Below are 56,503 nucleotides of genomic sequence, written 5' to 3' on the forward strand. Positions count from 1 at the left end.
GCCCCACCACCGACCACCACGGCCCCACCACCGACCACCACCGCCGCACCACCGACCACCACGGCCCCACCACCGACCACCACGGCCCCACCCACCAGTCAGGCCCCGGGGAACGACACCTCGACCGGGAGCAACGACACCGGCGGGGACGGCAGCGACGGCGGGACCCCCGAGGGTGACACCGGCGGCGACGCCGGCGCCGCCGGCTGATCCGACGGCTGGGTCACCGACACCGGCCACCGATGCCGGGAGCGCGCCGGACGAGGAACCCCCGAGGCCCGGTCACGTGTCGGGCGTCCCCGCCGCAGCGGCGTACCGGGCGGCGAGGGCTCGGAGGTGGTCGCCCATCTCCGGCGGGGAGAGCACGGTGAACGGCGCGCCGGTGACGCCCAGCGCCAGCGCGGCCCAGTCGAGGTCGTCGCCCTCGATCCGCACGCGGCAGCCGTCCCCGTCGCCGGTCACCGTGGCCCAGCGGCCGATCCGCCGGCGCACCTGATCGGCCGGCGCGGCCACGGTCGCCTCGACGACGTACCGGGCCCAGGCACTGCCGATCCGCTCACGCACGTACGCCGCCGCGTCCTCGGCGGGGAAGCGGCGCGGACCGAAGACGGCGCCGGTGCCGCGCGGGGAGTCGAGCCGGTCGAGCCGGAACACCCGCCAGTCGCCGCGGTCGAGGTCGTGCCCGACGAGGTACCAGCGCCGGCCGAGCGCGACCAGCCGGTGCGGCTCCACGGTGCGCTCGGTGCGCCCCCGGCCGGGCGGGGTGTAGCCGAAGACGGTCCGCTCGGTGTCGCGGCAGGCCAGCGCGACGGCGGTGAGCACGGCCGGGTCGACGACGTCCCGGGGCGGGCCGTCCCACCCGCCCGGCACGGTCATCGCCCGCAGCGCCTCGACCCGCCGCCGCAGGCGGGCCGGCATCACCTGCGCCACCTTGGCCAGCGCCCGCACCGACGTCTCGGCCATCCCCGCCACCGGCCCGCCGGCGACCGCCTGCAGCCCCAGCACCAGGGCCACCGCCTCGTCGTCGTCGAGGAGCAGCGGCGGCAGCGCCGCACCCGGGGCGAGCGCGTACCCGCCGTCCACCCCGCGGGAGGCGGCCACCGGGTAGCCGAGCCCGCGCAGCCGGTCGACGTCGCGGCGCAGGGTGCGCACCGAGACGCCGAGCCGGCCGGCGAGGTCGGGCCCCGGCCAGTACCGGCGCGACTGCAGCAGGGACAGCAGCCGCAGCGTGCGGGCACCCGGGTCGCTCATGCCGCCATCGTGACCGACACAGCGGACAGGATCTGACCGCTTTCGGCGAGATGCTGGTCCCACCCCGACGACGAGTCCACCGGAGGACACCGTGACCGCTCCGACCGCCCTCGGCACCGAGCGCGCCGACCTGCTCGAGACCCTGCGGACGCACCGCGCCTTCCTGCGCTTCACCGTGCGCGGGCTGACCGACGAGCAGGCCACCCGCCGCACCACCGCCAGCCAGCTGACCCTCGCCGGGCTGGTCAAGCACGTCGCCTGCACCGAGGCGACGTGGGCCGACTTCGCCGTCCGCGGGGCGGAGGCCTTCGCCGCCACCACCCCCGAGGTGTGGGCGCAGGAGTGGGTGCTGCAGCCCGGCGAGACGCTGGCGAGCGTGCTGGCCTCCTACGAGGAGGTCGCCGCCCGCACCGACGAGCTGGTGCGCACCATCGACCTGGACCTGAGCCACCCGCTGCCCGAGGCGCCGTGGTTCGAGCCGGGCGCGGTCCGCTCGGCCCGGCGGACCTTCCTGCACCTGGTGGCCGAGACCGCCCAGCACGCCGGGCACGCCGACATCCTGCGGGAGTCGCTCGACGGCCAGAAGACGATGGGCTGACGACGGGCCGAGCGGCTAGTCCTCCAGCGGGGCGCGCTCGAGCTCGGCGACCCGGGCCGCGGCGCGCTCGCGCTCCCCCGCCGCCCGCCGCGCGACCCGGTCGGCTGCCGTCGCCTGCCGGGCCGCCCGGCCGGCGTCGGCCCCGGCCGCGACCGCCTCCCCGCGGACCCGTTCCAGCTCGGCGGCCAGCTCCTCGGCCCGCGCCTCCAGTCCGGCCTGCCGCTCGGCGGCGCGGTCGGCCCGGTCGTGCGCGGCGCGGGCGGCCTCCTCCGCCTGCTCGGCGGCCGCGGCCGCGGCGTCGGCCTCCTCCCGGGCGTCGGCCAGCTCGCGCTGCCGGCGCTGCTCGGCCGCCCGCCGGCGCTCCTCCGCCGCCCGCCGGGCCTCCTCCTCGGCCCTCCGCCGCCGGGCGGGGACCGGCGCCGCCGGCTCGGCCCGCGCCGGCGGCACCAACCGCAGGTCCGGCCGCACGCCCAGCCCCGTGCCGCGGTAGGACAGGGGGCCGGTCAGCCGGCCGGCCAGCAGCGCCTCCCCCGCCTCCGGATCGACCAGCGCGGCGCGCAGCGTCTCCTGGACCTGGTCGGCGACGGGGTCCGACAGCGGGTGACCCAGCCGGGCGGCCACTCCTCGCGCCTGGCGGGTGAGCGCGGTCAGCAGCCGGGAGCGCTGCGTGCCCAGCGCCCGCAGCTCGTCGCCGGCCAGGGTCTGCTGGGCCTCGCGGAGCAGGTCGCCGAGCTCGACGAGGCCGGCGATCTCGTCGGGCTGCTCCCGGACCAGCGCGTTGCACGCCCATGCGGCCGTCGACGGCTTGCCGAGCGCCCCGATCCGCCCGGCCAGCGCCCGGTCGCCGGTGGCCCGCGCCCGGCGGGCCGCCTCGGTGCGGGCGGCGACGAACTCGCCGGGCGGCAGCGCGTACAGCTCGTCGGCGACCTCGTCGAGGTCCACGGCACCTCCCGCTCCCGTCCGGACGTCGCCCGCCGACCCTGCCACGGCGACGCGGGGAAGACAGCGGGCACGGGGAGGCGTTGCCGCCGTCGTCCCGGAGGTGGTCGACTCCAGGCGCTCCCGGACACAGGACGACGAGAGGGGTGGCGGGATGACCACGTGCGGGCACCTGGACCAGATCCGGGACGTGACGCCGGACTCGACGGAGGGCTGCACCGACTGCCTGGCCATCGGGTCGACGTGGGTGCACCTGCGGGAGTGCCTGTCGTGCGGGCACGTCGCGTGCTGCGACTCCTCGCCCAACCGGCACGCCACCGCGCACGCCGAGGGCAGCGGACACCCCATCATCCGGTCCTTCGAGCCCGGTGAGGACTGGCGATGGTGCTATCCCGACCGGGCGATCGTCTGAGGTGGAGCTGTCGCTCGTCGGCCTGCTGGCCGGCTCCTTCGCGGTCACCGCGCTGGCCCGGCGCGTGGGGGTCTCGCCGCCGCTGGTGCTCGTCGTCGCCGGGCTCGCGCTGTCGTTCGTGCCGGGCGTCCCGGACTACGCGCTCGACCCGGAGCTGATCCTCACCCTGGTGCTGCCGCCGCTGCTCTACTCGGCGGCGCTGGACAGCTCCTACCTGCGGCTGCGGGCCAACCTGCGGGCCATCGGCATGCTCGCCGTCGGCGCGGTGCTGTTCACCACGCTCGCCGTCGGGCTGGCCGCCTGGTGGCTGGTGCCGGGGCTACCGCTGGCGTCGGCGCTGGTGCTCGGGGCGGTCGTCGCCCCGCCCGACGCCGTGGCGGCCACCGCCGTCGGCCGGCGGCTGGGCCTGCCGCGCAAGGTGATGACCATCCTCGGCGGCGAGAGCCTGGTCAACGACGCCACCGCGCTGACCGCGTTCCGGGTGGCCGTCGCGCTCGCCGCCGGTGCCGGGTACGGCATCGCCGAGGGTCTGGGCGTCTTCGCGCTGGCTGCGGCCGGCGGCGCGGCGATCGGCTGGGCGCTGGGCTGGCTGGTGCACCGGGTGCGGCTGGCGCTGGGCGACGGCGTGCTGGAGAGCGCGCTGGGCCTGCTGGTGCCCTTCGTCGGCTTCGTCGTCGCCGAGGAGGTGCACGCCTCCGGGGTGCTGGCGGTGGTGCTCGCCGGCCTCTACCTCGGGCACCGCTCACCGCAGGCCGACCCGGTCGCCCGCCTGCAGGACCGCGCGGTGTGGCAGGCCGCCGACACGGTGCTCGAGGCGACGGTGTTCGCGCTCATCGGCCTGCAGCTGCCCGCCGTCGTCGCCGGCGTGGGTCCCGACCTCGGCACGCTGACCGCCGTCGGGCTGGCCCTGGTGCTCGTCGCGCTGCTGGCCCGCGTCGCCTTCGTCTTCCCCACCGCGTACCTGCGCCCCGTCGCCCGCCGCCGGCCCGGCTGGGTCCCCCCGCCCTGGACGCACGCCGCGGTGGTCTCCTGGGCCGGCATGCGCGGCGTGGTCTCCCTCGCCGCCGCGGCCGGCATCCCGCTGACCACGATGTCGGGCGACCCGTTCCCCGGCCGCGCCGAGGTGCTCTACCTGACCTTCGTGGTCACCGTGGGCACCCTGCTCCTGCACGGGCTGACGCTGCCCGCGGTGATCCGCCGCCTCGGCGTGCGGGCCTCCGAGGACTCCGCCGACGCACTGGCCGAGGCGCAGGCGCAGTCCGACGCCGGCCGGGCCGCGGCCGCCCGGCTCGACGAGCTCGACGACGGCGACCCGCTGCACGCGCAGGCGGTCACCGAGCTGCGGCAGCGGATCGAGGCGCGCACCAACGCCGCGTGGGAGCGGCTGGGCGGGCCGGTGCCGGGCGGCGGCGAGACGCCGTCCGCGCGCTACCGGCGGCTGCGCCGGGCCATGCTCGAGGCCGAGCGCGAGGTGTTCGTCCGCCACCGCGACCAGCGGCGCATCGACGACGAGGTGTTCCGGCGGGTGCAGCACGAGCTCGACCTCGAGGAGGTCACGCTGCTGCGGGAGTGACCCCTTCCCGCCTGCGGGGTGCCGGTGGCACGGTGGCACCGGGAGGACGGCGCGGTCCCCCGGGGGAACGTCCTGTCCCGACCACCCGGAGGTCCGCCGTGGTCCCCTCCCCGCACACCCAGCCCAGCGCCGCCCCGGCGCACGTCGGCCCGCCGACGGTGCTCTTCGTGGGCGCGCGCGACGCCGCCACCTCGCAGATGGCCGCCGCGCTGCTCGCCACCCACGCCGCCGGCCGGGTGCACGCGCTGTCGGCCGGCTCGGCGCCCGCCGTCCGCGTCGACCCGGCCGCGGTCGCGGCGATGGCCGAGGTCGGCATCGACCTCACCACCCGCTTCCCCAAGCCGCTGACGGCCGACGCGGTGCTCGTCTCCGACGTGGTGGTCACCCTCGGCGGGGCCCAGCCCTGCCCGGTGCTGCCGGGCACCCGCTACCTCGCCTGGCCGGTCGAGGACCCCTCCAGCCGCGACGTCGCCGGCGTCCGCCCGGTGCGCGACGAGCTCGACCGCCGGGTCCGCGGCCTGCTCACCGAGCTCGGCTGACCGGCCTCACGTCCGGCCGAGGGCGCCCAGCTATTCCGCGCGGGCGGCACGCAGCAGCGCGGGCAGCCGCACGTCGGCGAGCACGTCGGCGCTGCGGACGGCGACCTTGCGGAACGACCGGCCGGTGCCCGCCAGCAGCCCGCCGTCGAGGCCGTCGGCGACCAGCGCGGCGCCGCGGTTGAAGCCGAGGTCGAGGTGCCGGTCGTAGACGTCGAGGCCGTAGCCGACCGTGCGCTGGTGCGGCCACACCACGCGGACGACGTCCGGGTCGGCACCGCGGACCAGCGCGTCGGGGGCCCGCACGAGGTCGGCCGTCGCGGGCGGCAGCGCGGCGAGGAGCGCGTCCCAGGTCTCGTCCACGACCACCCGTCCTGCCCTGGCCCTAGGCTGGCCGGGTCCGTCCCGGCGGCTCCCCGGAGGTCCCCCGTGTGGCTGCGTCTGCTCGGTTTGCTGCTCCTCGTCTGGCTCGTCGTCACCGTCGTCGGGTGGGTGGTGGAGGGGTTGTTCTGGCTGGCCGTGGTCGGCCTGGCGCTGTTCCTGGTGACCGGCGCCCTCGGGGTGCGGGAGCGCACCCGCCGCTGACCGGCGCTCAGCGGGGCGAGCGGCCGCTGAGCACGAACCCGTTGCCGTCGGGGTCGCGGAAGACCGCCTGCCGACCCCATGCCTCGGTGGTCAGCGGCCCCTCGAAGCGCACCCCCGCCGCCGACAGCCGCGCGTGCTCGGCGTCGACGTCGTCCACCTCGAACACCACGCCCTGCAGCGCCCCGGGCGGCATCTGCTCGAACCAGGTGACCAGTGACAGGGACGCCGCCGCGCCGGGCGCCCCGACCTGCACCCAGCGCGCGCCGGGCGCGAACTCGGCGTCGGTGAGCACCTGCAGGCCCACCTGCACGGTCCAGAACCGGACGGCGGCCTCCTGGTCGCTGACGGGGACGGAGACGACGGTGACGTCCACGGGGACCTCCTCGCTCACAGGACCCGTGGAGTCAGTGTCGGGGCGGGCACCGACACTGACGGCCTCCGGGCGTGCCGGTGCCCCGGCCGCACGGGCGCCAGGCCGGGGCACCGGGTCCGGGGCTCAGTGCGCGGCGGCCACCGCGGCCGGCCGGCTCAGCCGCACGCCGGCCGCGGCCGCGACGCTGACCGCGCCGAGCAGGGCCAGCGCGGCGCCCAGGCTGCCGAGGGCCCCGGTGAGCCCGAGGACGACCAGCGGGCAGGCGAACTGGCCGATGAAGACCGCCGAGGTCCAGACCCCGGTGGCCCGGCCCCGCTGTTCGAAGGCCAGTGAGCCCAGCGCCCAGGACAGCATCGAGGGCAGCAGCAGGCCGTTGCCCAGGCCGGTCACCACGGCGGCGACGACGACGGCGGGCACGGAGTCGGCGAACCCGAGACCGAGCAGGCCCACGCCGGAGAGGGCGAACGCCGCCGGGACGGTGACCGCCGGACCGAGCCCCGCCAGCCGGCCGAAGGCGAAGGCGCCGGCCGCGGTGCCCAGGGAGCCGATCGCGCTGATGGCGCCGATGACCCCGGTGGACTCCACGCCGATCGCGTCGAGCGTGAAGGACAGTTCGACGATGAGCACGTAGAACACCAGGCCGCCGACGAGGGTGACCCCGACCGGCAGGCCCAGCTGCGCCCACGGCAGGCGGGGCAGCCGCTCCGACCGCGCGACCGGCGTCGGCTGCCAGACGTACCGTGCGGCGGCCACGGCCAGCGGGAGGCTGACGGCGTAGAGCCAGAACGGGGTCCGCCAGTCCTGGGCGCCCAGCGCGCCTCCGAGGCCGAAGAAGACCGTCGCCGAGACGGTGGTGAACACGACCTGCAGGCCGAAGTAGCGCTCACGCGCCGGACCGGAGAAGTAGTCGGCGAGCAGCGTGGTGCAGCAGGTCATGATCGCGGCCTCGGTGAGGCCGACGAACACCCGGCTGACCACGATCAGCTGCAGCGAGTCCAGCCACAGCGGCGCGGTGCCGGCGAGGGCGTAGGCGACCAGGGAGCCGACGAGCAGCCGCTTGCGGCCCACCCGGTCGACGATGCGGCCGGCGACCACCGCGGTCAGGCCGATGACCAGCGCGGGCGCGGTGAGCACCACCGGGGTGAGCGTCTCCACGCCGGGGGTGCCGGCGAAGGCGTCCTGGATGCGCGGCAGGACCGGAGCCAGCAGCACGGCGCCGAGCACGCCGAGGCAGCTGGAGAGCAGGAGCACGAGGGCCTGCGCGCGGCCGGCGGGGCGGCCGGTGGCGGGGTCGACGGCCACCTCGTCGGGAAGGGGTGCGGCGTCGCGGACTGACACGGGCGTCTCCGGGAGGACAGGCGCCGGTCCCGGTGACCGGCATCACTGACCGGCGAGTGTCAGGACAGCGGACGCGGAGCGGAAATCACTTCTCCCGGGGTGCGGTATCACCCAGGTCGATACCCGTCCGGGCACCCGGCGAGACGGCCAGCTCGGCGGCCCGGGAGACCAGGTCGCGCAGGTACCGGTGCTCGGGGTCGTCATCGAAGACCGGGTGCCACCACATCGCCTCGACCAGCGGGCCGGCCTCGAACGGCGGCGGCAGCGCCCGGATGCCGGAGCCGAGGGGCAGCAGGTCGACCAGCCGGCGCTGCAGCAGCGCGACGCGGTCGCTGCCGGCGACCAGCGCCGGCACGGTTAGGAAGCTCTCGTTGACCACCTGCACGCGCGGCTCGATGCCCAGCTGGCGCATCTGCCGGGCGGCCGGCGTCGAGGCGGTCTGACCGTGGTAGGTGGCCACCCAGGGCAGCTCCTCGAGGTCCTCGACGGTCAGCCCGCGGTCGACCACGGGGTTGTCCGCGGCCACCACGCAGACCCACTCGTCGCGGTAGAGGTCGCGGTGGGACAGGTCGGCGACGAAGCCGTGTGGCAGCAGCAGGAGGTCGGTGGCCAGCAGCACCTGGTGCGCGCTGTCGACGACCGCCGGCGAGTGGGGGGTCAGCCGCAGCCGGGTGCGCGGCGCCTCCTCGGCGAGCAGCCCGGCGATGGTGTCGCCGAGGACGACCACCACGTAGTCGCTGACCAGCACGGAGAACTCGCGGGTCGAGGACGCCGGGTCGAAGCCGGGCTGGGCGGTGAACACCCGCTCGACGCCGGACAGCGCCACGCGCACCAGCTCGCGCAGCTGCACGGCCAGCGGCGTGAGCCGGTAGTCGTTGCCGACGCGGGTGAGCAGCTCGTCACCGAAGTGCCGGCGCAGCCGGGCCAGCGAGGCCGACAGCGCCGGCTGGGACAGCCCCATCTGGGCGGCGGCGCGGGTGACGCTGCGCTGGGTCAGCAGGGCGTCGAGGGACACGAGCAGGTTGAGGTCCAGGCTCGCGAGGTTCACGGTCGGCACGGTATCGGCGCTGTCTATGACCCCCATCAGACATCTCGTCTTCCCCCCCTCGCCGGGGTGACCGACCGTGGTCCGCGTTCCGACGAGAGGACGCAACCGTGCCCGACCGCACCTGGCTCGACGCCGCAGAGCTCGACCGCACCGACCCCGAGGGGGCGATCGCGGCGGCGGCGGAGCGCTGCTCCAACTGGGGCCGGTGGGGCGCCGACGACGTCCTGGGGACGCTGAACTTCCTCACCGCGGACAAGCGGGTCGAGGCCGCGCGACTGGTGCGCCGCGGCGTGGCGTTCTCGCTGTCGCAGCGCTTCGACGCCGACGGGCCGCAGAAGGGGTGGCGGCGGCGGACCAACCCGGTGCACACCATGCTCGACACCGGCACCGACGCCGAGCGTGGCGTGCAGGGCTTCCCGCACGGCATCGGCGGCGCCGACGACGTGATCACGATGCCGCTGCAGGCTTCCACCCAGTGGGACGGCCTGGGCCACATCTTCGACCACGGCGACGCCTGGAACGGCCGCCGCGCGGGCGACGTCGTCACCAGCCTCGGCGACGCCGTCACGGGCATCGAGACCGTCGCCGACCGCATCGCCGGCCGCGGCGTGCTGCTCGACGTCGGCCGGGCGCTGGGCACCGACGGCGAGCTGCCCGACGGGTTCGCCATCACGCCGGCGCACCTCGAGGCCACCATCGCCGCCCAGGGCGAGAGCGCTCGCGTCGGCCGCGGTGACCTGCTGCTGGTGCGCACCGGCCAGCTGGCCCGCGTCCGCCGCTCGGTCGCCGCGGGCACCGGGTGGGGCGACTACGCCGGAGGCCCGGCGCCCGGCCTGAGCTTCACCAGCGCCGACTGGCTGCACGCCACCGAGATCGCCGGCGTCGCCACCGACACGTGGGGCTTCGAGGTGCGGCCCAACGAGTTCGACATGGCCTTCCAGCCGCTGCACCAGGTGGCCATCCCGCACACCGGCCTGTTCCTCGGCGAGCTGTGGGACCTCGACGCGCTCGCGGCCGACTGCGCCGCCGACGGCGTGTGGGAGTTCTCCCTGACCGCCGCCCCCCTGCCCGTGACCGGCGCCGTCGGTGCCCCGGTCAACCCGATCGCCGTCAAGTAGGAGCCGACATGCCCGCCGTCAGCAGCGTGCTCGTGGTCGGGGCCGGCCTCGCCGGTGCCGCCACCGCCATCCGCCTGGCCGAGGCCGGCGTCGCCGTCGACCTGGTCGAGATCAGGCCCGACACCGCCGCCCTCGGCTCGGGCATCACCCTGCAGGGCAACGCGCTGCGCGAGCTGCGCACGCTCGGCGTCTGGGACGAGGTGGCGGCCGCGGGCTACGCCTTCGACGTCACCGGCATCCGGGCGCCGGACCCGGCCGGCACCGTCGTCGCCGAGATCCCCGACGCGCGCACCGGCGGCCCGGACCTGCCCGCCGTCATGGGCATGCCCCGGCCCGAGCTGGCGCGCATCCTCACCGAGCGCGCCGCCGAGGTGGGCGTGAAGGTGCGCTGCGGGACGACGCACACCGCGCTGGCGCAGGACGACGACGGCGTCGACGTCACCTTCGCCGACGGCTCGACCGGCCGCTACGACCTCGTCGTCGGCGCCGACGGGCTGCGCTCGTGGACCCGCCGCGCCATCGGCGTCGAGCTGGAGACCCGGCCGGTGGGAATGGGCATCTGGCGGGCGTTCGGCCCGCGGCCGGCGAGCGTCACCCGCACCGACCTCTACTACGGCGGGCCGTCGTTCATCGCCGGCTACTGCCCCACCGGCGAGGACAGCCTCTACGCCTACGTCGTCGAGCCGGCGCAGGACCGCTCCACGCTGACGCCGGAGGAGCAGCTGGCCACGATGAGGGAGCTCGCCGCGGCCTACCACGGGCCGTGGGACGAGATCCGCGAGCAGCTCACCGACCCGTCCCGGGTGAACTACACCTGGTTCGAGACGCACGTGCTGCCCGCGCCGTGGAACCGCGGCCGCGTCGTGCTGATCGGCGACGCCGCGCACACGTGCCCACCCACCATCGCCCAGGGCGGGGCGATGGCCCTCGAGGACGCCTACGCCCTGACCGACCTGCTGCTCACCCGCAGCGCGCTCGACCAGGACCTGTGGGACGCCTTCCACGCCCGCCGGTTCGAGCGGGCGAAGACCGTCGTCGACGCCTCCAACCAGCTCGCCCGGTGGCAGCTCGACCACGTGCAGGGCGACATCCCGGGGCTCATGCGCTCCATCGCCCAGCTCGTCGCCCAGCCCGCCTGAACGGAGGAGGATCCCCATGACCCGGCGCCTGATCACCCACCTGCGGCACGTCGACCTGGCCGTGCCCGACCTGCGCACCCAGCAGGACTTCTTCACCACCACCTGGGGCCTCACGGTCGAGCACAGCGACTCCGGCCTGACCTTCCTCGCCGCGGAGGGCTCCCCCGAGCAGTACGTCGTCCGGCTGCGCGAGTCCGCCGACAAGCGCATCGACCTGATCAGCTTCGGCGCGAAGGACCGGGCCGACGTCGACACCCTCGCCGGCGACCTGGCCCGGGACGGCGTCCAGCTGGTGCACGAGCCGACCGACCTGCAGACCCCCGGCGGCGGCTACGGCTTCCGCTTCTTCGACAACGAGGGCCGCACGATCGAGGTCAGCTCCGACGTCGCGGTGCGGCAGCACCGGGCCATCGAGGCAGGCGAGTCGATCCCGGTGCGCCTGTCCCACGTGGTCGTCAACTCCGCCGACCCCGAGGGCACGGTCGCCTTCTACGACAAGCACCTGTCCTTCGCGCTGTCGGACACGCTCGTGCACCCGCGGATGGGCTCGATGATGTGGTTCCTGCGGACCAACGCCTGGCACCACTCCATGGCGATCGCCCGCGGGCCGCACGCCTCGCTGCACCACGCCAGCTTCGAGCTGCGCGGCATCGACGAGTACATGCGCGGCACCGGCCGCCTGCTGCGCCAGGGCGTGGAGAAGATCTGGGGGCCGGGCCGGCACCTGGCCGGCAACAACACCTTCTCCTACTTCCTCGACCCGCACGGCAACACCGTCGAGTACACGACCGAGCTCGAGACGGTCGACGAGGACACCTGGCACCCGCACCTCTACGACTTCAGCAACCCCGAGGTCTCCGACCAGTGGGGCACGGCGAACGCGATGAACGAGTTCGTCGCCAGGAAGTCCTTCAACGACCCGGACAAGGGCCTGTTCGTGGCCCCGCCGGTCTGATGCGCTTCGCCACCTGGTCCTCCGGGGGCACCGTGCGGGGCGGCGTCGTCAGTGACGCCGGGCTGCACGCCCTGCCGGAGGGGACGACCGTGCTCGACGTCGTGCGCGCGGGCCTGCCCGCCGCGCTCGAGGTCGGGTCCGAGGCGCTGCGGGGCCCGGCCGTGCCGGTGGACTCGGTGCGGCTGCTGCCGCCGCTGCAGGCGCCGACGGTGCGTGACTTCGTCGCGTTCGAGGAACACGTCGAGGGTGTGCGCAAGGCCGTCGACGGCGTCACCGGCGTGGTCGACGAGTGGTACCAGGCGCCCACGTTCTACTTCACCAACCCCTACGCGCTCGTCGGCGCGCACGACGACGTCGCGGTGCCGCCGGGATCGCAGCGGTTCGACTTCGAGATCGAGGTCGGCGTCGTGGTCGGCCGCGACGGCGCCTCCCTGACGCCGGAGGAGGCCCGCGGGCACGTCTTCGGCTACACGGTGCTCAACGACTGGTCGGCCCGCGACCTGCAGGCTCGCGAGATGCGGGTCAACCTCGGCCCGGCCAAGGGCAAGGACTCCGCGACGACGCTGGGCCCCTGGCTGGTGACCGCCGACGAACTGGAGCCGTACCGCGACGGCGAGGGCTTCCTGGCCCTGGAGATGCGGGTGTCGGTCAACGGGGAGGAGATCGGCCAGGACCTGCTGTCCAACATGGGCTGGCCCTTCGAGGAGCTCATCGCCTACGCCTCCCGCGGCACGGAGGTGCGCGCCGGCGACGTGCTCGGCTCGGGCACCTGCGGCAACGGCGGCTGCCTGGCCGAGCTGTGGGGCACCCGCGGCGAGGCCGCTCCCCCGCCACTGCGGCCCGGCGACGTCGTGGAGATGACCGTCGAGGGCATCGGCACGATCCGCAACCGCGTCGTGGAGGGCGTCGAGCTGCCGCCCGTCCGACCGGCCCGGCCCCGTCCCCGCGCGCGCACGCGCACCGCCTGAGAGGACCCCCGTGTTCGAGTACTTCCCCACCGGCCCCTACACCTGGAACCTCGGCGTGGTCGCCACGCTGAACTCCGGCGGGCTGATCGACGAGGTCGACCGCGCCTGCCGGCCGATCAAGGACGCCGCGAACGCCGGCGAGGACGCCGGGACGCCGGACTTCCTGCGCGCCTGGACCGCGCTGACCGACCAGCTCGTCGGCCAGGCCGAGGAGGCGGAGAAGGCGGGGCACGTGCGCACCGCCGGGCAGCTGTGGTCCCGCGCGAGCAACTATCTCGCGCAGGCCGAGCGGATGCTCGCCTCCTCCGACCCGAACCGGGTGCCCACCTACCGGCGGATGCTGGAGATCGCGCAGAAGGCGTTCGAGACGCACAGCCCCCGCGTCTCCCGGGTGGAGGTCCCCTACGAGGGGACGACGCTGCCGGCCTACTTCAGCCAGGCCCCGGCCGCCGACGACGGCCCGGTGCCGGTCGTCGTTCTGGTCAACGGGCTGGACTCCACCAAGGAGCACATGTACGCGTCGGACCACTGGGCGGAGCTGGCCGCCCGCGGCATCTCCTGCCTGATGCTCGACCAGCCCGGCACCGGCGAGGCGCTGCGGCTGCAGGGGCTGACCGCCCGGGTGGACACCGAGGCGTGGGGCGCCGCCGCCGTCGACTTCCTGTCCGCCCGGTCCGACGTCGACGCGTCGCGGATCGGGATCGTCGGCTGGTCGCTCGGCGGCTACTACGCCCCGCGGGCGGCGGCGTTCGAGAAGCGGTTCGCGCTGTGCGTGGCGTGGGGCGCCAACCACGACTGGGGTGCGGTGCAGCGCCGCCGCCGGCAGCGCGAGGGCGAGCGCCCGGTGCCGCACTACTGGGAGCACGTGCTGTGGGTGTGGGGGCACACCGACCTCGACGCGTTCATCGAGTTCGCCGACCAGGTCAACCTCGAGGGCGTCGTCGAGCAGATCACCGTGCCGTTCCTGGTCGCGCACGGCGCCGACGACCGGCAGATCCCGCTGGAGATGGCGCACCGCTCCTACGACCAGGCGGTCAACTCGCCCAAGCGGGAGCTGCGGGTGTTCACGCCGGAGGAGGGCGCCACCGAGCACATCGGCCTGGACCACCTGCCGTACGTGAGCACCTTCGTGGCCGACTGGGTCGCCGACACCTTCGCCGAGCTGGCCGCGCAGCGCGGTTGACCGCCGGGTGTCGACCTGCTGCGGTCCCCGGCCTCAGCAGGGCGCAGCAGGTCGGCACCAGGCGCTCACCAGAGCTCGATGGAGCGGGTGAACACCCCCGCCAGGTCGTCCTCGGTGACGTCGCGCGGGCAGGTGGCCAGCAGCCGCTGCTGCTTCATCGCGCCCTCGACCAGCGACGGCACGTCGCCCTCCCCGAACCCGACGGCGCCGATCCCGTTGGGGATGTCGATGTCGCGCATGAGGTCGGTCAGCACCGTGGGCAGGAACTCGGCGGGCTCGTCGGGGGTGCCGGCGTTGGGCGCGAGGAGCGACGCGGCGCGCAGGTGCCGCTCGGGCGCGGCCTCGAAGGTGAACCGGAAGGCCTCCGGCGCGGTCAGCGCCACCGACATCCCGTGCGGCACCATCGCGTGGTCGGCCGGGTAGTCCTTCGGGTGGAAGTCGCGCACCTGACCGGCGATCGGGTAGGCGTTGGCGTGCGGCACGTGCACGCCGGCGTTGCCGAAGCCCATGCCCGCGAAGGTGGCCGCCATCGCCATGTCCGCGCGGGCCTGCCGGTCGTCGCCGTGGCGCACCGCCCGCCGGAAGGAGCCGGCGAGCAGGGTGAGCGCCTTCTCCGACCACATGTCCGAGATCGGGTTGGACCCGCAGTAGGGCACCCGCTGCTCCGGGGCCTTGCGGTCGTAGGTGGTGTACCAGCGGGCGGTGTAGCTCTCCAGCGCGTGGCAGAGGATGTCCATGCCGGAGGCCGCGGTCACCCCGGCCGGCTGGGTGAGCGTCAGCTCGGGGTCGATGACGGCGAGGGTGGGCCGCAGCCACGGGTGGCTGATGCCGGACTTCACCTTCTGCGCGAGCACGTCGAGCACGCAGATGGTGGTGCTCTCCGAGCCGGTGCCCGTCGTCGTCGGGACGGCGACCAGTGGCTTGAGCTGGTGCTCCGGGGCCCGCCCCTTCCCCACCGGCACGTTGACGTAGTCCATGAGCTCGCCGGGGTTGGTGCTGAGCAGGTCGATCGCCTTGGCCGTGTCGATGCTCGACCCGCCGCCGACGGCGACGAAGGCGTCCCACGGCCCCGACGAGCGGGCCTCCTCGACCGCCGCGGCCAGGCTGGCGTCGGTGGGCTCGACGTGCGAGCCGTCGTAGACGTGCGCCTCGATGTCGAACCGGGCCATCTGGTCGGCCACCCGCTGCGGCAGCCCGGTGGCCGCCACCCCCGGGTCGGTCACCACGAGGACCCGCCGGACGCCGAACCGGCTCAGGTCGTAGCCGATCTCGTCGGAGGCGCCGCTGCCGAACTTCAGCTGCGGCGCTCCGTAGGTGAAGACGGACTCGGACGTCGGGTTGCTCATGGCGGGTCCTCCCCGGGGCGCGGTACCGGTCGCGGGCAGCGTCGCACGCCGCGGGGACCCGGGCCACGCCTCAGCCGAGCAGCGGCCGCAGGTTCTCCGTCCACACGTCCCAGCCGAGCCGGGCGATCAGCGCGGTCACCACGACGAGGAAGACCCCGCGGACGAAGCCGGTGCCGCGGCTGGTGGCCGTGCGCGAGCCCAGGTAGCCGCCGAGGGTGTTGGCCGCGGCCAGCAGGAGCCCCAGGCCCCACACGACCGACCCGTGCGGCACGAAGAACCCCAGCGCGCCGAGGTTGGTGGCGACGTTGACGATCTTCGCCTTGGCGCTGGCGGACAGGAAGTCGTAGCCGAGCAGCGCGACGAGGGAGAACACCAGGAAGGAGCCGGTGCCGGGGCCGAGGACGCCGTCGTAGAAGCCGATGACCGCGCCGACGCTGAGCGCGGTGCCGTGGTGCCGGCGGCCGGTGTGGCGCAGCGCGGTCACCTCGCCGAGCGCCGGGCGGAACGCGGTGAACAGCGCGATGCCCACCAGCGCGACGACGATCACCGGCTTGAACACCGCGGCCGGCAGCAGCGCCGCCACCGACGCGCCGCCGAAGGACGCCACCAGGGCGACGCCGGCCATCGGCAGCGCGGTGCGCAGGTCGGGGCGCACCCGCCGCTGGTAGGTGATGGCGCTCGTCGTGGTGCCGAACACCGAGGCCAGCTTGTTCGTGGCCAGCGCCTGCACCGGGGACAGGCCCGGGACCAGCAGCAGCGCGGGTAGCTGCAGCAGGCCGCCGCCCCCGACGACGGCGTCCACCCAGCCGGCGGCCAGCGCCGCGACGAGCACGGACGCGAGCACCCACGGCGTCAGCCCGTCGGGGAGGAGGACGTCGCTCACGGGGTGCCAGCCTCCCCCAGCCCCGGCCGAGCGGAACGCCGGGGTCCGGCGTTGCGGCCGGTGGCCGGCGGCGGTGGGATGACCCATGGCGCGCGCACGGGCCGACGGGCCGGCGGCCAGCGAGGCCGACTCCCCGCACCGGATACCGCTGCGGGACTGGGGGCCCGTCCTCCGCCGCGTCCTCCGGCACGCGCTCAGCGACCGGCTCATGGTGCAGGCGGCGGGGGTGGCCTTCTTCGCCGTCCTGTCCGTCGCGCCGGTGCTGGTGACCGCCGTGTCGGTCTACGGCGCGGTGAACACCCCGGAGGACGCCCTCCGACAGCTGTCCGGCGTGGCCGGCATGCTCCCCGAGGACCTGCGGTCGGTGGTCGCCGACCAACTGGTCACGGTCACCACCGCCTCCGGGCAGGTGCTCACCTTCCGCGGCCTCACCGGCCTGGCCGCGGCGCTCTACACCGCCACGACCGCGATGACCTACCTGATCGACGGGCTGACGCTGGCCTACCACGAGGAGGAGACCCGCGGGTTCCTCCGGCGCAGCGCCCTCGCCCTCGCCCTCGTCCTCGGCGGCGCGGTCCTGCTGGCCGCCGTGTTCACCGTGGCCGGGGTCGTCCCGGGCGTCGTCGACGGGGCACCCGGCGCGGTCCGGGCCGCCGTCCCGGTGCTGGCCTGGGTCGCGGCCGCGGCGCTGATGACCGGGGTGCTCGCCGTCCTCTACCGCCTCGGGCCCGACCGGAAGCAGGCCCGCTGGCGGTGGACCAGCCCCGGCTCGATCGCGGTCACCGCGCTGTGGCTGCTCACCACGGTCGGCTTCTTCGCCTACGTCAGCAGCCTGGGCAGCTACGCGGCGACCTACGGCTCGCTGGCCGGCGTGGCGATCAGCATGTTCTGGCTGTGGGTGACCGTCTTCCTGGTGTTCCTGGGCGCGGCGGTCAACGCCGAGGCCGAGCGGCAGACGGCGCGCGACTCGACCGTCGGCCCCGAGCGCCCGCTGGGCGAGCGGGGCGCGGTCGTCGCCGACAGCGTGCCGCCCTACCCCAGTGAGCGCTGACGGCGGCCCCGCTCAGGCCACCTGTCTCGGGCCACCTGTCTCAGGCCACCTGGAACGAGCGCCTGGCCAGGCCGATGAAGAAGCCGTCGACCGTGGTGGTGACGCCGGCGGTCGGGTCGGTCGCCGCGCCGAGGGTGACGAACAGCGGCGTGAAGTGCTCGACCGTCGGGTGGGCGTAGCGCAGTCCGGGCGCCCGCAGCCGGAACCGGGACAGCTCCTCGACGTCGCCACGGCCGAGCGCGTCGGCGGCCCAGGCGTCGAAGTCCGCCGACCAGTCCGGCACGGCGCCGCCGAGCATCTCGCGCGTCAGGTACGGCAGCCCGTGGGTCATGAAGCCCGACCCGACGACGAGCACGCCCTGCTCGCGCAGCGGGCGCAGCCGCTCGCCGAGGGCCAGCAGCGTGGCGGTGTCGTGGGTGGGCAGGCTCAGCTGCAGCACCGGGACGTCGGCCTCGGGGTACATGACCTTCAGCGGCACCCAGGCGCCGTGGTCGAGGCCGCGGCTGCGGTGCTCGTGCACGTGCGCGGTCCCCGGCAGCACGGCCAGCAGCTGCCGAGCCAGGCCGGACGCCTCCGGGGTGTCGTAGCGCATCGCGGAGTACATCGGGTCGAAGCCACCGAAGTCGTAGACCAGCCCGGTCGGCGCGGTGCTGGTGACACCGAGCGAGTCCGACTCCCAGTGCGCGCTGACGATCAGCACCGCGCGCGGCCGGGGCAGCGCGCGGGCCCAGGCGGCCAGCTGCCGCATCCACGGCGTGTCCTCGAACAGCGGCGGGGCGCCGTGGGAGAGGTAGAGGGCGGGCAGCGGGCCGTCGTCCGGCGTCCAGGACCGGTGCGGTCCGAGGCCGGCGACGTGCCGCAGGTGCGCGGCGAAGGGGTGGCGGGGGTCGATGCGCGCGTCGGCGACGGCGGTGGGGTGCACGGGGTCTCCCGGGGTCAGCCGGCCAGCGGCAGGTCGAGGGTGTGGGCGGTGTGGTCGCGCTGACGGCCAGGTAGCGGGCGTTGGCGGCCGAGAGGTGGACGCCGGTGGGCACCCGCTCGGTCACCGCGACGCCGAGCAGCTCGAGCTGGGCGGCCTTGTCGGGGTTGTTCGACAGCAGCCGCACCCGGTCGGCGCCCAGCGCGGTCAGCATCTGCGCGGCGGCGGTGTAGTCGCGCTCGTCCTCGCCGCGGCCGAGGGCCAGGTTGGCCTGGTAGGTGTCGAGGCCGGCGTCCTGGAGGGCGTAGGCGTCGAGCTTGGCGTACAGGCCGATGCCGCGGCCCTCCTGGCGCAGGTACAGCAGGACGCCGCCGGCGTCGGTGATGAGCTCGGCCGCCTCGCGCAGCTGCGGCCCGCAGTCGCACCGCTGGCTGCCGAGCACGTCGCCGGTCAGGCACTCGCTGTGCGGGCGCACCAGCGGCGCCTCGCCGCCGGCCGCGCCACGGTCGACCGCGCCGCGCCAGTCGCCCAGCCCGAGGGCCAGGTGCTCCCTGCCGTCGGCCAGGCCGGCGAAGGTGAACACCTCGGCGGTCGTGCCGTACCCGTCGGCGAAGCGCAGCGGGACGGTCACCCGGGTGCGGACGGTCGCAGGCGCCGGGGAGGCGGACACCGGTTCCGCGCCGAGGGGGAGGGTCATGCCGGCCTCCAGATCACTTGTACCTACAAGTGAGGACTGTAGCCCACAGAGGTTGAAGCTACAAGTACTCGGGTGGGACGATGCCGGTGTGGAACCGCGGTGGCTCAGCGAGGACGAGATGGCGGCGTGGCGGCGGCTGGTCGCCGTCGTCGAGCTGCTGCCCGGCGTCCTCGACGGCCAGCTGCGCCGCGACGCGCAGCTGACCCACTTCGACTACCACGTGCTCGCGGTGCTGTCCGAGGCGCCGCACCGGGTGCTCCGGATGACCGACCTGGCCGCGCGCACCAACGCCACGCTCCCCCGGCTCTCCCACGTCGTCCGCCGGCTGGAGGAGCGCGGGCTGGTCGAGCGGGCGCCCTGTCCCTCCGACGGCCGGGCCACGAACGCGCGGCTCACCGAGGCGGGCTGGGCGAAGGTGCGCGAGACCGCGCCCGGCCACGTCGCCACGGTCCGCGAGCACGTGGTCGACGCGCTCACCCAAGAGCAGGTCACCCAGCTCGCCGGCATCGCCGACGCCCTGCTGCGGCGGCTGGATCCTGACGGCCGGCTGACCGGGGCGCTGGACCGGGCCGGCCCCGGCTAGGGCCTGTCCTGCGGATCTTCGCGGAGCCAGAGGACGACGGCGGCGAGGACGAGCAGAGCCCGGTAGTAGGCAGCTCGTTTGGCGTAGCGAGTGGCCAGGGCACGGAACTGCTTGAGCCGGGCGAAGCAGCGCTCGATGACGTTGCGCCGGGCATAGACCGCCCGGTCGCAGTTCGGTGGGCGGCCGCCGGTGGAGCCCTTGGCCCGGCGGTGGGCGAGCTGGTCGCTGCGCTCCGGGCAGGTGAAGCGGATGTGCCGGGCGCGCAGCGCCGCGCGAGTGGAGGGATGGGAGTAGGCCCGGTCGGCCAGCACCCGCTCCGGCCGGCGGCGCGGGCCGCCGGGACCGCGACGAGCCACCCTCACCTGCTCCAGCAGCGGCAGCAGCTGCGGATTGTCGCCGGCCTGCCCGGCGGTGAGCAGCACGGCCATCGGCAGGCCGCGCCCGTCGACGGCCAGGTGCAGCTTGGTGGTCAGTCCACCGCGGGAGCGGCCGAGGGCTTCGCCGTCGACGGCGAGGACCTCGACCGGAGCGCTGCAGCCCCCTTTTTCCGCGCTCCGGCGGCGTGCTGATGAGCGCGCACGGAGCTGGAGTCGACGCTGAAGGTCCACTGCACCGCGCCGACCGCGTCGTCCTTGATCACCACCTCGGTGAGGATCCGGTCCCAGGTGCCATCGGCGGTCCACTTGCGCAGTCGCTCGTGCGCGGTCTTCCACGGCCCGTAGCGCTCGGGCAGGTCCCGCCACGGCACGCCGGTCTCGGCCTGCCACAGAATCGCGTTGATCACCTGCCGGTGATCCCGCCACCGCCCGCCCCGACGCCCCGTGGCAGGCAGCAGCGGCTCGATCCGCGCCCAGGCTGCATCGGTGAGTTCATGCCGGCCGACCATGAGTCAGCCTGACCCACACCGACGAAAGATCGCCAGGACAGGCCCTAGTCCGTCGTCGAGCGCACCAGGCGGCGGACGCCGGCCAGCCACCGCTCCGGGTCGGCGGCCTTCTGCGCCCAGTAGGTGGCCACCTCGGGGTGCGGGAGGATCAGGAACCGCTCGTCGGCGAGTCCCTCGACCACCGACTGCGCGACGTCCTCGGGCGTGATCACCCGCCCGGAGGCGGCGACGACGGCGGCCGCCGACCGGCCCTGCTCCAGCGGGTCCATCAGCAGCGGCGTGCTCACCCCGAGCGGGCAGACACAGCTGACGCCGATGCCGCGGTCGCCGTAGGTGACCGCCAGCCACTCGGCCAGCGCCACCGCGCCGTGCTTGGTCACCGAGTAGGGCGCGTCCCCGGGCGTGGTGAGCAGGCCGGCGGCCGAGGCGACGTTGAGCAGGTACCCCGAGCCGCGCTCCAGCATTGACGGCAGCACTGCACGGGCGGCGTACACGTGGGCGAGCACGTTGACCGCGAACACCTGCTCCCACACCGCGGTCGCCGCCTCCAGGCCCTCTCCGGAGAACACACCGGCGTTGGAGCAGAACAGGTCGACCCGGCCGTGGGCGGCCACCGTCCGCTCCGCCAGCGCGGCGACGGCGGCCTCGTCGGTGACGTCGGTGGTGTCGGCGGTGCCGCCGACCTCACCGGCGACGCGTTCGGCGGCCGCGCCGTCGCGGTCGCTGACCACGACGGCGGCGGCTCCCTCGGCGGCGGCGCGCCGGGCCAGCGCGGCACCGATCCCGCTCCCGGCCCCGGTGACGACGACGACGGCGTCCTGCAGCTGCATGCCCGTGTCCTACCCCGGTCCCCGGCCCACCGCGCGACGACGGTCCGGAGCGGCGTCCGCGGCCGGGGCGTCGGCACCGGCAGGATGCGCTCCGGTCCGTCCCGCAGCCGCGCGGGACGGCTGACCCCCCGGGGGGACCCGTGCAGCCCAGGTGGTGGCCGGCCGTGGTGTCGGTGCTCGCGATCGCCGCCCTGCCGGGCTGCACGGCGGACGACGCCGCCGGCCGGGCCGCGCCGGGCAGCGTCCCGGCGACCTCGACCTCCGCGCCCCCGCCCTCCGCCATGGCACCGCCCCCGGCTCCGGCGCCGACGGAGCCGGTCCCCGTCGCCCGCGACGCGGGGTACGCCGACGCAGTGGCCAGCTTCGGCGAGGCGCAGGTGCAGCAGGCGGTGACCGACCACGCCCGGATCGCCCGGATCGCGCTCGCCGACTGTCACCGCTGGACCACCGGCCGGACCGACCCCGCCCTCACCGGCCTGCTCGACCCGGCGCTGCTCAACCGCGTCGAGGAGGAGCTGCGCCGCCCGCCGGGGTCCGTGCCGTCCCTGCTGTCGCACCTGCCCGACGACGACGGCAACGGGCACGACCTCGCCGCGGCCGTCCGCACCGGCTGCGACGGCAGCGGCCCCCTGCGCTACGACACCGGCGGCGTCCCCAACGCGGTGCACGTCGACCGCAGCGACGGTGGGCCCCGCCTCGTGCAGGTCGCCTCGTACGCGGTGACGGTGACCTTCGGCGGCACCGTCGTCGGCGCCGGGCAGGACTGGGTGCTCACCTCGACCCCGACCGCGAGCGGGTGGCGGCTCACCGACGCCGCGGCCACCGCGCAGGTCAACTGGTTCCCCGCCTGAGTCGGTCGACCGGGCGGCGCGGGAACGGAGCCGTCCGCGACGGGTCGTGTGCGTCACGAGGGGCAGGGGTAGTGCGCCGCCGAGTCGCACACCACCGAGATCGAGGAGACCCCGTGACCGTTCCCGACACGACCACCCGCGACGCCGCCACCGGTCAGCGCGACATCAAGTCGCACGAGACCACCAGCTTCGCCGACCTCGGCAAGGAGATGTGGTCCTACCTGACGGGGAAGGGCGCGGCGATCAACTACGAGTTCGTCGACATGACCGTCGAGGTGCCGCGCGAGACCGGCCCGCAGGCGCCGCGGGCCACCTGGAAGCTCAACGGCACACTGCGCATCACCACCGCCGAGAACGCCAGCCGGGGATGACGCCGGAGGGCGAGCGCGCCCTCGAGGTCACCGCCGACCTCTCCGTGGAGGTCGACGGCGTCCCCGTGCGGGTGCAGGCCTCGGGGTCGGAGATCGCGGTGACCTCCGCCGACGTCCGGCGGCTGTTCGCCGCGGTGCGCGTGGCCGGCGGCGCGGCGACCCAGGGGTCGCCCGGCCGGGCCGACCTCGCCCGGGTGGCCGACACCCTGGCCGACCACGGCCTGACCGCGCGGCTGGACGGACCCGCCGGGCGGGTGCTGTCGCTGGGTGCCGACGTCGACTCGGCCGCCGGCTCCGCTCTGGTCGGTACCCGGCACGCGCGGCTGCACCCGGCCGGGACGCTGCGCAGCAGCGGACCGGCCGGCGTCCTGGCCGCGGCGGCACTGCTCGTGGGGGTCGCCGTCCTGGCCCGCCGCCGGGGCCGCTGACCCCGTCCCACCGGCCGCCGTCCCTCCTGCGGGACGGCGGCCGGTGCGCGCTCAGGCGGTGCGCGCCCCCTGCCACAGGTCGACGCCGGCATCGACGGCGTGCCGGTCGATGCGGGCGAGCTCGTCGTCGGTGAAGTCCAGCCGGTCGAGCGCGGCCACGTTCTGCTCGAGCTGGCCGACGCTGCTCGCGCCGATGAGCACGCTGGTCACCCGCCGGTCGCGCAGCGCCCAGGCCAGCGCCATCTGGGCGAGCGACTGCCCGCGCTCCTGCGCGAGGTCGTTCAGGGCCCGCACGCGCTCGAGCGCCTCGTCGGTGAGCAGGTCGGTCGACAGCGACTTGCCCTGGCTGGCGCGCGAGCCCTCGGGGACGCCGCCGAGGTACTTGTCGGTGAGCATCCCCTGCGCCAGCGGGGAGAAGGCGATGCAGCCGGCGCCGACCTCGGCGAGGGTGTCGAGCAGGCCCTCGGTCTCGATCCAGCGATTGAGCATCGAGTAGCTGGGCTGGTGGATGAGCAGCGGCGTGCCGAGGTCGGCCAGGATCGCCGCGGCCCGGGCGGTGTCCTGCGGCGAGTACGACGAGATGCCGGCGTAGAGCGCCCTGCCCGACCGGACGGCGGTGTCCAGCGCCCCCATCGTCTCCTCGAGCGGCGTCGTCGGGTCGGGCCGGTGGGAGTAGAAGACGTCGACGTAGTCCAGGCCCATCCGGCGCAGCGACTGGTCGAGGCTGGCCAGCACGTACTTCCGCGAGCCGCCGCCCTGGCCGTAGGGGCCGGGCCACATGTCCCACCCGGCCTTGGTCGAGAGCACCAGCTCGTCGCGGTAGGGGCGGAAGTCGTCGCGCAGGTGGCGGCCGAAGTTGGTCTCGGCCGAGCCGTAGGGCGGGCCGTAGTTGTTGGCCAGGTCGAAGTGGGTGATGCCGAGGTCGAAGGCCCGCCGCAGCACGGCGCGCTGGCGCTCCATCGGGACGTCGTCGCCGAAGTTGTGCCACAGCCCGAGGCTGATCACCGGCAGGTCCAGGCCGCTGCGCCCGGTGCGGCGGTAGGTCATGGTCTCGTAGCGGTTCTCCGCAGCGGTGTGGGTCATGGCGCTGTCCTGCCCCCGCCCCCGCTCGGGGAACCGCGGCGGTCGTCGTCACCGGGGGCGATCCGGGGCTCGGCGTGGGATCGAGCTCAACGGCCTGCACGCGGTGGTGCTCGACGTCGGGTGACCGTCCTCCCCGGCGGCCGGCCTGACGCCGGTCAGAGGTCGAGCAGCATGACGTCGGAGTCGCCCGACCGGCCGACGACGACGAAGCCGGCCCGCTCATAGAGGACACGGGCGCGGTTGCCGTCCTCGACGCTCAGCGACAGCGCACGGGTGCCTCGCGCCCGGGCGCGCGTGACGAGACCGTCGAGCAGGGCCGTCCCGGTGCCCTGCCCCCGCCGGGCGGGCACCACGCCCATCGAGACCTCCGGGACGTCCTCGGCGACGAACCCGTAGCCGGGGTCCCCCGGTGGGAAGGTGCGGCACCAGGCGGCCCCGACCGGTTCCCCGCCGGAGACGGCGACGACGCCGAGGTCGCCGGGCCGCGGCCACCCGGCCACGTAGTGGGACAGGCGGGGGTCGGCCGCGATGTCGTCGCGGGTGAGCCGCACGGTGCCCTGCCAGTTGACCGCGGAGTACAGCGCCTCGGTGAGCGCGCGACCGTCGTCGGCCGTGGCGTCGCGGAGCAGGACACCGTCGGCACGCACCGGCCGACGGTACCGACGTGCCGTCATGTCGACGTGCCGTCAGGTCGACCTGGCGACACGGGCACGGGCGCGCCTTCAGAACGGCGGTGGGTCGTCGTCCGGGTCGATCGGCGGCGGTGGTCCGGCCGGTCGTGGTGGTTGCATGCCGGGCGGTCTCGTGGTGCGGGTGATCCCCGACGGGGTGGTCAACGGTGAGCACCTCGTCGGGGCTCATGGTGAACCGCCAGCCGGGGGCGAAGGTCTTCAGCCGGTGGTGGCTGCGGCACAGGCAGCACAGGTTGGCGCAGTCGGTGGGGCCGCCGCAGGCGTGCGGGACGACGTGGTCGGCGTCGGCCCATCCGACCCGTTGGCCGCAGCCGGGGAAGCGGCAGGTGCGGTCGCGGGTGTGCACGAACATCTGCTGCGCGGCGGAGGGTGCGTAGCCGTCGACCGTGGCGGGCCGGTCGAGCACCGCGCAGGCGCAGTCGGTGCCGGGATGGGCAGTGCAGCCGCGGCGGATGAGGCGGCGCAGCCGGTCGAGGGTGGTGGTGGCGCGCAGGGCACCGTCGTCGTCGGTGAGCGCCAGCGTCACCGACCCGCCCGCCGGCGTGCGCACGCCAAGCCCGTCGAGGCGGGCGAGCAGCTCCCGGAGCTGACCGATGGTGATCGGTAGCCCGTTGACCTCGCCGGCCTCGGAGGACTCACCCACCAGGGCACCGAGCGGGGCGATCAGCTGCAGGTGCGCGGTGACCGGCGGGCGGGTGTCGTCCCAGGGCCGCTGGACGAGGTCGGCGAGCACCGCGGCGCGCAGCTGCCCGACCGGGCGCTCGTCACCGTCCTTCTTCAGCAGCACCGCGAGCTGGTCGACCAGGTCGAAGCACGCCGCGGCGACCGGGGCGGGCAGGTCCGCGGCCAGGGTGCTCATGCCCTCCCGCGGGGAGGGGTGGACGCGCACGTCGGCCTGCCGCTCGGCCTCCTTGCGCCGAGCATCGACCGCATCCGCATCGACCGCCAGCAGCGCCGCGACCGCCCGCTTGCGCAGGGTATGGGTGATCCAGCCGGCGGCCTCGGGCAGCAGCCGGGACTCCACCTGCCGCGCCACATCCGGGTCGGTGTGCTGCAGCACGTCCACCAGGACCTTCGCCCGCGCCTCGTCCAGCACACCCTCGGCCAGCGCCGCCCAGGTGCCGGGCAGCGACTCCCGATAGACCCAGGCCCGCTGCGCCAGCAGCGACGCCGACCGGCGCCCGCAGTTGAGGACCACCGCCAGCTCGGTGGTGAAGAACTCCGAGACGCCGGGCAGCTCGGGATCCGGCGCCCACGAGCCCTGCCGTGCACCCGGAGTCCCGGGCGTGGGGTCGAGGTCGTCAGGGGTGTCGTCGGCCAGGCCCAGCACCAGTTCCGCCTCGTAGGCGGCGGTCATCGCCTTGACGGCCTGCACCCGCGCCAGCTCGGCGGCCTTCTGCTCCCGGGTCAGCAGGCCGACCGGCAGCCGCTGCACCTCCGGCGCCCCGGCCAAGAGCAGGTCGAGCAGACCACCGGCGAACGGCGGCTGGTCCTCCTCGATCTGCTCCACGGGACGAACCTACGACCGGGGTACGACAGTTCCCGCAGGTCAGCGACGAGCCGGTGACGAACGAGCGGAGTGACGGCGCCGGAGACGCCGCCGGCCAGCGGGAGCGGTGCTTCCATGACCGGCATGACGACGCAGCGGGTGGCGGTGCTCGGGCCGGGCGGTGTCGGCGGGCTGCTGGCGGCCCTGCTGGCGCGGGTGGGCGCGGAGGTCACCTGCCTGGCGGGTGCGGGCACGGTGGAGGTCCTGCGCCGCGACGGCCTCCGCCTCGAGAGCGCCCAGCTCGGCGACTCCACGGCCCGGGTGGACGCCGCCGAGCAGCTGGCCGGGCCGGTCGACGTCTGCCTCGTGTGCGTCAAGGCCACCCAGCTCGACGCCGCCCTGGAGCGGGTGCCGGCCGGCGTCCTCGGCGGTGCGCTGCTGGTGCCGTTCCTCAACGGCGTCGAGCACGTCGGGGAGCTGCGGCGGCGCTATCCGGAGGCCGGCGTCGTCCCGGCCGCGATCCGGGTGGAGAGCACGCGGACGGCGCCGGGCGTCGTCCGGCACGGCAGCCCGTTCGTGACCGTCGACCTGGTCGCGAGCGGCGGGCTGGAGGACGGGGTGCGGGAGCTGGCCGAGCTGCTCGGGCGTGCGGGGGTCGCCGTGCGGGTGGGCGACGACGCGGCGGCCGTGCTGTGGGGGAAGCTCGCCTTCCTGGCGCCGTTCGCGCTGCTCACCACGTCCGCGCGGGCCACGGCGGGCGAGGTCCGCGAGCAGCGCCGCGACGACCTGCTCGCCCTGGTCGCCGAGGTCGCGGCGGTGGCCGGCGCCGAGGGCGCCCCGACCGACGCCGAGGCGGTGGTGGCCTTCTTCGACGGCGTCCCGGCCGGGATGCGCTCGTCGATGCAGCGCGACGCCGAGGCGGGCCGGCCGACCGAGCTCGACGCGATCGGCGGCGCCGTCGTCCGCGCGGCCGGGCGGCACGGCCTGGCCGTCCCGGTGACCGCCCGCTACGTCGCGGAGCTCTCCGCCGGCTGAGCGCCCAGCGGCCGGGTGGCCCCGGCCGCGAGCAGCCCGGCGGCCAGCACGACGAGGACGACGAGCAGCGCGTCGACGATCCCCGTGACCTCGGCGACGACGCCGATCAGCGGCGGGCCGGCGAGGAACGCGGTGTAGGCGATCGAGCTGACCACCGAGACGCGGGCGGCCGCACGCACGGGGTCGTCGGCGGCGGCGCTCATGCCGACCGGGAAGCCGAGCGCCGCGCCGGCACCCCACAGCACCGCGCCCGCGACGGCCAGCGGCAGCGCCGGCGCGGTGACGAACACCAGCAGCCCGAGGACGGCGGTCGCGCCGCCCACCCGCAGGGTGACCACCCGGCCCCACCGCGCGAGCAGCGAGCCGCCCAGCACCCGGACGGCGGTCATCGCCGTCACGAAGCAGGCGAACCCGACCGCGGCGACGGCCTCCGAGACGCCCTGCCCGTCGACCAGCGCCACGGCCAGCCAGTCGTTGGCGCTGCCCTCGGTGAACGCGAAGGCGAGCGTGAGCGCACCGACCAGCAGCGTCCGCGGCTCGCGCCAGGCCCGCCCGACCCCGGACCCCTCCGACCGCGCGGCCTCCTCGCCGGGCCCGGCCGGGAGGAAGGAGCGGACGGCGACCGCGACCGCGGCGAAGGACGCCCCCGCCACGACCAGGAGGTGCACCGGCAGCGGGAGCGCCAGCGCCGCCGCCGCGGCGCCGAGCAGCGCGCCGGCCACCGTGCCGAGGCTGAACCCGGCGTGCAGCCGGGGCATCAGCGCGCGGGCCAGCCGCCGCTCGACGGCGGCGCCCTCGATGTTCATGGCGACGTCCCAGCCGCCCACGCCGGCACCGGTGAGCGCCAGCCCCACGCCGGCCAGCGGCACCGAGGCGGTCCCGAGACCGGCGGCGAGCAGCAGCTGGCCCACGGTGGTGACGGCGGCGCCGGCCAGCACGGTGCGCGCCGGGCCGAGGCGGTGCACGACCGGGCCGGTGGCCGGCAGCGCGAGCCCCGAGCCGAGCGCGAGGCACAGCAGCAGGAGGCCGAGCTGGGCGGCGGAGAGGTCGAGCGTGTCGCGGGCGGCCGGCACCCGCGAGATCCACGACGCGAAGGCGAACCCGTTGACGATGAAGGCGGTTGCGACGGCGGTGCGGGCCCGCCCGACCGTCGGGGCGGTGGTGCTGGCGGTCACGGCTCTCCTCTGCGTCGACGCGGCCGGGACCACTCTATCGAATCGATTCGACACCGCGTCGTGGTGGCCAGCCGCGCCACGGCCGTAGCGTTCCGGTGTCCCGATCCGCACAGGAGGCGCACGTGACCGACCGGCACCGGCCGACCCTGGCCACCGTCGCCGCGCGCGCCGCGGTGGCGCCGTCCACGGCGTCCCTGGCCTTCTCCGGGTCCTCGCGGGTCGCCCCGGCCACCCGCGAGCGCGTCCTCGCCGCGGCCGCGGAACTCGGCTACGCCGGGCCGGACCCGGTCGCCCGCTCGCTGCGGTCGCGGCGCAGCGGGGTGGTCGGCGCGATGATCGGCGAGCGGCTGGCCTACGCGTTCACCGACCCGGTGGCGGTGCAGCTGCTCGACGGCGTCACCGAGGTGCTCAGCCCGCTCGGTGTCGGCCTCCTGCTCCTGCCCGGGGACGCCGACCGGCGCGGCCCGACGGTCGGCCAGCTGGCGCACGTGCCGCTCGACGCCGCGGTCTACGCCACCTGCGGACTCGAGGACGACCCCGCCCTGGCGCACCTCCAGCGCCGCGGGGTGCCGGTCGTCGCCGTCGACGGGCCCCGAGTGGACGACGTCGTCTTCGTCGGCATCCCCGACCGGCGGGGCACGGCGGACCTGGCCCGGCACCTCGCCGGGCTGGGCCACCGCCGCGTCGCCGTCGTCGCGATGCCCTTGCGCCTGGACGGCACCCGTGGACCGGTCACCGCGGACCGCCGGGCGCGCGCGCACTACCGCGACGTGCGCGAGCGGCTGCTCGGCGTCGAGGAGGTCCTCGGGCCGGTGCCTGCGGTGGAGGGCGCGAGCAACTCCGTCGAGGAGGGCGAGCGGGCCGGGCGGGCGCTGCTCGACGTCCCGGCTCCCGACCGCCCGACCGCGGTCGTCGCGCAGAGCGACCTCATGGCCGCAGGGGTCCTGCGCGCCGCCGAGGGGCTGGGCCTGCGGGTGCCCGAGGACGTCAGCGTGGCCGGCTTCGACGGCGTGGAGCTGCCGTGGCTGGCGCCGGTCCGGCTGACCACCGTCGTGCAGCCGACCACCGAGAAGGGCCGCGTGGTGGGCCGGGCGGTCGCCGAGCTCGTCGAGGGCCGGCGCCCGGACGACGTCGTCCTCGACGTGCACCTCTCGGTCGGCACCACCACCGGGCCGGCCCCGGGCTGAGCGGCGCCGGCTCAGCCGGCCCGGAGCCCGGCGGCCAGGCCGGCGGCGACGACGGCGATGCCGAGCCAGACCGCGGGCGAGGGCGCGGCACCACCGAGGAGGACCCCGGTGCCGGCCGCGGCGACCGGCGCGATCCCGGTCAGCAGCCCGGCCCGACCGGCGCCGAGCCGGCCGACGGTGGAGTACCAGAGCACGAACGCCACCGCGGTGACCGCGACCGCCAGGAAGCCGGCCGCCAGCAGGTCCCGGGCGGTGAGGGTGGCCACCGCAGGCGGCCCCTCCCACACCAGCCCCCACACGGCGAAGGCGACGGCGGCCAGCCACGTGGTGTGCACCGACACACCCCAGGCCCCGTGCCGGCCGAGCACCGGCACCGCCAGCAGCGTGAACGCGGCCTCGCAGAAGGGGACGACGAGCGCCCAGCCGACCCCGCCGCGTCGGTGCGCCCGAGCCCCTGCACGAGCACCGCCCCGACGGTCACCAGCCCCGCGGCCGCGCAGACGACGGCGGAGGGACGGCGCCCGCCCAGCAGCGGGCCCACCACCGCGAGGACCACGGGCACGCTGGCGACGGCAACGCCCAGCACCGCCGGTTCGGCGTGCGCGGACCCGCGGACCAGCGCCACGTTGAACAGCACCAGGCCGGTGCCGGCGACCCCGGCCAGCCACAGCCACTCGGTGCCCCGCGGCCGGACCGGGCGCCGCCCGGCGCAGCGGGCGAAGGCCACCAGCAGCGCGCAGGCCACCGCGTAGCGCAGCGCCTGGGTGGTGGCCAGCGGCGCGTGCGCCAGCAGCCCGGAGACCGCGGCGCTGCCCCCGACGAAGGCCACCGGCAGGGCCCCGGGCAGCGCGGCCGCCGCCGGTGACCGGAGGGCCTGCGCGGGTGCGGGGGAGGCTGCCGTGTCGACCACGGTGCGAGCCTGGGCGCGGAGCGGTCCGGCATCGAGGACCGATCGGGAACTGGTGGGATGGACCGATGGGCGACGGGCAGCACGGGACGGACTTCCTCCAGCTGCACCGCCGGGCCGCTCCGCCGCGGGGGCTGACCGGCTGCTGGCGGGCGAGGTCCGCGCCGCGGTCGCCGACGGCCGGCTGCCCGCGGGCACCGCGCTGCCGCCCACGCGGACCCTGGCGGCCGAGCTCGGGGTCGCCCGCGGCGTCGTCGTCGAGGCGTGGCGCCGGCTGGCCGACGAGGGCCTGGTCGAGAGCCGGGTGGGCGCCGGCACCGTCGTCGCCGCCCGGACCGCACCGGCCGCCGTCCCCGCCCGGCCGCGGGAGGTCCCGCCGCCGGAGGACGGCCCGCTGCTGCCGCTGCGCACCCCGGCCGGCGTCGACGTCGACCTCTCCCCCGGCGTGCCCGACCTCTCGGCGTTCCCCCGCGCGGCGTGGCTGCGCGCCGAGCGGGCCGTGCTGGCCACCGCCGGTGCCGCCGACCTGGGCTACGGCGACCCCCGCGGCCACCCGCGGCTGCGCGCCGGGTTGGCGGCCCGGCTGGCCCGGACGCGCGGGGTGCACGTCGACGCGGACGGCGTCCTGGTCGTCTCCGGGGTGGCGCAGTCGCTGACGCTGCTCGCCGCCGTGCTGCGCGCCCGGGGCGAGACGGTGTTCGCGATGGAGGACCCCGGCTCGCGCGGCGCCCGGGACGCCCTGGCGCACTGGGGCGTCGAGCTGCTGCCCGTCCCGGTCGACGGCGACGGCGTGCGGGTGGCCGACCTCGCGGCCACGCCCGCGCGCACCGCGCTGCTCACCCCGGCCCACCAGTTCCCGACCGGCGTCGTCCTGGCCCCGCACCGCCGCCGCGAGCTGCTGGCCTGGGCGCGGGAGACCGGCGGGCTGGTCGTCGAGGACGACTACGACGCCGAGCACCGCTACGACCGGGCGCCGGTGCCCGCGCTGCACGCCGGCGCCCCGGACGCCGTGGTGCACACCGGCAGCACCTCGAAGACGCTCGCGCCGGGCATGCGGCTGGGCTGGCTGGTGCCGCCGGCGCACCTGCACGCCGACCTGGTGGCCGCCCGGCACGCCAGCGACCTCGGCAGCCCGGCGCTGCCCCAGCTGGTGCTGGCGGAGCTGCTCAGCAGCGGCGGCTACGACCGGCACCTGCGCGCGGTGCAGGGCCGCCAGCGCGCCCGGCGCGACGCCGTCGTGGCCGCCGTCCGCGAGCACCTGCCCGCGGCGCGCGTCGAGGGTGCCGCCGCCGGGCTGCACCTGCTGCTCACCCTGCCCGGCGGGGACGACGTCGCGCTGGCCCACCGGGCCCGCGACGCCGGCGTCCTGGTGCACCCGCTGTCCTGGCACCGGCAGCGCCCCGGCCCGCCCGGAACCCAGGCCGCGGGCGGGGCCGTCGTCCGCGGCGTCGCGGCCGCTGCGGTGCCGGCGGACCAGCTGCGCGGCGGCGGTGCCGCCGAGCTGGTCGACGTAGGCCCGCGCCGCGGGCTCCCAGTGCCGCAGCGCGTCGTCCATCGAGCGGAGCACCTGCTCGAGCAGGCCGTCGCAGGTGCCGAGCTCCTCGGCCGGCTCCACCGGGGAGTCGGCGCCGGCGGCGTCCTGCAGGGCGGTGTCGGCGAGGTAGAGGTGCACCGTGCTCAGGTCGCCGCCGAGCTCGACGGTGAGGTCGCGGCCGGCCGGGTGGATGAACAGCCCGCCGGCGGGGACCTGCCGCGCGCGGCCGGCCGGCCCGCGGCCGCGGCGCACGGTGACCGGCTCGTCCAGGTGCAGGACCACCAGGTGCGTGCCGGCCGCGTCGAAGGACTGCCGGTAGGGGCGCTCACGCTGCACGGAGAGGTACTGCCGGTCCCAGCCGAGGCCGGCGCTGGTGCGCTCGGGCCGGACCCACGGCTGCCGGAGGATGCCGTTGGTGTCCGCGAGTCCCAGTTCGTCCGACACCCGTCCCGCTCCCGCCGATCGGCCCTGACCGCTGTGAGCTGCGCGACCGCGAGGGTATCCGCCGCGCCCGCCCGCGCCTGCGCCCTCAGGACACCGGCGGAGGGCCGGTGCTGGTGCGGACGACGAGCTCGGTGGGCAGCGTCCGGGGGCCGGCTCCCGGCTGCCCGGCCAGCCGGTCCAGCAACGCCCGCACCGCCTCCTCGCCCTTGCGCCGGGTGGGCTGGCGGACCGTCGTCAGGCCGAGCCCCGCGGCCGGGGCGGCGTCGTCGAAGCCGGCGACCGACAGGTCGGCGGGCACGCGCAGGCCGAGCCGGGCCGCGGTGCGCAGCACCCCCTCGGCGAGCCGGTCGCTCGTGCACAGCAGCGCGGTGGGCCGCGGGTCGGTGGCCAGCACGGCCGCCGCGCCGGCCGCACCGACCGCCGGCGTGCTGTCCTCGCCGTGGAACACCGGCACCCCCGCCCAGTCGATCCCCACGCCCGCGGCGGCGTCCCGGTAGCCGGCCAGGCGGTCGCGGCTGACGGCGTAGGTGGCCGCCGCCTGCCCGGCCTCGTCCACCAGACCCCGGCGGATCGGCTCGCGGTGCAGGCCGAAGGAGACGACGGCGATCCTACGGTGCCCGAGAGCCAGCACGTGCCCGGCCACGGCGGCCGCGGCGGCCCGGTCGTCGATCCCCACCCAGGGCGTGTCCGGTGCGCCCAGCTCGGCCAGCCGGTCCGGCCGGGGCTGGTCGACGACGGCCAGCGGCAGCCGCCGGCCGACCGCGGCCACCACCAGGGGGTCGTCGTCGGCGAGCGAGGAGACGACCATCCCGTCGACCACGGCATCTGTGACCGCGGCCTCCCGGCGGTGTGCGTCGACGGAACCGGGCACGAGCAGCAGTCCCGCTCCCGCCGGCTCGGCGACCGTGGACGCACCGGCGAGCAGCTCGACGGCGACCGGGTCGTCGAAGGCGTAGGACAGGCCGTTGTCGTAGGCGACGCCGATCGCCCCGACGCGGCCGCGCCGGAGCCCGGCCGCGAGCGGGTTGGGCCCCGGGTAGCCCAGCCGCCGGGCGGTCGCCAGCACCTCCTCGCGGAGCCGGTCGGAGAGCTGGTCGGGGCGGGAGAAGGCGTTCGACACGGTCTTGGCCGAGACGCCCAGCTCCTCGGCGATGGCGCGCAGCGTCACGGGACGGTCGGTCGGCACCAGGCCATCCTCCGTGCTTCATCGATGAAGAAGACGGGTAGCGCCCCTGCCATGACCCAGGCGAGGCCCGCGACGGACAGCCGGTGGACGGTCCCCGCCCTGTGCGCCGTCCAGTTCGTCGACGTCCTCGGCGCCACCGTGGTCACCGCGGCGCTGCCGGCGGTGCTCGCCGACCTGGGTGCACCGGCGTCCGCGGCCGGCGCGGTCGTGACCAGCTACGCGGTGCTGTTCGGCGCCCTGCTCGTCCTGGGGGCACGCCTCGGCGACCGGTTCGGCCACGGCCGGGTCCTCCAGGTGGGCGTCGCGGCGTTCGGGGCCGCCTCGCTGGTCGCGGCGACCGCACCGACGGTCGCCGTCCTGGTCGGCGCCCGCGGCGCACTGGGTGCGGCGGCCGCCGCGTCGGTGCCCTCGGCGTTGCGCCTGCTGACCGCCGCGGCCCCGGACGGGCAGCCGCGCCACCGGGCGCTGGCCGCGTGGAGCGCGACCGGCGCCGCGGCCGGGGCGAGCGGGCTGGTCCTCGGCGGGGTGGTCACCGACCTCGCCGGCTGGCGGGTGCTGTTCTGGGCCAACGTGCCGCTGGCGGTGCTCCTGCTGCTCGCCGTCCGCCGCACGGCTCCGCCCACCCCACGGCAGCGCAGCGGTTCCCTCGACGTGGCCGGCGCGGTGGTCCTCACCACCGCGGTGGCCGCCGTCGTCACCGGGGCCGCCCTGCTCGAGGGCGAGGCGGCCCGGGGCGCCGGGGTGCTGGCCGTGCTCGCCGGGCTGGCCGCCGCCGGGCTGCTGCCCGCCGTCGAGCGCCGGGCGCGCGACCCGCTGCTCCCCCGCGCCGCCCTCGCCGACCCGCGCCTGCGCGCCGGCGCGCTCGCCTCCGCCGCGAACACCGCCACCACCAGCTCGGCGGTCACCCTGGCGACCCTGCACCTGCAGCAGGCCGCCGGGTTCGGCCCGACCGGGGCGGGTCTGGCGCTGCTGCCGTTCAGCCTGTGCGTCGTCCTCGGTGCCGGCCTGGCTGCGCGGCTGCTGCGCCGGACGTCGCAGCGCGCCACCGCGGCGCTCGGGCTCGCCGCCATCGCCGTCGGTGACGCCGCCCTGCTCGCCGTCGGGCTCGGCGCGTGGGTGGTGCCGGGCGCCGTGGCCGTCGCGGGACTGGGGATCGGGCTCTCCTCGGTGGCGGCGACGTCGCTGGGCACCGCCGTCGCACCGGCGCTGCAGGGCACGGCCGCGGGGGTGCTCAACACCGCGGCGCAGTTGGGCACCGCACTCGGGGTGGCCGTCGTCCTCCTGGTCGCGGCGGCGAGCACCGGGTCCGCGCTCCCCCTGACCGGTGCGCCGCTGGGCTGGCTGGTCGCCGCGGCGGCAGCCGTGGCGGCCGCGATCGCCCTCCGGCGGGGCGACCGGGCGTGCGACGACGCCGGCTCGGCCTGACCCGCCTCAGGTGCTGGGTTCGCGGCCGGCCGGCTGGCGGGGCTCGTCGAGCAGCGGGTCGGGGGCGCGCAACGGCGCGGTGACCGGGGCGTCGGCAGTGACCGCCCGGCGTTCGCCGTCCACGACGACGGTCACCGGCCCCGGGCCGCGCCGCAGCGTGACGGTGGTGCCCTCCCGCGTCGTCTCGACGTGCAGCAGGCTGCCGCGCCAGGTGACGCGGTAGGCGGTGCGGGAGAGCGCGGAGGGCAGCAGCGGTGCCAGCTCGAGGTCCTCGTGGTCCTCCCGCAGGCCGCCGAGGCCGGCGACCAGGGCCAGCCACGCCCCGCCCACGGCGGCGAGGTGCAGGCCGTTCGCGGTGTCGCCCCGGAGGTCGCGCAGGTCGACGAGGGCGGCCTCCCGGAGGTAGCGCAGCGCGAGGTCGGGGTGCTGGGCCTGGGCGCACACGACGGCCTGGACGGCGGCCGACAGCGAGGAGTCCCGGACGGTCCGCGCCTCGTAGTAGTCGAGGTCGCGCGCCACCTCCTCGGCGGTGAAGTCGTCGCGGCACCACCACAGCGCCTGGACGAGGTCGGCCTGCTTGAGCACCTGCCGCCGGTAGAACTCGGCGTAGTGGTGGTGCTCCTGGATCGGATAGGAGTCCCGCAGCTCCTCGAACGGCCACTCCCGGTAGGTCGTGAAGTTGTCGTTCATCGGGTGCACGCGCAGGTCCTCGTCCCACGGGACGTGCACGGCGTCGGCCGCCGCCCGCCACGCGGCGGTCTCGGCGTGGTCCACGCCGAGGTCCGCCGCGCGCTCCGGCCGCCGCTCGCACGCGTCGGCGGCCCACCGGAGGTTGCGGCGGGCCATGAGGTTGGTGAAGACGTTGTCGTCGACGACGCCGGTGTACTCGTCCGGCCCGGTCGTGCCGTACAGGTGCCAGCCGCCGGCCGCGTCCTCGTGGCCGAGCGACCGCCAGGCCCGCGCCGTCTCCACGAGCACCGGCAGACCGCCGACGGTGTCGAGGTCGCGGCCGGTGACCTGCTGGTGGAGCCAGAAGGCCCGGGCGACGTCGGCGTTGACGTGCACCGCCGCCGTGCTCGCGGGCCAGTACGCCGACACCTCGGGCCCGCTGATGGTGCGCCACGCGAAGCAGGCACCCTCCAGCCCCAGCGTCGCGGCCCGCTCCCGGGCGGCGTCGAGCGTGTCGGCGCGCCACCGCAGCAGCCGTGCGGCCGCGTCCGGGCGCAGCAGCGACAGGGCGGGCAGCACGAACCCCTCGACGTCCCAGAACGTGTGGCCGCTGTAGCCGATGCCGGTCAGGCCCTTCGCGCCGACGGGGGCGCCGGAGATGCAGGCGGCGGAGCAGAAGAGCTGGAAGACGGTGTAGCGCAGCGCCTGTTGCAGCTCGGCGTCGCCGTCGACCTCGACGTCCGCGGTCGCCCACAGCTCGTCGAGCACGGTCCGCTGGCCGGCGAGCAGGCCCTCCCACCCGAGGTCGAGCGCGGAGCTCACGGCGGCCGACGCCTGGCCAACCACGGAGTCCGAGCCGGCGTCGCGCGACCAGCTGTACCCCACGACCTTGACGACCGTGACGCTCTCCCCCGCCGAGAGGTCGGCGGCAATCGTGGTGACGACGTGCTGCTCGTCGACCTGGGTGCTCACCCGCCCGCCGTCCACCTCGTGACCCACCGCGGCCGCGACCGTGATGCCCGACCGGCGGGTCCGCTCCACGAGGGCGCCACCGGTCTCGTTGCCGATCTGGGCGTGCGGCTCGAAGGCCTCGTCCAGGCACTCGGCGACGCGCGGGTCGTCGTTGTCCACGCCGGCCGGCGTCACCTCGCCGGCGGCCAGCTCGGAGCGGACGACGACGTGCGCGCGCCCGTCCAGGACGCGGACCTCGTAGCGCACCGCGCAGACCGACCGCTCCGCCAGGGAGACCAGCCGCCGCGAGGACACCGCCACCGACGTGCCCGACGGCGACGTCCAGCGCACGTGGCGGTCGAGCGTCCCGGCGCGCAGGTCGAGCGTGCGCTCGTGGACCTGCGGCGGGACCTCGCGCACGTCCAGCGGGACCCCGTCGACCAGGAGGCGCAGCGGCGTGCCGTCGGCGACGGTGAGCAGCGCCTGCCCCTCCTCCGGCTGGCCGAAGCCGCCCTCGGGATAGGACAGCGGGTGGGTCTCGTAGACCCCGGACAGGTAGGTGCCCCGCATGCCGAAGGGCTCGACCTCGTCGAGCGTCCCGCGGATCCCGAGGAAGCCGTTCGCGAGGCTGAACACCGACTCGCCGACGGCGAGGGTGCGGGGGTCCACGCGGGGCTCGCGGACCAGCCACGGGTCGGTGTCGAGGGTCGGGGCGGTCACGTCGGCCTCGCTCGCGTCGTCCGGGTCGGGACGGACGCCCGGGACCTGCGTCCGACCCCTGTCCTACCGCCCGGCCTCCCCGCGCGCGATCCGGACGGCCCCGCGGCCGGAGACGGCCACGACCACCCGGCGCTGCGCCGGCGGGTGCTGGACCCCCTGGGATCCCTGCCCCGGGGGCAGCGCTGGTGCTCGACGGGCCGTTCCTGCACCGCGACGAGTTGCCGCGCCGGGTCCGCCGTGGCCACGACCTGCCGCACCGTCGCCAGCGGCAGCGCCAGCTGTGGGAGGGCGGCACGGCCCCGGCGTAGCGGCGCACGGCCGCGGGCGACCGTCCGCACGCCGCGGCGAACTCACCGACCGAGAGACGGTTCACGTCACCCAGGCTGCGGGTCCACCCCGGGTGAGGGTCAACCGGAGCGCGGCGTCACCCGGCCGGGATCAGCGCCGGGCCGGGCAGGGCGGACGCCGAGGTGACGACGTGGTCGACCAGCCCGTACGCGCGGGCCTCCTCGGGGGTGAACCAGCGGTCCCGGTCGGAGTCGCGCTCGACCTGCTCGACGCTCTGCCCCGTGTGCTGGGCCTGCAGCTCGTTCATCTGGCGCTTGAGCCGCCGCAGCATGTCGGCCTGGATGGTGATGTCGGACTCCGTCCCGCCGACGCCCGCCGAGGGCTGGTGCACCAGGATCCGGGTGTGCGGCAGCGTGAAACGCTTGCCGGGCGTCCCGGCGGTCAGCAGGAACTGCCCCATCGAGGCCGCCATGCCGAACGCGTAGGTGGCGACGTCGCAGCCGATGAACTGCATCGTGTCGTAGACGGCCATGCCGGCGGTGACCGAGCCGCCCGGCGAGTTGACGTACAGGTGGACGTCGCGGTGCGGGTCGTCGGCCGACAGCAGCAGCATCTGCGCGCACAGCTGGTTGGCGACGTCGCCGTCGACCTCCCGGCCGAGCACCAGGATCCGCTCGCTCAGCAGGCGGTCGAAGACGGCGTCCTGCAACGAGCTGTGGCCGTTGCCCTGACGCAGGGTGGGGACGTGCACGGGGACCTCCGGGGACCGTCGGGAAGGGACGCCCGGAGTCAATCGAGGGCCGGTCGTGAGTGCGCGGCGGAATGGTCCCGTTTCGCCATTCGCGCAATTGTTGTGCCGTCGGCGAAAGGGCGTTGACAGCGCTCAGCCGAACGGGTCGGTGGCCGCACGCAGGACCGACGAGGCGGACCCGGTCACGGGCCGGCCGTGGCCGAAGCAGGCGACCTCGACGTCGAGCGCCGCCAGCCGCTGCAGCGAGGCCCACGCCGCCGTCCGGTCGGTGTTGAACGGCCCGAGCACCACCGGTCCGCCGTCCTCGCTCCGGCTGCCGGCGATCGTGTCGCCGGTCAGCAGCACCCCGTGCCGGGGGAGGTGCAGGGCGATGCTGCCCGGCGTGTGCCCGGGCACGCCGAGCACGACGGCCCCGCCGGCCAGGTCGAGGACGTCCCCGTCGTCGAGGGCCTGCACCACCGGTACGGCGGGCGCGGGCCGGACGTCGGCGGAGGCGACGGCGTAGAGGTCCTGCTCGGCCGCGGTGACCACCGGCGGTGGACCGGGGTCCTCGCCGCGCACGACGGCGGCGTCCGCGCGTCCGGCCAGCACCGGGGCGCCCGACCACGCGGCGAGTTCGGCGGCCGAGCCGGAGTGGTCGGGGTGGGAGTGGGTGAGCACGATGCGGCGCAGGTCGTGACCGCGCAGCCCGAGCTCGTCCAGCGCGGCGCCGACGGCCGGGCCGGTACCGGACAGGCCGGTGTCGACGAGCGTGGCGCCGTCCTCGTCGTGCCACAGGTAGGCGTTGACGAAGCCCAGCCGCAGGAGGTGCAGGCCGGGCACGACCTCGACCAGGTCCATGCGGCGACGGTAGGGCGCCGCGTTCGGGTGCGGAGGCGATCAGCGCACGGTGTAGGGCCCGGTCGGCTCCGCGTGGTAGCCCTTCGCGCCGACCGCGACCGCGAGCCCGCTGCGCGGCGGCCGGCCCTCGGCGAGCAGGTCCAGTGCCCGGCGGAAGTCGTACTCGGGCGCCCAGCCGAGGTCGGCGCGGGCGGTGGCGTTGACGTACACCCGGTCGATGCGCGGGAAGAACCGCCAGCCCAGCCGCCGGTAGAGCGCCGCCGCGTCGGGGAACAGCCGGGCGACGACGGCCGGGGCGTCGGTGCGCAGCTCGGCGAGGTGCTCGGGCCGGAACGGCGTGGTCGCGCTGACGACGTAGCGCGCGAACCCCAGGGCCGGCGCGCGCTCCAGCGCGGCGCGGTGCGCGGAGACGACGTCGGCGAGGTCCACGCGCCGGGAGAGCAGCTCGTCGACCTTGGCGTTGTCGTCGGCGTAGGCGGCGCGGACGTCGTCGGCGTCGTCACCCTCCGGGAAGAACCGCGCGGTGCGCAGCACCACGACCGGCAGGCCGGTGTCGCGGGCGACGAGCTCGCACAGGTCCTCGGCGGCGACCTTGGTGGCGCCGTAGACGTTGCGCACGCGCGGCGGCACCGCCTCGGTGATCCACGCGGCCGGCTCACCGGGCGGGGGGACCAGCGCGCGGCCGAAGGCGCTCGTGGTGCTCGTGACCACGACCCGGCCGACACCGGCGGCCGCGGCCTCCTCGAGCACGGTGAGCGTGCCGGTGACGTTGGTGTCGACGAAGGCCTGCCGGTCGTGCGTGCCGAGGTGCGGCTTGTGCAGCGTGGCGGTGTGCACCACGGCGTCGGCACCGGCCAGCGCCGCCCGGACGGCGGCCCGGTCGGTGACGGAGGCGACGACGTCGGTCCACCGCGACGGTGCGACGTCGAGGCCGCGGACGTCCTCCCCCGCCGCGCGCAGCACCCGCACCAGCGCCTCGCCGAGGTGTCCCGAGCTGCCGGTCACGAGCACCGCCACGCCGACACCCTGGCACGGGTCGTGCCCGCGGCCGGTGCCGGTCCGCTGCGCCTCCCTCGGTCCCGGCAGCAGCGTTCGGAGGGTGGACGACCCGGACCGGGTGTAACGCTCCGAGCAGAGCGACGAGGAGCAGCGACCGGCGTCCCCGGGGGAGGACCCCGGTGGGCCGGGTGCGTCGCCCGAGCTCGGCGAGGTCATGGGACAGGTGGCCCGATCGCTGCAGGAGGAGCACGGCGACGTCGACGCGACGCTGGCGGCCATCACGTCCGCGGCGGTGTCGTCGGTGCCGGGGACCGACGCGTGCGGGATCTCGCTGGTCATCGGCAAGCGGCGGGTGGAGTCGCGGGCACCGACCAGCGACCTGCCGCGCGACATGGACCGGTTGCAGGACGAGCTGGGCGAGGGCCCGTGCCTGACGTCGGTGCAGACGCAGCACAGCGTCCGGGTCGACGACGTCCGCGGCGAACGGCGGTGGCCTCGCTTCGCCGAGCAGGCCGCCGGCCGTGGGCTGGGCAGTCTGCTGTCGTTCCAGTTGTTCGTCACCGGGGACAACCTGGGCCCGCTCAACCTCCACGCCGGCGAACCGCACGCCTTCGACGAGGAGGCCGAGTCCGTCGGCCTGGTCTTCGCCAGCCACGCGTCCATCGCGCTGGCCGGCGCCCAGCAGGAGGACCGGCTGCGCACGGCGATCAGCACCCGGGACGTCATCGGCCAGGCGAAGGGCATCCTCATGGAGCGCGTCAAGCTGACCGCCGACCAGGCCTTCACCGTGCTGGTGCGCGCCTCCTCGCACCCCAACCGCAGGCTGGGCGACATCGCCGAGGAGCTGACCGCCACCGGCGTGCTGCCTCAGCCGCGCGATCCGGGGGGCGGCGGCTGACGGGCGCCGGCACCTGCCCCGGACGGACGGCAGGTGCCGGCACCGCGGTCAGTGGTGCCCGTGCCGGACCTGGTCCGCACCGTGGGCGTCGGCGGTCCGGCGGTCGCCGTCCTCGTGCGTGCCGCCGTGCCCGCCGCCGTGCCCGCCGCCGTGGTAGGCGTGGACGACGGCGTGGCCCTTGCCGCGGCTGATCAGCCAACGGTTGACCGGCACGGTGACGACGAACGCCACCGCGAGCGCGAAGGCCAGCGCGCCCCAGAACAGCCAGCTGTCGAGGTGGGCCTCCATCGCACCGGGCACCAGCAGCATGATCGCGTTGTCGACGACCTCCATGACGGTGATGGAGAGGGTGTCGGCGGCCAGTGCGATCGGGATGGCCGCGCGCAGGGACAGGCCCGACCGCATGACCGGGCCGATGGTGAACGCGTAGCCGAACACGAAGGCCAGAGCGACGGCGAGCGCGATCGTCTGCACGTCGGACCAGCCGAGGGCGGTCCCGATGACCATGCCGAGGACCTCGCCGATGGCGCAGCCGGTGAGGCAGTGCAGCGTGGCCGAGACCGCCAGGCGGGTCAGGGCGCGGCCCGTGGGGCGCTGGGTGTGCGTCGAGTGGTCCATCTCTGCTCCTCGGTCGGACGTCGGACGGGTGCGGCCCCTTCTCGGCCGCTCCCCCGTCGACATCCCATTGATACCCCTAGGGGGTATCAAGCGCAAGGGTCGTCCGCCCCCGTGCCGGGTGCGGCCGGCGGGCCCGCGAGCAGCTGACCGCCCAGCCCGCAGACGCCACCGCCCCGGCCGCACGAGGCGGCCGGGGCGGCGGGGTGCTCAGGAGCGTGACGCGAGCGTCCGGTACGCGGCGGTCGGACCGGTACCCCGGCGCGCCCGCCGGGACGTCCCGCGAGCAGTCGGAGGACGTCCCGGCGGGCCGCGCCGTCAGCTGCAGCCGCTCGTGGAGCCGCAGCCCTCGCAGACGTAGCAGCTGCCGGCCGGGCGCATCTTCGTGCCGCAGGTCATGCACAGCGGCGCGTCGGTGGCGGTCCCGGTGACCAGCTCGAGCAGCTCGGCCGAGGAGTGCGCCTCCTTGACCGGCTTCCCGGCGACCTCCGGCTTGACCGGGCCCTCGGTCGGCACCGAGCTGCGCAGCGCCTCGACGTCGACCTCCTCCTCCTCGACGACGTCCGCGGTGGAGGCCGAGCCGCCGTAGCTGCCCGACACCTGCGCGGCGCGCTCCTCGGCGCTGAAGATGCCCAGGGTGGCCCGGGTCTCGACCGGCAGGTGGTCGAGGGCCAGGCGCCGGAAGATGTAGTCCATCACCGACTGGGCGATCCGGATGTCGGGGTCGTCGGTCATGCCGGCCGGCTCGAAGCGCATGTTGGTGAACTTCTGGATGTAGGTCTCCAGCGGCACACCGTGCTGCAGGGCGATCGAGATGCCGATCGAGAAGGCGTCCATGACACCGGCCAGGGTCGAGCCCTGCTTGCCCAGCTTGAGGAACACCTCGCCGAGGCTGCCGTCCTCGTACATCCCGGCGGTCATGTAGCCCTCGGCGCCGGCGACGCTGAACGACGTCGTCATGCTCTGCCGCTTCTTGGGCAGCCGGCGGCGCACCGGGTGCGACGTGGTGGCGACCGGGGCCGCCTCGGCCTCGACCTTGGCCCCACCGTCGGCCGTGGCCTTCTTGGCCTTGGCGTCGGACAGGGGCTGGCCGACCTTGCAGTTGTCGCGGTAGATCGCCAGCGCCTTGAGGCCGAGCTTCCAGCCCTGGAAGTAGATGTTCTCGACGTCCTCGACGGTCGCCGTCTCCGGCATGTTGACCGTCTTGCTGATCGCGCCGGAGATGAACGGCTGCACCGCGGCCATCATCCGGACGTGGCCCATCGGGGAGATGGCCCGCTCGCCCATCGCGCAGTCGAAGACCTCGTAGTGCTCCGGGCGCAGGCTCGGGGCGTCGACGACGTGGCCGTGCTCCGCGATGAACTCGACGATCGCCTCGACCTGCTCGTCCTGGTAGCCGAGGCTCTTCAGCGCCCGCGGGACCGTCTGGTTGACGATCTGCATGGACCCGCCGCCGACCAGCTTCTTGTACTTGACCAGCGAGAAGTCCGGCTCGATGCCGGTCGTGTCGCAGTCCATCATGAAGCCGATGGTGCCGGTGGGGGCCAGCACCGAGGCCTGCGCGTTGCGCCAGCCGTGGTCGGCGCCGATCTCCAGGCACTCCTGCCACTGGGCGGTGGCCACGCGCAGCACGTCGGCGTCGTCGGCGCCGACCGGGCGGATGGCGTCGTTGGCCGCGGCGTGCTTGCGCATCACGCGGCTGTGGGCGTCGGCGTTGCGGGCGAAGCCCTCGTAGGCGCCGACGATGCCGGCCAGCTCGGCCGAGCGCCGGTAGGCGGTGCCGGTCATCAGCGACGTGATCGCCGCGGCCAGCGTCTGGCCGCCGCGCGAGTCGTAGGCGTGGCCGGTCGCCATGAGCAGGGCGCCCAGGTTGGCGTAGCCGATGCCCAGCTGCCGGTAGGCGCGGGTCGTCTCGCCGATCGGCTCGGTCGGGAAGTCGGCGAAGCAGATGGAGATGTCCATCGCCGTGATGACGATCTCGACCGCCTTGACGAAGGTCCGGGCGTCGAAGGTCCCGTCGTCCTTCAGGAACTTCATGAGGTTCAGCGACGCCAGGTTGCACGAGCTGTTGTCCAGGCTCATGTACTCCGAGCAGGGGTTGGACGCGTTGATCCGCCCGGTCTCGGGGTTGGTGTGCCAGTCGTTGATCGTGTCGTCGTACTGGATGCCGGGGTCGGCGCACTCCCATGCGGCCTTCGTGACCTTGCGGAACAGGTCCTTGGCGTCGACGGACTCGATCACCGAGCCGTCGAGACGCGAGCGCAGGCCGAAGTCGGTGCCGTCCTCCACCGCGCGCATGAACTCGTCGGAGACGCGGACGGAGTTGTTGGCGTTCTGGTACTGGACGCTGGTGATGTCCCGGCCGCCGAGGTCCATGTCGTACCCGGCGTCGCGCAGCGCGCGGATCTTGTCCTCCTCGCGCGCCTTGGTCTCGATGAACTCCTCGATGTCGGGGTGGTCGATGTCGAGGACGACCATCTTGGCTGCGCGCCGGGTGGCCCCGCCGGACTTGATCGTCCCGGCGGAGGCGTCGGCGCCGCGCATGAAGCTGACCGGGCCCGAGGCGGTGCCGCCGGAGGACAGCAGCTCCTTGGACGAGCGGATCCGGGAGAGGTTCAGGCCGGCGCCCGAGCCGCCCTTGAAGATCAGCCCCTCCTCCCGGTACCAGTTGAGGATCGAGTCCATCGTGTCGTCGACGGCGAGGATGAAGCAGGCGCTGACCTGCTGCGGCGCGCTGGTGCCGACGTTGAACCACACGGGGCTGTTGAAGCTGAACACCTGGTGCAGCAGCATCCAGGTCAGCTCGTGCTCGAAGACCTCGGCGTCGCCCTCGCTGGCGAAGTAGCCGTGCTCGCGGCCGGCGGCGCCGTAGGTGAGCACCACGCGGTCGATCAGCTGGCGCAGGCTGCTCTCGCGCTGCGGGGTGCCGACGGCGCCGCGGAAGTACTTCGTGGTGACGATGTTGGTGGCGTTGATGCTCCACTCGGCGGGGAACTCCACGCCGCGCTGCTCGAAGTTGACCGAGCCGTCACGCCAGTTGGTCATGACGACGTCGCGCCGCTCCCAGGTCACCTCGTCGTACGGGTGCACCCCGGCGGTGGTGTAGACCCGCTTGACCTTCAGGCCCTTCCCCCTGGTCGGCGCCTTGGCGGCCCGACGCGTGCGGCCTGACAAGCGGTCCTCGATCTCGGTCACGAGCTCTCCCTCGGTGAGTGGTGAGGCGGCTGGGGAAGAGAGCCGCACTCTGTCTAGCGGGTGGTGCTGACGGTTCCGGTGGTGCTGACGGTCCGGTGGTGCTGACGGTCCGGTGGTGCTGACGGCCGGGTCGGTGGGCGGCGGTCAGCCGTCGCGGGCGGACGACGGGCTGCGGGCGCTCCCCCGGCGGCGGGGCGCCGGGGGCTCGATCTGCAGCCCGGGCAGCGGCGGGGTGCCACCGCGGTGGTGGCGCATCCGCAGCTCGGTGATCTCCTGCTCGAAGTCCTCCACGGAGCTGAAGGCGCGGTAGACGCTGGCGAACCGGAGGTAGGCCACCTCGTCGAGCTCCCGCAGCGGCTGGAGGATGGCCAGCCCCACCTCGTTGCTGGGGACCTCGGCCACGCCGCTGGCGCGGATGGCGTCCTCCACCTGCTGGGCGAGCTGGTGCAGCTGGTCCTCGTCGACCGGCCGTCCCTGGCAGGCGCGGCGGACGCCCGCCACGACCTTCGACCGGTTGAACGGCTCGCTGACGCCGCTGCGCTTGACCACGGCGAGCACCGCCTCCTCCACGGTCGTGAAGCGGCGGCCGCAGGCCGGGCACGAGCGGCGGCGGCGGGTGGTGGCCCCCTCGTCGGCCTCGCGCGAGTCGATCACCCGGCTGTCGGGGTTGTGGCAGAACGGGCAGCGCACTGCGGATCACCTCCCTCCGCGGACGGTGGTGCCGGCGGCCGGACGGGACTCACGGGGAGCTCGCTCGACGTCGACGTGTGGACTCCCCTGGGGACATCCGGTGGATGTCGGGGGGAGGTCCTGAGGACGGCCTGTGGACGACTTACGGCGGGACAACTACTAGATGTAGTAGGACCCTAGGTCGCCGAACACAAGATCTGCAAGCCGAAAGCGGGCGTGTCTCTTCCGCCGAGACGCGCTCGTGACCCAGTGGTGACCACGCGCGAGCACGGTCCCCACCCGTCACACGACACGCCGGGGCACCCCGCGTGTCGGCGCGCACGCCACCGCGGGGCGGTGTAGACGCCCCTCCCCCGGACACGCGACGACCCGGGCGGCGGGCCGTCTCCGGCCGCGGCCGCCCGGGCCGGGGAGCGTGCGGGAGCCGCCTACGGCGAGGGGCGGACGGCGGGACGGCCGCCGCGCGGGTGCGACACGAGGTCGTCGAGGCGGATGCGGCGGGTGAGCACGTCCGGGTCCACGCCCGGGTCCACGCCGGGGTCCACAACCGGGTCCATGCCCGGGTCCACGGCCGGGGCGCCGGCCGTGCTCCCGGCCACCTCGGCGCCCGGGGTCGACGCGGCGGTGACGGCGGGCATCTCGACCGTCAGCGCGCGGTGCCGGCCGGAGTCGGCGGGCGCCCGGTGCCGGCCCGCGGTGACCGAGCCGACGGCGGGCTGCTCGGCGGTGACGTCACCCCCGTGGCGGCGGCCGGTCCGGCGGAACCGGCCTCCCGGCTGCACGGCCGTCATGGCCACCGTCGGCGCGGACACCGGCGCCGGCACCGCGGCGGGCGAGCCCGGCGCCTCGCCGGCGAGCGCGAGGTGCCGCTCGGGCAGCCGGACGGCGGCGAGGTCGATCCAGCGGCCCGCACCGTCCGCAGCGGGCAGCGGACCGGACCGCTCGTCGCGCGAGCGGACGAGCGCCTGGCAGCTGCCGGCCTCGTCGTGCCGCCAGCCCAGCATGGCCCCGGGCACCCAGGCGCCGTCGAGGAGGACCTCGACGTCCTGCGGGGCGCGGAAGACGACCGAGGCTGCGCTGTTCACGGCTGCTGACACGCGTCCGACCGTAGGTGCCCGACCGGCCCGGACCCGGGAACGACCTGGCGCGGAGGGTTGACGAACTCGGCGCCGTGGCCTCGTCCATGTCTGCCGGGCCGCCGCGGGCCGGGGTGCCGCCTGCCGGGCACCGGTCGCCGACCGGGGTGCGCGCCGCCGGTCACGGCAGCCGGAGGACCTGGCCGGGCACGACTGCCGCGCCCTCGAGGTCGTTGAGCTCCTCGATGGCGTCGACCACGGCCCGCACGTCCTGCCCACCGCCGGCGACCTCGCCCGCGATCGACCAGACCGTGTCGCCCGGGCGCACGACGACGCTGCTCTCCCCCGCCAGGCGCAGCCCGGCCTCCCCGCCGGGCACCCAGGACGCGACCACCGACCCGAGGGCCACGGCGCCGCCGAGGGCGAGCGCGAGGACCAGCCGCCGGCCCCGGCGGGTCAGCCGGAGCCGCGCCGGAGCGGGCGCCGCCGCCCTCCCGCCCCGGACGGCGCCGGCGGCGGCCCGTGCGCGCGGCGGGCGGCCACCCGGGCGGGCCGGGTCGCGGCGGGCCCGGGGAGCCTCCGCCGGCGGCCCGGCGGTGCGGGCCGGCGCCGCGGCGGGGCGGTCGGGGACCGGCCGCAGGTGTCCGGCGACCCGCGGGCCCGAACCCGGCAGGGGTGCCCGCCCGACCGGGCGGGACGGCCGCTGGGCGCCGTCGCCGGACCCCAGCAGCGGCCGCCAGGGGACCCGGACCGCTGCGTCGAACTCCAGCACGGCCTGTCGCACGCTGCCCATGACCAGTCCTCCTCGTCGCTCCCACGGCTCGACGTCGAACACGCGTTCGATCGAACGTCCGTGCGATGTCTACCGCATCCCCCCGACGCGGTCGACCCGACACCACGCGCGGTTTCGAACACACGTTTGAAGTCCCGGCGCCGAGGCGCTACGGTCCGACCAGCACCCGCCCGCCGTCGCCCGCGGGCCCGGCGGGGTCGCGGCCGCGGGTCCCGGACGGGACCGGTTCCGGCCCGGCACCGGGCGGACACGAGGGCTGTGAGGGCACAGCCGGCGAGGAGGAGACGTGGCGGGCACCAGCGGCACCGGCCGGCGCACGCGGACCGGCGGGACGGCGACCCGGCGCACCCCGGGGGCCGGCGCGGCCCCGGACGCGGCCGGCCCGGGCGAGGCGTCCGGGGCGGTGCGCACGTTCCCCGACCGCACCGAGAACGGCGACGGCCTCACGCAGCGGCAGCGCCGGGTCCTCGAGGTCATCCGCGACTCGATCGAGCGGCGCGGCTACCCGCCCTCGGTCCGCGAGATCGGCGAGGCCGTCGGCCTGTCCTCGGCGTCGTCGGTGGCCCACCAGCTGTCCGTGCTGCAGAAGAAGGGCTGGCTGCGGCGCGACCCCAACCGCCCGCGGGCCCTCGACGTCCGGCTGCCCGGGGAGACGCCGGCCGAGACCGCCGCCCCCGCGGCCGAGGCCGGCGCCGGTGCGCCCACCTACGTGCCGCTGGTCGGCCGGATCGCCGCCGGTGGCCCGGTGCTCGCCGAGCAGGCCGTCGAGGACGTCTTCCCGCTCCCCCGCGAGCTGGTCGGCGACGGCACGCTGTTCATGCTGCGCGTCGCCGGTGACTCGATGGTCGACGCGGCCATCTGCGACGGCGACTGGGTGGTCGTCCGCCAGCAGCCGACGGCGGAGAACGGCGAGATCGTCGCGGCGATGCTCGACGGCGAGGCCACGGTGAAGACCTACAAGCGCCGCGACGGCCACGTCTGGCTGCTGCCGCACAACCCGGCCTACGAGCCGATCCCCGGCGACGAGGCGACCGTCCTCGGCCGCGTCGTCACCGTCCTGCGGCGGGTCTGACCCGGGATCCGGGGCGGCGGACGACCGCCGCCCCGGTCAGGCCCCCGGCGGCCTCGGGGCGCGGCGGCGGCGCACCCGGCCGCCGACGACGACCAGCAGGGTCGCCACGCCGGCCGCGACGAGCGCGGCGGTGATCGCGGACGGCCCGGGGCCGCCGTCGTCCAGCAGCGTCGACAGCGACGGTCCGGTCGCAGTGGCCGGCGCCGCCGGGGCGGCCGGCGTCGCCGCGGGGATCGGAACCTGCGTGACGTCGCCCGGCACGCCCTCCCCGGCCACGAGCAGGGCGCTGCCGTCGGCGGTGAAGGTGACCGCCTCCCCCTGGGGCGACGCGGGCAGCGCGATCCGCACCGGCTCGCCGGCCAGCGCGCCGGGCACGTCGGCCCCGGCGAGGTCCCAGACGTAGGCGTCGGTGTAGGTCCGCAGCGCGATGCGGCTGCCGTCGCGGGCCACCGCGCCGCCGGTCACCAGCAGCTGCCCGGCGCGGCCGACCGGACCGCCCGGCGTGCCGGTGAGGGTGAAGCTCACGGTGCCCACGTCGGCCAGGGCGACCGTGCCGCCGTCCACCAGGGGCCCGGCCGGCCGATAGACGTGGCTGGCGCCGAGCACCTCCTTGGTGACGAGGTGCGGCGTGCCGTCGGGGGCCAGCAGCAGCGCCTCGGCGTCGTGCGCGCCGTCGGGGTAGGCGAGCCGGTGGAGCGAGGTCGACCCGTCCGGGCGCAGCGCGATGAGCGCGACGGTGGCGCGGGTGGCGTTGTTGTCGCCGGTGTCGGCCAGCCACACCGTGCCGTCGGGGCCGACACCGAGGTCCTCGGGGTCGTAGGGGTCCAGCGGGGCGGTGGTCGCGTCGACGACCGCGCAGGCGCCGTCGAGCACGTGGACGACCACCTGCTCCCCACCGTCGACCACCGCCAGCAGGCGCTCGCCGACGTCGACCAGCCCGGACAGCTCGGCCAGGCGTGGGTCGGTGATCGTGCACCGGGTGCTCGCCGCGGGGGGTTCCTCGGCGGCGGCGGGCACGGGCAGGGCGGTCAGGCCTAGTCCGAGCAGCAGGACCGCGCCGGCCCGGCGGCGTGCGGGCCGTCGCCGCACGTCAGGACGGGGCGGTCGGGCGGCCGGCGCGGGCACTCGCCCAGCGTGACAGCACGAGCGCGTCGAGTGCGTGAACCACGCCCAGCAGCAGCAGGCCCACGGCGGCTCCGACCACCGCGTCGGTGACCCAGTGGAAGTCCAGCGACACCATGGCGATCCCGGTGACGACGGGCCCCGCGACGCTGAGCCACCACAGCACGCGCTGCAGCCGTGCCCCGAGCCGGTACTCGACGGCCTGCCAGCGGGCGACGCCCCACATGAGCACGGCGTTGGCCACGTGCCCGGACGGGTAGGAGGCCCCGTCGCGGTGGAAGAACGAGCCGGGGTAGGCCGGCGCGGTGCGGCCGGTGCCGAACTTGAACGCGTAGACCACCACGGTCAGCAGCGCCAGCGCGGTGAGCACCCGCACGAGCGGCAGCAGCGTCCGCCGCCGCACGCAGAGCCAGCCGACCAGGACGGCCAGCACGACGACGATCGTGCCGCGACCGCCGATCTGGGTGACCGCCCACACCGGCCAGTAGGCCGGTGACTCGCGCAGGTCCCAGGAGCTGACCACCTCGGACACCTGCAGGTCCAGCCGCTCCAGGAGGCCGCGGCTGAGCAGGTCGACGGTGATCCCCAGGGTCACCACCAACGCGCCGAGCACCAGCCACCACGGCGGACGCCCGGGTGTGAGGACGCGCGCCGGCACGGCCGTGGCGTCGCCGGGCCCGTCCCCGGCCGACGCGCCGGCCTGGCGTCGCACCACGCCGCTGGTCACCCGCTCACGGTACCGGGGCCGTGACCGGCCCGTGACCTCTCGCGGGTCCACGGCGAGCCGCCCGGGCACCCGATCGGGTGGCCGGGCGGCTCGCCGGGGCGGGTCAGGCGACCGGTGCGGCGAACCCCTCGAGCGCGGCGGCCAGGCCGCCGTCCACGCGGGCGGTCAGCCGGGTGCCGGCCGCCTCGTGCAGCTCGCTGAGCACCTCGCCGTCGCGGTGCACGCGCGCCACCAGGTCGCCGCGGTCGTAGGGCACGAGCACCTCGACCTCGACGTCCGGGTGCGGCAGCCGGGCGGCGAGCACCTCGCGCAGCGCCTCGATGCCCTCGCCGGTGCGGGCCGAGACCCACACCGCGCCGGGCAGGGCGCGGCGCAGGGTGAGCACGTCGTCCTCGGTCATGGCGTCGACCTTGTTGACGACGATCAGCTCGGGCACCGCGGCGGCGTCGATCTCGCCGAGGACGACGTGCACCGCGTCGATCTGGCCGAGCGGGTCGGGGTCGGAGCCGTCGACGACGTGCAGCAGCAGGTCGGCGCCGGCCACCTCCTCCAGCGTGGACCGGAACGCGTCGACCAGCTGGTGGGGCAGGTGGCGCACGAAGCCCACCGTGTCGGTCAGCGTGTACTCGCGGCCGTCGGGCGACTGCGCGCGGCGCACCGTGGGGTCGAGGGTGGCGAACAGCGCGTCCTCCACCAGCACGCCCGCGCCGGTGAGCCGGTTGAGCAGGCTGGACTTGCCGGCGTTCGTGTAGCCGGCGATCGCCACGCCCGGGACGGCGTTGCGGTCGCGCGCCGAGCGCTGGGTGGCGCGGGCGGTGGCCATGCCGGCGATCTCGCGGCGCAGCTTGCTCACCCGCGACCGGATCCGCCGCCGGTCGGTCTCGATCTTGGTCTCACCGGGACCGCGGGTACCGATGCCGCCACCGCCGGCGACGCGGCCACCGGCCTGCCGGGACAGCGACTCACCCCAGCCGCGCAGCCGCGGCAGCATGTACTGCATCTGCGCCAGCTCGACCTGGGCCTTGCCCTCCCGGCTGGTGGCGTGCTGGGCGAAGATGTCGAGGATCAGCGCGGTCCGGTCGACCACCTTGACCTTGAGGATCTTCTCCAGCGCGTTGAGCTGCCCGGGGGTCAGCTCGCCGTCGCAGATCACGGTGTCGGCACCGGTCGCCGCGACGATCGAGCGGATCTCGTTCGCCTTGCCCGAGCCCACGTAGGTGCCGGCGTCGGGCTTGTCCCGGCGCTGGCTGACCGCCTCGAGCACCTCCGAGCCCGCCGTCTCGGCGAGCGCGGCGAGCTCGGCCAGCGAGCGGTCGGCGTCGGCCTGGGTGCCCTCGGTCCACACCCCGACCAGCACGACGCGCTCGAGGCGCAGCTGCCGGTACTCGACCTCGCTGATGTCGGCGAGCTCGGTGGACAGTCCCGCCACCCGGCGCAGCGCGCCGCGGGCCTCGAGGTCGTAGGAGCCGGTCGTGTCGTCGTCCCACTGGTCGGCGGGGGCCGGCCGGGTGCCCTCCGCGCGCTCGGCGCGCTCCTGGGCGTCGGCGAGCACGGCGCGGTTCTGTGCGGTCGTCATCGTCTCCAGCGTGACACGCGCGTCGTCGCGGGTCACCTCAGTTGCCTGTGCAGTCCTCATACGCCGGGTACAACACCGCGCCGGCCCGGATGCATCCCGCGCCGTGCGGGTAGGGCGGGGTGACCACACCACCGGGAGGCACCCGTGAGCACCAGCGACGAGACCGGCACCGAGGACCCCCGCGACCTCTCCGGCGGGGCCAGCGGCTCCGAGCTCGGCGAGCCCCGCGGCATCCACACCGGCGGCGCGGCCGAGCCGGAGGCGCCGGGCGGTCCCGACGAGCCCGACGAGTCGCTGGAGAAGCCGCCCCCTCTGGCGTGACCGGGTCGGCCGGTCCTCGAGGCCCGGGGGTCAGGCCGCGAGCCACTCCGGCGTGAGCTCGCCGGCGGCGACGACCACGGCGGGGCCGTGCAGCACGGTGGTCCCCGGGGAGACGTCGACGGTCAGCCGGCCGCCCGGGACGTCGACGACGACGGTGCCGCGCTGGGGGGCGTCGGACCCGGCGGCCAGCGCGGCGTAGGCGGTGGCGCAGGCCCCGGTGCCGCAGGAGCGGGTCTCCCCCACCCCCCGCTCGTGCACCCGCAGCCGCACGTGCGCGTCCGCGCCCTCGGCGGGCCGGGCGAGCACCCGGACGAACTCGACGTTCACGCCCTCGGGGAACAGGCCCGCGTCGAACCCGGGCTGCCGGGTGAGGTCGAGGGAGTCGAGGTCGGCGTCGGTGAGGCAGACCAGGTGCGGGTTGCCCATGGACACCGCCTGCCCGCCGAACGCCTGGCCGGACACGGTGGCCTCGCCGTGGCCGAACGGCCGGGCCGGGCCCATGTCCACCCAGTAGGTGCCGTCGGCGCCGGCGCCCACCCGGCGCGGTCCCCCGCGGGTGCCCACCACCACGCCGTCGGCGCACGCGGCGCGGTCGAGCAGGCCCTCGCTGACCAGCACGTGCAGGAACAGCCGGACGCCGTTGCCGCACATCTCGGCGTGCGAGCCGTCGGCGTTGCGGTGGTCCATGAACCACTCGCAGCGCGCGAGGTCGTCGCCGAGGACGGCGGGGGCGTCGGGCACGTGCCGGCTGCGCACCACCCGCAGGACGCCGTCGCCGCCGAGGCCGGAGCGGCGCTCGCACAGCCGCCGCACGAGGGCGGCGTCGAGGCGGTGCTCGGGCCAGCGGTCCCCGTCGGGGTCGGGCAGGACGACGAAGTCGTTCTCGGTGCCGTGCCCGAGGAGGAACCGGTCGCTCACCGCCCGATCGTACGGCCGGCGAGCAGGCCGCCCACCGCGTCGGCCAGGTCGGGCCGGGCGGCGTCGAACCACGTCGTCGCAGCGTCCCGGCGGAACCACGAGCGCTGGCGGCGGACGAACCGGCGGGTGGTGGTGACCGTCCGCTCGCGCGCATCGTCGGCGGTCAGCGCCCCGTCGAGCTGGGCGAGCACCTGCGCGTAGCCCAGCGCCCGGGCGGCGGTGGGCCCCTCGCGCAGGCCCTCGGCGGCCAGCGCCTCCACCTCGGCGACGAAGCCCGCCGCCCACATCCGGTCCACCCGCTCGGCGACCCGCGCGTCGAGCTCGGCGGGCTCGCGGTCCAGGCCGACGACGACCGCCGGGTAGCGCGGCCGCGGCTCGGGCAGCGTGGCGCGGAACGGCCGGCCGGTGAGCTCCACGACCTCCAGGGCACGCACGATCCGCCGTCCGTTCGACGGCAGGACGGCGGCCGCGGCCTCCGGGTCGACCGCGGCGAGGCGGGCGTGCAGCGCGGCCGGCCCCGCGTCGGCCAGCTCGGCCTGCAGCCGCGCGCGGACGGCGGGGTCGGTGCCGGGGAAGTCGAGGTCGTCGAGGACGGCGCGCACGTAGAGCCCCGACCCGCCCACCAGCAGCGGCACGGTCCCGGCCGCGCGCAGCCGGTCGACCGCGGCGCGCGCCAGCCGCGCGTACTCGACCACCGAGGCGGCCTGCCGCACGTGCCAGACGTCGAGCAGGTGGTGGGGCACCCCCCGCCGCTCGGCGGCACCGGGCTTGGCGGTCCCGATGTCCATGCCGCGGTAGAGCTGCATCGAGTCGGCGTTGACCACCTCGCCGCCCAGCCGCCGGGCCAGCTCCACCGCCAGCGCCGTCTTGCCGGTCGCCGTGGGCCCGACGACGGCGACCACGGGCGGTGCGCTCACCGCGCCGTCCAGGCGGCGACCAGGTAGCCGACGCCGTAGGGCGCCTCGTCGGCCAGCAGCTCGGCGGTGACCTCGCGGCCGCTCAGCAGCGCGCCGACCGCGCGCCACACGGGGACGCCCGCCGCCAGCAGCCGCGCGCCCTCGGCCGGGTCCAGCGCGGCCAGGGCGGCCGCGTCGCCGGCGGCCAGCGCGGCGGCGACCGCGGCGTCGAAGGGCGCGGCGGCGGCGTCGAGGTAGCCGGGGGCCTTGACGCTGCGGCGCGCCGAGCCGTCGCCCATCGCCAGCACCGCCACCGGTCCGTCCAGCTCGGCGACGACGCCGGCCAGCTCCGCGGGCGCCGCGCCGACCCGCGGGCCGGTGTGCCCGGCGGCGTCGAGCAGCGCGGCGCCCACGGTCATCGACAGCGGCAGCCGCCGTCCGCCTGGGCGCGCCGGGCCCGACAGCGGCACGTCGAGGTCGACGCCGAAGCCGCGCAGGTCGCCGCCGTCCCCGGGGCCGTGGCGGCCGTCGGCATCCGGCCCGACGACCACGACCGTGCCCGCCCCGGCGGTGTGCAGCGTCCCGACCGCGGTGGCGCAGGCGGCACGCAGCGCGGCGGTGTCCGCGGCGGCCCGGCCGGCGACCGCCGGCAGCAGCAGCGGCGGGCACGGGCAGAAGGCGACCGGGACCGGTCCGGCGGGCAGGCTGCTCACCGCAGCAGTCTCTCCGACCCGGCGTGGGAGACTGCGGTGCGTGTCGAGCACGGAGAACCCCGGAGACGGGTCGCAGCAGGTCCCCCCGCCCGAGACGGCCGCCCCCGACGCGGTCACCCCGGAGGCCGGGACGCCCGCCGCGGCAACCCCCGCGGACGCGCAGCTGGCCGACCCGACGGCGGCCGCGGGCGCACCGGAGACCGGCGTGGCCGAGGTCACCGCCCCGGAGGCCGGCGCCCCGGAGGCCGGCGCCCCGGAGGCCGGCGTCCCGGAGGTCACCGCCCCGGAGGCCGGCGTCCCCGCCGAGGTGCCGCCCGCGCCCGCGGCCGAGGCGACGTCGGACCCCGCGCGGTGGGGCCGGGTCGACGACGACGGCACCGTCTACGTGCGCACCGCCGACGGCGAGCGCGCGGTCGGCTCGTGGCAGGCCGGCGAGCCGGCCGCGGGGCTGGCCCACTTCGCCCGCCGCTACGACGACCTGGCCACCGAGGTCGCGCTGCTCGAGGCCCGGCTGAAGGCGCACACCGGCAACCCGAACGAGATCAAGGCCAAGGCGCAGGCGCTGGCCGACAGCATCCCCACCGCGACCGCCGTCGGCGACCTCGACGGGCTGGCCGCGCGCGCCCGCGCCATGGTGGACACGGCCGACTCCGCCGTCGCCGAGTCGCGCGCCGAGAAGGCCGCCGCGCGCGCCGTGCAGGTCGCCCGCAAGGAGGCGCTGGCCGCCGAGGCCGAGCAGATCGCCGCGGAGTCGACGTCGTGGAAGGCCGCCGGCGACCGGCTCAAGGCGATCGTCGAGGAGTGGAAGACGATCCGCGGGATCGACCGCAAGACCGACGAGGCGCTGTGGTCGCGCTTCGCCGCGGCCCGGGACGCCTTCGGCCGCCGCCGGGGCGCCCACTTCGCGGCGCTCGACGCCCAGCGCGGCGAGGCCCGGGCTGCCAAGCAGGAGCTCATCGCCGAGGCGCAGCGGCTGTCGGCGTCGACCGACTGGGGTGCCACGAGCGCCGCGATGCGGACGCTGATGGACCGCTGGAAGGCCGTCCCCCGCACCAGCCGCGACGGCGACGACGACCTGTGGAAGCAGTTCCGCGCCGCCCAGGACGTGTTCTTCAGCGCCCGCGCCGAGTCGGACAAGGCCCGCAACAGCGAGCAGCTGGCCAACCAGCAGGCCAAGGAGGAGCTGCTCGCCGAGGCCGAGAAGCTCGACCCGTCCACGGACCTGCGCAGCGCCCAGGCGGCGCTGCGCCGGATCCAGGAGCGCTACGACGCCATCGGGCACGTGCCGCGCGGCGCGATGCGCTCGCTCGAGGACCGCATGCAGGCCGTCGAGCAGCGGGTCCGCGGCGCCTCCGACGCCGGCCGGGTGCGCACCGCGCCGGAGAACCCGATGGTCACCTCGATGCGGGCCGCGGTCACCAAGGCCGAGGAGCAGCTGGCCAAGGCCGAGGCCGCGGGCAACGCACGCCGCATCGAGGAGGCCCGCGCGAACCTCGCGACCCGCCGCGAGTGGCTGGCCGAGGCCGAGAAGACCGCCTCCCGCCGCTGACCCCTCAGCAGCCGCCGACGGGGGCGAGCGGGGGCGGGACGCCGACGCCCGGCATGCCCAGCGCGACGCCGGGCGTCGTCGGGCGGGTGCCGGCCTCGTGCGCGTC

General features: G+C 76.2%; 55 protein-coding genes and 4 pseudogenes (1 of these 59 cut by a window edge). 25 read left to right on the forward strand and 34 right to left on the reverse strand.

Going from position 1 to position 56,503, the window contains the following annotated elements:
* Positions 1–282: 282 nt before the first annotated feature.
* The gene (locus BMZ33_RS20420) at positions 283–1,251 is read right to left on the reverse strand and encodes a helix-turn-helix transcriptional regulator (RefSeq protein ID WP_091115712.1); all 969 of its coding nucleotides are present in this window, start codon (positions 1,249–1,251) and stop codon (positions 283–285) included.
* A 91-nt stretch (positions 1,252–1,342) separates the two neighbouring features.
* Between BMZ33_RS20420 and BMZ33_RS20425 the strand changes: the two genes are divergently transcribed.
* Entirely contained in the window at positions 1,343–1,849 is a 507-nt protein-coding gene (locus tag BMZ33_RS20425) for a DinB family protein (protein WP_091115715.1), read from the forward strand.
* Positions 1,850–1,864: 15 nt separating this feature from the next.
* On the opposite strand, the gene BMZ33_RS20430 is transcribed toward BMZ33_RS20425, so the two are convergent.
* A complete protein-coding gene (locus BMZ33_RS20430) occupies positions 1,865–2,791 on the reverse strand; it encodes a hypothetical protein (protein ID WP_091115718.1) in 927 nt (308 codons plus the stop codon).
* A 151-nt stretch (positions 2,792–2,942) separates the two neighbouring features.
* Here BMZ33_RS20430 and BMZ33_RS20435 point away from each other — a divergent pair, with 151 nt between their 5' ends.
* The 3 genes from BMZ33_RS20435 to BMZ33_RS20445 all read left to right on the forward strand — a co-directional run bounded on the left by BMZ33_RS20435 (position 2,943) and on the right by BMZ33_RS20445 (position 5,312).
* Complete coding sequence (locus tag BMZ33_RS20435; protein ID WP_091116008.1) at positions 2,943–3,200, forward strand: ubiquitin carboxyl-terminal hydrolase 14; 258 nt, start codon at positions 2,943–2,945, stop codon at positions 3,198–3,200.
* 1 nt (position 3,201) lies between these two features.
* On the forward strand, positions 3,202–4,773 hold the full coding sequence (locus tag BMZ33_RS20440) for a Na+/H+ antiporter (RefSeq protein WP_091115722.1): 1,572 nt from the start codon (positions 3,202–3,204) through the stop codon (positions 4,771–4,773).
* A gap of 98 nt (positions 4,774–4,871) precedes the next feature.
* Positions 4,872–5,312, forward strand: a complete 441-nt coding sequence (locus BMZ33_RS20445; protein ID WP_169064635.1) for an arsenate reductase/protein-tyrosine-phosphatase family protein — start codon at positions 4,872–4,874, stop codon at positions 5,310–5,312.
* A 30-nt stretch (positions 5,313–5,342) separates the two neighbouring features.
* On the opposite strand, the gene BMZ33_RS20450 is transcribed toward BMZ33_RS20445, so the two are convergent.
* Complete coding sequence (locus BMZ33_RS20450; RefSeq protein ID WP_136697373.1) at positions 5,343–5,672, reverse strand: hypothetical protein; 330 nt, start codon at positions 5,670–5,672, stop codon at positions 5,343–5,345.
* 66 nt (positions 5,673–5,738) lie between these two features.
* Between BMZ33_RS20450 and BMZ33_RS23560 the strand changes: the two genes are divergently transcribed.
* Positions 5,739–5,894, forward strand: a complete 156-nt coding sequence (locus BMZ33_RS23560; RefSeq protein ID WP_169064636.1) for a hypothetical protein — start codon at positions 5,739–5,741, stop codon at positions 5,892–5,894.
* 7 nt (positions 5,895–5,901) lie between these two features.
* Here the strand turns inward: BMZ33_RS23560 and BMZ33_RS20455 are convergent, their stop codons facing one another.
* From BMZ33_RS20455 to BMZ33_RS20465, 3 genes are all read right to left on the reverse strand, one after another.
* Entirely contained in the window at positions 5,902–6,267 is a 366-nt protein-coding gene (locus tag BMZ33_RS20455) for a VOC family protein (protein WP_169064637.1), read from the reverse strand.
* A gap of 123 nt (positions 6,268–6,390) precedes the next feature.
* Positions 6,391–7,605, reverse strand: coding sequence for an MFS transporter (locus BMZ33_RS20460; RefSeq protein WP_091115733.1), 1,215 nt, complete (start codon positions 7,603–7,605; stop codon positions 6,391–6,393).
* An 85-nt stretch (positions 7,606–7,690) separates the two neighbouring features.
* Entirely contained in the window at positions 7,691–8,653 is a 963-nt protein-coding gene (locus tag BMZ33_RS20465) for a LysR family transcriptional regulator (protein ID WP_091116015.1), read from the reverse strand.
* A 107-nt stretch (positions 8,654–8,760) separates the two neighbouring features.
* Between BMZ33_RS20465 and BMZ33_RS20470 the strand changes: the two genes are divergently transcribed.
* From BMZ33_RS20470 to BMZ33_RS20490, 5 genes are read left to right on the forward strand one after another with little or no spacing between them, the layout of a single operon-like run.
* A complete protein-coding gene (locus BMZ33_RS20470; RefSeq protein ID WP_091115736.1) occupies positions 8,761–9,771 on the forward strand; it encodes a cyclase family protein in 1,011 nt (336 codons plus the stop codon).
* An 8-nt stretch (positions 9,772–9,779) separates the two neighbouring features.
* Positions 9,780–10,910, forward strand: a complete 1,131-nt coding sequence (locus BMZ33_RS20475) for an FAD-dependent oxidoreductase (RefSeq protein ID WP_091115740.1) — start codon at positions 9,780–9,782, stop codon at positions 10,908–10,910.
* A gap of 16 nt (positions 10,911–10,926) precedes the next feature.
* A complete protein-coding gene (locus tag BMZ33_RS20480) occupies positions 10,927–11,865 on the forward strand; it encodes a VOC family protein (RefSeq protein ID WP_091115743.1) in 939 nt (312 codons plus the stop codon).
* Positions 11,865–12,833 (forward strand): fumarylacetoacetate hydrolase family protein, encoded by a 969-nt coding sequence (locus BMZ33_RS20485; protein ID WP_091115747.1) that lies wholly within the window; start codon positions 11,865–11,867, stop codon positions 12,831–12,833. Before BMZ33_RS20480 ends, BMZ33_RS20485 begins: the two co-directional genes overlap by 1 nt.
* A 10-nt stretch (positions 12,834–12,843) precedes the next feature.
* A complete protein-coding gene (locus BMZ33_RS20490; RefSeq protein ID WP_091115752.1) occupies positions 12,844–14,016 on the forward strand; it encodes an alpha/beta hydrolase family protein in 1,173 nt (390 codons plus the stop codon).
* A gap of 65 nt (positions 14,017–14,081) precedes the next feature.
* Here BMZ33_RS20490 and BMZ33_RS20495 read toward each other — a convergent pair whose 3' ends face one another.
* On the reverse strand, positions 14,082–15,362 hold the full coding sequence (locus BMZ33_RS20495) for a hydroxyacid-oxoacid transhydrogenase (RefSeq protein WP_091115756.1): 1,281 nt from the start codon (positions 15,360–15,362) through the stop codon (positions 14,082–14,084).
* Between the two features lie 70 nt (positions 15,363–15,432).
* Positions 15,433–16,245: a sulfite exporter TauE/SafE family protein gene (locus BMZ33_RS20500; protein ID WP_169064638.1), complete on the reverse strand. Its 813-nt coding sequence runs from the start codon at positions 16,243–16,245 to the stop codon at positions 15,433–15,435.
* Between the two features lie 85 nt (positions 16,246–16,330).
* On the opposite strand from BMZ33_RS20500, the gene BMZ33_RS20505 reads away from it, so the two are divergent.
* Positions 16,331–17,296: a YihY/virulence factor BrkB family protein gene (locus tag BMZ33_RS20505; protein ID WP_091115763.1), complete on the forward strand. Its 966-nt coding sequence runs from the start codon at positions 16,331–16,333 to the stop codon at positions 17,294–17,296.
* A gap of 40 nt (positions 17,297–17,336) precedes the next feature.
* On the opposite strand, the gene BMZ33_RS20510 is transcribed toward BMZ33_RS20505, so the two are convergent.
* Both BMZ33_RS20510 and BMZ33_RS24740 read right to left on the reverse strand, forming a co-directional pair.
* Positions 17,337–18,218: a dioxygenase family protein gene (locus BMZ33_RS20510; RefSeq protein ID WP_091115767.1), complete on the reverse strand. Its 882-nt coding sequence runs from the start codon at positions 18,216–18,218 to the stop codon at positions 17,337–17,339.
* 115 nt (positions 18,219–18,333) lie between these two features.
* Positions 18,334–18,912, reverse strand: a pseudogene (locus BMZ33_RS24740) (GTP cyclohydrolase II); the annotation flags it as partial.
* Between the two features lie 88 nt (positions 18,913–19,000).
* Between BMZ33_RS24740 and BMZ33_RS20520 the strand changes: the two are divergent.
* Entirely contained in the window at positions 19,001–19,495 is a 495-nt protein-coding gene (locus BMZ33_RS20520; RefSeq protein ID WP_169064639.1) for a MarR family winged helix-turn-helix transcriptional regulator, read from the forward strand.
* Here BMZ33_RS20520 and BMZ33_RS20525 read toward each other — a convergent pair.
* Positions 19,492–20,381, reverse strand: a pseudogene (locus tag BMZ33_RS20525) (IS5 family transposase). The gene BMZ33_RS20520 and the pseudogene BMZ33_RS20525 sit on opposite strands and share 4 nt — an antisense overlap.
* Positions 20,382–20,425: 44 nt before the next feature.
* On the reverse strand, positions 20,426–21,211 hold the full coding sequence (locus BMZ33_RS20530) for an SDR family oxidoreductase (protein ID WP_091115771.1): 786 nt from the start codon (positions 21,209–21,211) through the stop codon (positions 20,426–20,428).
* Between the two features lie 140 nt (positions 21,212–21,351).
* Here BMZ33_RS20530 and BMZ33_RS20535 point away from each other — a divergent pair, with 140 nt between their 5' ends.
* The 3 genes from BMZ33_RS20535 (at position 21,352) to BMZ33_RS20545 (ending at position 22,861) form a co-directional block, all read left to right on the forward strand.
* Entirely contained in the window at positions 21,352–22,062 is a 711-nt protein-coding gene (locus BMZ33_RS20535) for a hypothetical protein (protein WP_169064641.1), read from the forward strand.
* A gap of 113 nt (positions 22,063–22,175) precedes the next feature.
* A complete protein-coding gene (locus BMZ33_RS20540; RefSeq protein WP_169064642.1) occupies positions 22,176–22,433 on the forward strand; it encodes a hypothetical protein in 258 nt (85 codons plus the stop codon).
* Complete coding sequence (locus tag BMZ33_RS20545; protein ID WP_091115774.1) at positions 22,430–22,861, forward strand: hypothetical protein; 432 nt, start codon at positions 22,430–22,432, stop codon at positions 22,859–22,861. The genes BMZ33_RS20540 and BMZ33_RS20545 overlap by 4 nt, the downstream gene beginning before the upstream one ends.
* A gap of 51 nt (positions 22,862–22,912) precedes the next feature.
* On the opposite strand, the gene mgrA is transcribed toward BMZ33_RS20545, so the two are convergent.
* Entirely contained in the window at positions 22,913–23,944 is a 1,032-nt protein-coding gene (gene mgrA / locus BMZ33_RS20550; protein ID WP_091115776.1) for an L-glyceraldehyde 3-phosphate reductase, read from the reverse strand.
* 155 nt (positions 23,945–24,099) lie between these two features.
* Entirely contained in the window at positions 24,100–24,591 is a 492-nt protein-coding gene (locus BMZ33_RS20555) for a GNAT family N-acetyltransferase (RefSeq protein ID WP_169064643.1), read from the reverse strand.
* Positions 24,592–24,748: 157 nt separating this feature from the next.
* Here BMZ33_RS20555 and BMZ33_RS22850 point away from each other — a divergent pair, with 157 nt between their 5' ends.
* The 3 genes from BMZ33_RS22850 to BMZ33_RS20570 all read left to right on the forward strand — a co-directional run bounded on the left by BMZ33_RS22850 (position 24,749) and on the right by BMZ33_RS20570 (position 27,160).
* Positions 24,749–25,243, forward strand: a complete 495-nt coding sequence (locus BMZ33_RS22850) for a hypothetical protein (RefSeq protein ID WP_169064644.1) — start codon at positions 24,749–24,751, stop codon at positions 25,241–25,243.
* Positions 25,244–25,309: 66 nt separating this feature from the next.
* On the forward strand, positions 25,310–26,203 hold the full coding sequence (locus BMZ33_RS20565) for a hypothetical protein (RefSeq protein WP_091115786.1): 894 nt from the start codon (positions 25,310–25,312) through the stop codon (positions 26,201–26,203).
* Positions 26,204–26,269: 66 nt separating this feature from the next.
* Positions 26,270–27,160 (forward strand): ketopantoate reductase family protein, encoded by an 891-nt coding sequence (locus BMZ33_RS20570; protein WP_169064645.1) that lies wholly within the window; start codon positions 26,270–26,272, stop codon positions 27,158–27,160.
* Here the strand turns inward: BMZ33_RS20570 and BMZ33_RS20575 are convergent.
* Entirely contained in the window at positions 27,133–28,335 is a 1,203-nt protein-coding gene (locus BMZ33_RS20575) for an MFS transporter (protein WP_169064646.1), read from the reverse strand. The genes BMZ33_RS20570 and BMZ33_RS20575 overlap by 28 nt on opposite strands.
* Before the next feature lie 122 nt (positions 28,336–28,457).
* Here BMZ33_RS20575 and BMZ33_RS20580 point away from each other — a divergent pair, with 122 nt between their 5' ends.
* Positions 28,458–29,522, forward strand: a complete 1,065-nt coding sequence (locus BMZ33_RS20580) for a LacI family DNA-binding transcriptional regulator (RefSeq protein WP_091115796.1) — start codon at positions 28,458–28,460, stop codon at positions 29,520–29,522.
* An 11-nt stretch (positions 29,523–29,533) separates the two neighbouring features.
* Here BMZ33_RS20580 and BMZ33_RS24745 read toward each other — a convergent pair whose 3' ends face one another.
* On the reverse strand, positions 29,534–29,896 hold the full coding sequence (locus BMZ33_RS24745) for an EamA family transporter (protein ID WP_425283691.1): 363 nt from the start codon (positions 29,894–29,896) through the stop codon (positions 29,534–29,536).
* Between the two features lie 143 nt (positions 29,897–30,039).
* Positions 30,040–30,432, reverse strand: a pseudogene (locus BMZ33_RS24750) (hypothetical protein); the annotation flags it as partial.
* A 52-nt stretch (positions 30,433–30,484) separates the two neighbouring features.
* Here BMZ33_RS24750 and pdxR point away from each other — a divergent pair.
* Positions 30,485–31,768, forward strand: a pseudogene (pdxR, locus tag BMZ33_RS24755) (MocR-like pyridoxine biosynthesis transcription factor PdxR); the annotation flags it as partial.
* 724 nt (positions 31,769–32,492) lie between these two features.
* Here pdxR and BMZ33_RS24290 read toward each other — a convergent pair.
* Complete coding sequence (locus tag BMZ33_RS24290; protein ID WP_244524313.1) at positions 32,493–33,593, reverse strand: LacI family DNA-binding transcriptional regulator; 1,101 nt, start codon at positions 33,591–33,593, stop codon at positions 32,493–32,495.
* Between the two features lie 51 nt (positions 33,594–33,644).
* Between BMZ33_RS24290 and BMZ33_RS20600 the strand changes: the two genes are divergently transcribed.
* Complete coding sequence (locus BMZ33_RS20600; RefSeq protein WP_169064649.1) at positions 33,645–35,018, forward strand: MFS transporter; 1,374 nt, start codon at positions 33,645–33,647, stop codon at positions 35,016–35,018.
* Between the two features lie 6 nt (positions 35,019–35,024).
* Here BMZ33_RS20600 and BMZ33_RS20605 read toward each other — a convergent pair whose 3' ends face one another.
* The 4 genes from BMZ33_RS20605 to BMZ33_RS20620 all read right to left on the reverse strand — a co-directional run bounded on the left by BMZ33_RS20605 (position 35,025) and on the right by BMZ33_RS20620 (position 40,254).
* Positions 35,025–37,358, reverse strand: a complete 2,334-nt coding sequence (locus BMZ33_RS20605) for a glycoside hydrolase family 65 protein (RefSeq protein WP_091115806.1) — start codon at positions 37,356–37,358, stop codon at positions 35,025–35,027.
* A gap of 424 nt (positions 37,359–37,782) precedes the next feature.
* Positions 37,783–38,397 (reverse strand): ClpP family protease, encoded by a 615-nt coding sequence (locus BMZ33_RS20610; protein WP_091115810.1) that lies wholly within the window; start codon positions 38,395–38,397, stop codon positions 37,783–37,785.
* A 132-nt stretch (positions 38,398–38,529) separates the two neighbouring features.
* Entirely contained in the window at positions 38,530–39,237 is a 708-nt protein-coding gene (locus BMZ33_RS20615; RefSeq protein ID WP_091115814.1) for an MBL fold metallo-hydrolase, read from the reverse strand.
* Positions 39,238–39,276: 39 nt separating this feature from the next.
* The gene (locus tag BMZ33_RS20620; protein ID WP_091115817.1) at positions 39,277–40,254 is read right to left on the reverse strand and encodes an NAD-dependent epimerase/dehydratase family protein; all 978 of its coding nucleotides are present in this window, start codon (positions 40,252–40,254) and stop codon (positions 39,277–39,279) included.
* A gap of 196 nt (positions 40,255–40,450) precedes the next feature.
* Here BMZ33_RS20620 and BMZ33_RS20625 point away from each other — a divergent pair, with 196 nt between their 5' ends.
* Positions 40,451–41,134: a GAF and ANTAR domain-containing protein gene (locus BMZ33_RS20625; RefSeq protein ID WP_091115821.1), complete on the forward strand. Its 684-nt coding sequence runs from the start codon at positions 40,451–40,453 to the stop codon at positions 41,132–41,134.
* A 48-nt stretch (positions 41,135–41,182) separates the two neighbouring features.
* Here BMZ33_RS20625 and BMZ33_RS20630 read toward each other — a convergent pair whose 3' ends face one another.
* The 5 genes from BMZ33_RS20630 to BMZ33_RS20650 form a co-directional block, all read right to left on the reverse strand.
* Positions 41,183–41,752: a DUF4396 domain-containing protein gene (locus BMZ33_RS20630; protein WP_091115824.1), complete on the reverse strand. Its 570-nt coding sequence runs from the start codon at positions 41,750–41,752 to the stop codon at positions 41,183–41,185.
* 315 nt (positions 41,753–42,067) lie between these two features.
* The gene (locus BMZ33_RS20635; protein ID WP_091115827.1) at positions 42,068–44,944 is read right to left on the reverse strand and encodes a vitamin B12-dependent ribonucleotide reductase; all 2,877 of its coding nucleotides are present in this window, start codon (positions 44,942–44,944) and stop codon (positions 42,068–42,070) included.
* Positions 44,945–45,088: 144 nt separating this feature from the next.
* Positions 45,089–45,634, reverse strand: coding sequence for a transcriptional regulator NrdR (nrdR, locus tag BMZ33_RS20640; RefSeq protein ID WP_091115830.1), 546 nt, complete (start codon positions 45,632–45,634; stop codon positions 45,089–45,091).
* Between the two features lie 428 nt (positions 45,635–46,062).
* Positions 46,063–46,731 carry a hypothetical protein gene (locus BMZ33_RS20645; protein ID WP_136697375.1) on the reverse strand — a complete coding sequence of 223 codons (669 nt, stop codon included), beginning with the start codon at positions 46,729–46,731 and terminating at the stop codon, positions 46,063–46,065.
* 160 nt (positions 46,732–46,891) lie between these two features.
* Positions 46,892–47,545: a LysM peptidoglycan-binding domain-containing protein gene (locus BMZ33_RS20650; protein WP_169064651.1), complete on the reverse strand. Its 654-nt coding sequence runs from the start codon at positions 47,543–47,545 to the stop codon at positions 46,892–46,894.
* Positions 47,546–47,789: 244 nt separating this feature from the next.
* On the opposite strand from BMZ33_RS20650, the gene lexA reads away from it, so the two are divergent.
* On the forward strand, positions 47,790–48,575 hold the full coding sequence (gene lexA / locus BMZ33_RS20655; protein ID WP_169064652.1) for a transcriptional repressor LexA: 786 nt from the start codon (positions 47,790–47,792) through the stop codon (positions 48,573–48,575).
* A 36-nt stretch (positions 48,576–48,611) separates the two neighbouring features.
* Here the strand turns inward: lexA and BMZ33_RS20660 are convergent, their stop codons facing one another.
* From BMZ33_RS20660 to hflX, 3 genes are all read right to left on the reverse strand, one after another.
* Positions 48,612–49,664: a hypothetical protein gene (locus BMZ33_RS20660; RefSeq protein WP_136697376.1), complete on the reverse strand. Its 1,053-nt coding sequence runs from the start codon at positions 49,662–49,664 to the stop codon at positions 48,612–48,614.
* A gap of 1 nt (position 49,665) precedes the next feature.
* Complete coding sequence (locus BMZ33_RS20665) at positions 49,666–50,424, reverse strand: phosphatase PAP2 family protein (RefSeq protein ID WP_169064653.1); 759 nt, start codon at positions 50,422–50,424, stop codon at positions 49,666–49,668.
* 103 nt (positions 50,425–50,527) lie between these two features.
* On the reverse strand, positions 50,528–52,000 hold the full coding sequence (gene hflX / locus BMZ33_RS20670; protein ID WP_091116035.1) for a GTPase HflX: 1,473 nt from the start codon (positions 51,998–52,000) through the stop codon (positions 50,528–50,530).
* A gap of 144 nt (positions 52,001–52,144) precedes the next feature.
* Here hflX and BMZ33_RS23575 point away from each other — a divergent pair, with 144 nt between their 5' ends.
* Complete coding sequence (locus BMZ33_RS23575; protein ID WP_169064654.1) at positions 52,145–52,321, forward strand: hypothetical protein; 177 nt, start codon at positions 52,145–52,147, stop codon at positions 52,319–52,321.
* A gap of 30 nt (positions 52,322–52,351) precedes the next feature.
* On the opposite strand, the gene dapF is transcribed toward BMZ33_RS23575, so the two are convergent.
* The 3 genes from dapF to BMZ33_RS20685 are packed head-to-tail and all read right to left on the reverse strand — an operon-like array spanning position 52,352 to position 54,848.
* Complete coding sequence (dapF, locus tag BMZ33_RS20675; RefSeq protein WP_091115840.1) at positions 52,352–53,239, reverse strand: diaminopimelate epimerase; 888 nt, start codon at positions 53,237–53,239, stop codon at positions 52,352–52,354.
* The gene (gene miaA / locus BMZ33_RS20680) at positions 53,236–54,156 is read right to left on the reverse strand and encodes a tRNA (adenosine(37)-N6)-dimethylallyltransferase MiaA (RefSeq protein ID WP_091115843.1); all 921 of its coding nucleotides are present in this window, start codon (positions 54,154–54,156) and stop codon (positions 53,236–53,238) included. The genes dapF and miaA overlap by 4 nt, the downstream gene beginning before the upstream one ends.
* Positions 54,153–54,848: a class III extradiol ring-cleavage dioxygenase family protein gene (locus BMZ33_RS20685; RefSeq protein WP_169064655.1), complete on the reverse strand. Its 696-nt coding sequence runs from the start codon at positions 54,846–54,848 to the stop codon at positions 54,153–54,155. Before BMZ33_RS20685 ends, miaA begins: the two co-directional genes overlap by 4 nt.
* A 40-nt stretch (positions 54,849–54,888) precedes the next feature.
* Between BMZ33_RS20685 and BMZ33_RS20690 the strand changes: the two genes are divergently transcribed.
* Positions 54,889–56,397 carry a DUF349 domain-containing protein gene (locus BMZ33_RS20690; RefSeq protein WP_091115846.1) on the forward strand — a complete coding sequence of 503 codons (1,509 nt, stop codon included), beginning with the start codon at positions 54,889–54,891 and terminating at the stop codon, positions 56,395–56,397.
* A gap of 4 nt (positions 56,398–56,401) precedes the next feature.
* Here the strand turns inward: BMZ33_RS20690 and miaB are convergent, their stop codons facing one another.
* On the reverse strand, positions 56,402–56,503 hold the final stretch of the coding sequence (gene miaB, locus BMZ33_RS20695; protein WP_091115850.1) for a tRNA (N6-isopentenyl adenosine(37)-C2)-methylthiotransferase MiaB. The gene runs 1,374 nt beyond the window's last position; 102 of the gene's 1,476 nt are visible here — the last part of the coding sequence; its start codon lies off the right edge, out of view; the stop codon is at positions 56,402–56,404.

Origin of the sequence: Geodermatophilus dictyosporus, from assembly GCF_900115505.1 — a bacterium.
In the GTDB taxonomy this organism is placed as follows: Bacteria; Actinomycetota; Actinomycetes; order Mycobacteriales; family Geodermatophilaceae; genus Geodermatophilus; species Geodermatophilus dictyosporus.

Coding starts and splice junctions, on each gene's coding strand:
- mgrA (WP_091115776.1), bottom strand. CDS start 23,944: ATGACCCACACCGCTGCGGAGAACCGCTACGAGACCATGACCTACCGC.
- BMZ33_RS20570 (WP_169064645.1), top strand. CDS start 26,270: ATGACGACGCAGCGGGTGGCGGTGCTCGGGCCGGGCGGTGTCGGCGGG.
- hflX (WP_091116035.1), bottom strand. CDS start 52,000: ATGACGACCGCACAGAACCGCGCCGTGCTCGCCGACGCCCAGGAGCGC.
- BMZ33_RS20615 (WP_091115814.1), bottom strand. CDS start 39,237: ATGGACCTGGTCGAGGTCGTGCCCGGCCTGCACCTCCTGCGGCTGGGC.
- BMZ33_RS20600 (WP_169064649.1), top strand. CDS start 33,645: ATGACCCAGGCGAGGCCCGCGACGGACAGCCGGTGGACGGTCCCCGCC.
- BMZ33_RS20480 (WP_091115743.1), top strand. CDS start 10,927: ATGACCCGGCGCCTGATCACCCACCTGCGGCACGTCGACCTGGCCGTG.
- BMZ33_RS20545 (WP_091115774.1), top strand. CDS start 22,430: ATGACGCCGGAGGGCGAGCGCGCCCTCGAGGTCACCGCCGACCTCTCC.
- BMZ33_RS20630 (WP_091115824.1), bottom strand. CDS start 41,752: ATGGACCACTCGACGCACACCCAGCGCCCCACGGGCCGCGCCCTGACC.
- BMZ33_RS20495 (WP_091115756.1), bottom strand. CDS start 15,362: ATGAGCAACCCGACGTCCGAGTCCGTCTTCACCTACGGAGCGCCGCAG.
- BMZ33_RS20475 (WP_091115740.1), top strand. CDS start 9,780: ATGCCCGCCGTCAGCAGCGTGCTCGTGGTCGGGGCCGGCCTCGCCGGT.
- BMZ33_RS20420 (WP_091115712.1), bottom strand. CDS start 1,251: ATGAGCGACCCGGGTGCCCGCACGCTGCGGCTGCTGTCCCTGCTGCAG.
- BMZ33_RS20435 (WP_091116008.1), top strand. CDS start 2,943: ATGACCACGTGCGGGCACCTGGACCAGATCCGGGACGTGACGCCGGAC.
- BMZ33_RS20505 (WP_091115763.1), top strand. CDS start 16,331: ATGGCGCGCGCACGGGCCGACGGGCCGGCGGCCAGCGAGGCCGACTCC.
- BMZ33_RS20530 (WP_091115771.1), bottom strand. CDS start 21,211: ATGCAGCTGCAGGACGCCGTCGTCGTCGTCACCGGGGCCGGGAGCGGG.
- BMZ33_RS20485 (WP_091115747.1), top strand. CDS start 11,865: ATGCGCTTCGCCACCTGGTCCTCCGGGGGCACCGTGCGGGGCGGCGTC.
- BMZ33_RS20625 (WP_091115821.1), top strand. CDS start 40,451: ATGGGACAGGTGGCCCGATCGCTGCAGGAGGAGCACGGCGACGTCGAC.